General features: G+C 59.4%; 35 protein-coding genes. 13 read left to right on the forward strand and 22 right to left on the reverse strand.

The window, feature by feature from the left end; translation table 11 throughout:
- Positions 1-86: 86 nt before the first annotated feature.
- The 12 genes from HMPREF2710_RS08555 to HMPREF2710_RS08610 form a co-directional block, all read right to left on the reverse strand.
- On the reverse strand, positions 87-584 hold the full coding sequence (locus HMPREF2710_RS08555; RefSeq protein WP_012904008.1) for a DUF2505 domain-containing protein: 498 nt from the start codon (positions 582-584) through the stop codon (positions 87-89).
- Positions 585-834: 250 nt separating this feature from the next.
- Entirely contained in the window at positions 835-1545 is a 711-nt protein-coding gene (locus HMPREF2710_RS08560) for a glycosyltransferase (protein WP_070600639.1), read from the reverse strand.
- A gap of 277 nt (positions 1546-1822) precedes the next feature.
- Positions 1823-2305 carry a PssD/Cps14F family polysaccharide biosynthesis glycosyltransferase gene (gene pssD / locus HMPREF2710_RS08565; RefSeq protein WP_012904005.1) on the reverse strand — a complete coding sequence of 161 codons (483 nt, stop codon included), beginning with the start codon at positions 2303-2305 and terminating at the stop codon, positions 1823-1825.
- 186 nt (positions 2306-2491) lie between these two features.
- Positions 2492-3724, reverse strand: coding sequence for a Wzz/FepE/Etk N-terminal domain-containing protein (locus tag HMPREF2710_RS08570; RefSeq protein WP_049341605.1), 1233 nt, complete (start codon positions 3722-3724; stop codon positions 2492-2494).
- A 67-nt stretch (positions 3725-3791) separates the two neighbouring features.
- Complete coding sequence (locus tag HMPREF2710_RS08575) at positions 3792-5798, reverse strand: lipopolysaccharide biosynthesis protein (RefSeq protein WP_070600641.1); 2007 nt, start codon at positions 5796-5798, stop codon at positions 3792-3794.
- Positions 5795-7150 (reverse strand): O-antigen ligase family protein, encoded by a 1356-nt coding sequence (locus HMPREF2710_RS08580; protein WP_070600643.1) that lies wholly within the window; start codon positions 7148-7150, stop codon positions 5795-5797. Before HMPREF2710_RS08580 ends, HMPREF2710_RS08575 begins: the two co-directional genes overlap by 4 nt.
- 17 nt (positions 7151-7167) lie before the next feature.
- Positions 7168-8118: a glycosyltransferase gene (locus HMPREF2710_RS08585; protein WP_070600644.1), complete on the reverse strand. Its 951-nt coding sequence runs from the start codon at positions 8116-8118 to the stop codon at positions 7168-7170.
- A gap of 11 nt (positions 8119-8129) precedes the next feature.
- Entirely contained in the window at positions 8130-8918 is a 789-nt protein-coding gene (locus HMPREF2710_RS08590) for a CDP-alcohol phosphatidyltransferase family protein (RefSeq protein ID WP_070600645.1), read from the reverse strand.
- 478 nt (positions 8919-9396) lie between these two features.
- Positions 9397-12921 (reverse strand): fibrinogen-like YCDxxxxGGGW domain-containing protein, encoded by a 3525-nt coding sequence (locus tag HMPREF2710_RS08595; protein WP_070600647.1) that lies wholly within the window; start codon positions 12919-12921, stop codon positions 9397-9399.
- Positions 12922-13041: 120 nt separating this feature from the next.
- Positions 13042-13914: a hypothetical protein gene (locus HMPREF2710_RS08600; protein WP_070594041.1), complete on the reverse strand. Its 873-nt coding sequence runs from the start codon at positions 13912-13914 to the stop codon at positions 13042-13044.
- A 343-nt stretch (positions 13915-14257) separates the two neighbouring features.
- Complete coding sequence (locus HMPREF2710_RS08605) at positions 14258-16726, reverse strand: fibrinogen-like YCDxxxxGGGW domain-containing protein (RefSeq protein ID WP_070600650.1); 2469 nt, start codon at positions 16724-16726, stop codon at positions 14258-14260.
- A gap of 528 nt (positions 16727-17254) precedes the next feature.
- Positions 17255-19621, reverse strand: coding sequence for a fibrinogen-like YCDxxxxGGGW domain-containing protein (locus HMPREF2710_RS08610; protein ID WP_070600652.1), 2367 nt, complete (start codon positions 19619-19621; stop codon positions 17255-17257).
- A 556-nt stretch (positions 19622-20177) separates the two neighbouring features.
- Between HMPREF2710_RS08610 and mfd the strand changes: the two genes are divergently transcribed.
- Positions 20178-23924: a transcription-repair coupling factor gene (mfd, locus tag HMPREF2710_RS08615; RefSeq protein WP_070600654.1), complete on the forward strand. Its 3747-nt coding sequence runs from the start codon at positions 20178-20180 to the stop codon at positions 23922-23924.
- Between the two features lie 154 nt (positions 23925-24078).
- The gene (locus tag HMPREF2710_RS08620; protein ID WP_012903993.1) at positions 24079-25497 is read left to right on the forward strand and encodes an NAD(P)H-quinone dehydrogenase; all 1419 of its coding nucleotides are present in this window, start codon (positions 24079-24081) and stop codon (positions 25495-25497) included.
- A gap of 155 nt (positions 25498-25652) precedes the next feature.
- Here the strand turns inward: HMPREF2710_RS08620 and HMPREF2710_RS08625 are convergent, their stop codons facing one another.
- The 4 genes from HMPREF2710_RS08625 to HMPREF2710_RS08640 all read right to left on the reverse strand — a co-directional run bounded on the left by HMPREF2710_RS08625 (position 25653) and on the right by HMPREF2710_RS08640 (position 31882).
- Positions 25653-27053, reverse strand: a complete 1401-nt coding sequence (locus tag HMPREF2710_RS08625) for an MFS transporter (protein WP_070600657.1) — start codon at positions 27051-27053, stop codon at positions 25653-25655.
- 396 nt (positions 27054-27449) lie between these two features.
- Complete coding sequence (locus HMPREF2710_RS08630) at positions 27450-29270, reverse strand: acetyl/propionyl/methylcrotonyl-CoA carboxylase subunit alpha (protein WP_070600659.1); 1821 nt, start codon at positions 29268-29270, stop codon at positions 27450-27452.
- 151 nt (positions 29271-29421) lie between these two features.
- Positions 29422-30135: a Maf family protein gene (locus HMPREF2710_RS08635; protein ID WP_070507809.1), complete on the reverse strand. Its 714-nt coding sequence runs from the start codon at positions 30133-30135 to the stop codon at positions 29422-29424.
- 328 nt (positions 30136-30463) lie between these two features.
- Positions 30464-31882 (reverse strand): dicarboxylate/amino acid:cation symporter, encoded by a 1419-nt coding sequence (locus HMPREF2710_RS08640; protein ID WP_070600663.1) that lies wholly within the window; start codon positions 31880-31882, stop codon positions 30464-30466.
- A gap of 384 nt (positions 31883-32266) precedes the next feature.
- Between HMPREF2710_RS08640 and HMPREF2710_RS08645 the strand changes: the two genes are divergently transcribed.
- Entirely contained in the window at positions 32267-33208 is a 942-nt protein-coding gene (locus HMPREF2710_RS08645) for a hypothetical protein (RefSeq protein WP_070600665.1), read from the forward strand.
- 100 nt (positions 33209-33308) lie between these two features.
- Positions 33309-34601: a glutathionylspermidine synthase family protein gene (locus HMPREF2710_RS08650; RefSeq protein ID WP_070507805.1), complete on the forward strand. Its 1293-nt coding sequence runs from the start codon at positions 33309-33311 to the stop codon at positions 34599-34601.
- Positions 34602-34791: 190 nt separating this feature from the next.
- Here the strand turns inward: HMPREF2710_RS08650 and HMPREF2710_RS08655 are convergent, their stop codons facing one another.
- From HMPREF2710_RS08655 to HMPREF2710_RS08680, 6 genes are all read right to left on the reverse strand, one after another.
- Positions 34792-36552 carry a DUF885 domain-containing protein gene (locus tag HMPREF2710_RS08655; protein WP_070507803.1) on the reverse strand — a complete coding sequence of 587 codons (1761 nt, stop codon included), beginning with the start codon at positions 36550-36552 and terminating at the stop codon, positions 34792-34794.
- A 232-nt stretch (positions 36553-36784) separates the two neighbouring features.
- Positions 36785-39232 carry a restriction endonuclease gene (locus tag HMPREF2710_RS08660; RefSeq protein WP_070600667.1) on the reverse strand — a complete coding sequence of 816 codons (2448 nt, stop codon included), beginning with the start codon at positions 39230-39232 and terminating at the stop codon, positions 36785-36787.
- Between the two features lie 477 nt (positions 39233-39709).
- Entirely contained in the window at positions 39710-40798 is a 1089-nt protein-coding gene (locus tag HMPREF2710_RS08665) for a restriction endonuclease (protein ID WP_246824559.1), read from the reverse strand.
- Positions 40799-41097: 299 nt separating this feature from the next.
- Positions 41098-41493, reverse strand: a complete 396-nt coding sequence (locus tag HMPREF2710_RS08670; protein WP_371326374.1) for an acyl-CoA carboxylase subunit epsilon — start codon at positions 41491-41493, stop codon at positions 41098-41100.
- A gap of 66 nt (positions 41494-41559) precedes the next feature.
- Positions 41560-43161: an acyl-CoA carboxylase subunit beta gene (locus tag HMPREF2710_RS08675; protein ID WP_070600673.1), complete on the reverse strand. Its 1602-nt coding sequence runs from the start codon at positions 43159-43161 to the stop codon at positions 41560-41562.
- 330 nt (positions 43162-43491) lie between these two features.
- Entirely contained in the window at positions 43492-43773 is a 282-nt protein-coding gene (locus HMPREF2710_RS08680) for a YciI family protein (RefSeq protein WP_005507003.1), read from the reverse strand.
- Between the two features lie 230 nt (positions 43774-44003).
- On the opposite strand from HMPREF2710_RS08680, the gene HMPREF2710_RS08685 reads away from it, so the two are divergent.
- From HMPREF2710_RS08685 to gatB, 9 genes are all read left to right on the forward strand, one after another.
- Positions 44004-44945, forward strand: a complete 942-nt coding sequence (locus HMPREF2710_RS08685) for a biotin--[acetyl-CoA-carboxylase] ligase (protein WP_049351997.1) — start codon at positions 44004-44006, stop codon at positions 44943-44945.
- 124 nt (positions 44946-45069) lie between these two features.
- Positions 45070-45558 carry a glucose ABC transporter permease gene (locus HMPREF2710_RS08690; RefSeq protein WP_070507790.1) on the forward strand — a complete coding sequence of 163 codons (489 nt, stop codon included), beginning with the start codon at positions 45070-45072 and terminating at the stop codon, positions 45556-45558.
- A 291-nt stretch (positions 45559-45849) separates the two neighbouring features.
- Positions 45850-47001: an adenylate/guanylate cyclase domain-containing protein gene (locus tag HMPREF2710_RS08695; protein ID WP_049345199.1), complete on the forward strand. Its 1152-nt coding sequence runs from the start codon at positions 45850-45852 to the stop codon at positions 46999-47001.
- On the forward strand, positions 46998-47891 hold the full coding sequence (locus HMPREF2710_RS08700) for a PP2C family protein-serine/threonine phosphatase (protein ID WP_070600675.1): 894 nt from the start codon (positions 46998-47000) through the stop codon (positions 47889-47891). Before HMPREF2710_RS08695 ends, HMPREF2710_RS08700 begins: the two co-directional genes overlap by 4 nt.
- A 223-nt stretch (positions 47892-48114) precedes the next feature.
- Positions 48115-50346, forward strand: coding sequence for an NAD-dependent DNA ligase LigA (ligA, locus tag HMPREF2710_RS08705; protein WP_070600676.1), 2232 nt, complete (start codon positions 48115-48117; stop codon positions 50344-50346).
- A gap of 697 nt (positions 50347-51043) precedes the next feature.
- On the forward strand, positions 51044-51781 hold the full coding sequence (locus HMPREF2710_RS08710) for a transglycosylase family protein (RefSeq protein WP_049358758.1): 738 nt from the start codon (positions 51044-51046) through the stop codon (positions 51779-51781).
- A gap of 215 nt (positions 51782-51996) precedes the next feature.
- The gene (gene gatC / locus HMPREF2710_RS08715; protein ID WP_005507016.1) at positions 51997-52293 is read left to right on the forward strand and encodes an Asp-tRNA(Asn)/Glu-tRNA(Gln) amidotransferase subunit GatC; all 297 of its coding nucleotides are present in this window, start codon (positions 51997-51999) and stop codon (positions 52291-52293) included.
- Positions 52294-52308: 15 nt separating this feature from the next.
- Positions 52309-53913, forward strand: coding sequence for an Asp-tRNA(Asn)/Glu-tRNA(Gln) amidotransferase subunit GatA (gene gatA / locus HMPREF2710_RS08720; protein WP_049338850.1), 1605 nt, complete (start codon positions 52309-52311; stop codon positions 53911-53913).
- Entirely contained in the window at positions 53913-55418 is a 1506-nt protein-coding gene (gene gatB / locus HMPREF2710_RS08725; protein ID WP_005507019.1) for an Asp-tRNA(Asn)/Glu-tRNA(Gln) amidotransferase subunit GatB, read from the forward strand. The genes gatA and gatB overlap by 1 nt, the downstream gene beginning before the upstream one ends.
- Positions 55419-55559: the final 141 nt, after the last annotated feature.

Genomic DNA, 55559 nt, shown 5'->3' on the forward strand with positions numbered 1-55559 from the left:
CCCCCCGCCGTAAGTACTTACGGCGGGGATTCTCTGCATATTGGCGGTATATCAGCTACACCTCAAAGGTGAGCGTCTCATACGCTTTAGCGCTGTGCCAGCCACTTCTCAGCGGAGGAGCCCAGAACCTTCAGCACGCGGCCAACCTGCGGCTCAGCAGCGGCTGCAATCTTCTTGCCCACCAGCGGGATGGAGCAGGAGACTTCACCGTTGACGTCCAGGCGGGTCTGCTCGCCCTCGGGGGTCAGCTTCTGAGTAGCCTGAGCGGACACGGGCACGCCGTTGACCTTGACCTCGGTAGAAACGGTGCGGGATCCGTCAGCAGCCGGTGCGCTTACGGTGTCCATCTGGGTCATAGCAACGCCGTTGCCGACGAACTTACGAGCGATGTCCGGCACGCGCTCAGCGGGTACGGTACGCTCGGTGGTTGCGGTGAACTCGGCGGAGGTGTCACCGGAAACGGAGAAGCTACCGAACTCCACGCCAACCTCGGAGCATACGAAGCGTGCGAAATCCTCGCTAGAGAACGCCTCGATAACCTGCTCAACGCTTGCGTTGATAACGGTCGATTCCTGAACTGCCATAATTGTTCCTTTCGTAGTGCGCGAAAACCCCGCGCATTATCCCTTACTTAGGATACGGTGCGCGGGGTTTCGCAACCAATGTAAAGACGCGAATCCACCTGAGAATATGCCGTGAACAAGGGAAAACATCCACAGCCTCTCACAGGGTGGTTGGAGGATTCGCATGCCGGTCTAAAAATGTGGGAAGCGCCCGGCCGGGCACCTCCCACACCGCATCACGAGGATGCTGAGCTTAGAAAGCAAGAAAACCTTAGGCGCTGGGAGCCATCGCGTCGATGCGAGCCATCTCAGCCTTACCCGCACGGTGTGCGCGAGCAGCCTGCTTCAGGCGACCCCAGAAGGAATCCTTGCGGTGGGTTTTGCCAGCGAGCAGATCCTGCAGTTCCTCGCCCAGCTGCGCTGCAGAAATCTCCGGGGTGGAGATGTAGGGCTCAGCGGTGCGGAACAGGGAGGGGTTCGCCAGGGCAAGATCGAGCTTAGCGAAGAGATCTTCGCGGCTCTCAACGACAACAGCGTGGCCGCGCTTCTCCATCAGAGCGGTGAAGGGGACCTGGTGGTTGTCAACGACCTCGTCGAACTCTGCGCGGCGCGGAACAGCCAGGGGCAGAGCGCCGGTACGGCGTGCATCCTGGATGGAACCGGGGCCGCCCTGAACCAGTACTACGCGTGCGGTTGCGTAGTAGTCCAGCAGCTCGGAGGCGGGAAGAAGCTTAAGGTTGTCTGCGTGCTTAATGGGCGCAGTGTGGCCATGCTGCACGAGGCAGGTGACCTCGGGGTGAGCCTCAAGATAAGCCTCAACCCAACGCAGGAGACGATCAAAAGTGTGAACGTCGGTGCCGAGGGACACCACCAAATCGTACGTCTTAGTAGGAATACGAACGGGCGCGACGGCAGGGGTAAATACGGGCAGGTCGAACTTGGAAGTATCAACGCTGACGTGGGGGAAGTCCTGAATAGACATAGCCTATTCCTCTCTATGTATTTATCGGTAGTAACCCCGTATACCTGACGCAAAAATCCGGAGGGCATCATTGGTATACGCGGCGGCGTCGTGCCGGAGAAAATGGTGAGTAATCTCCGCATACGCTTCTCTGGCGAGTGGTTAGTTCGCTTGGATGGTGAGTCCACAGTGGAGCGCACGACTTATGCGTATCTGTATGTATTAATAAATACTATACCCTGAAAATAACGCCCTCAGCACACGCGAGGACGCTATTTTCAGGATAAATTCATCACTCTTAGAAAATGGGATGAATCACACGAGAATCAGGGAAATTCTCCTGCTGTTCCTCGCTCTGAACAATAATTCGATCAGCAAAGGTGTACAGCATCTTACCGGTCATCGTCGGCAGAGTCGGGCGGTCAAAACACTCAATATAAAGAGTCTTTACGCCAAAAAGTTTAGCCGCAACAAAGAAAGGAACAGCAACACCCGCACCCGCAGAAACAACCGCATCCGGACGTTCCTTCGGAAAAATACGAAATGCCAAGAACAGATTACGAATAGCGTTCTTAATATTTCGAGTGGTCGGGTAATAAGCCCAATAGGTCTTCTCATCAGCCAGAGAAGATTCCACATCGGGCTGTTTAAAGCTAACCCACACGCGGTCATAATTCTGCCACGCAGCAGAAGTAGCCGTCAGATGCTTCAAGTGCCCGCCACTGCTAGAAACCAGCAGAAGCTTCTTCTTCGGTGCCTGAGAGGAAATTGCCTCAGTCATAGTGTTCTCCTAAAGCCCCAATACAAGAGAAAAGTAAGAAGAGAAGATAAGGGTGAGCTGACGGGTTCGGCAACGCCTGCATCAACAGATTCGCCTCAGCAGGTGTCACCGCACCCTACGCTCAAGGACGAAGGACGAACCCGCACAGAAGCGAGGCATCCATCAACAGAACCCGATTACTCGCAATTACTCGCGGTCCAGGAACACAGCCAAAGCGTTCACGCCCTCAAGCTGATCCAGCTGAGCGAAGAGCTCACGAACCTGCTGCAGAGAAGTAGCCGCAGTCACCGGAACCAGAGCAACGCCGCCAGCCTGAACGAAACGCAGCTGAGTCGACAGGGGAGTAGCGGTGCTCAGGCTAATCACCAGAGGAGTCTCGCTCTTCTCAACCAGCGACTCGGGAGTGTGGCGGGTCAGCGCGTCACGGACCGAAGCGTAATCGGTGAAACGTGCGTACTCGGTGGGCAGAACACGCTGCAGCATCTGGTATAGGTGCTCAACACCGCGGTCAGTACCGGGCAGAATCACAATGCCGGAAGCGCCAGCGCTCTTCACGTCGCCGTCGGGAGCACCAATGGTGCGCAGCAGCATGAACGCGTCATTCGCCTCAGAAGTGGAACCCAGCTCGTGAACCGGGATACCAGCATCTTCCAGACGATCAGCGTAACCAACGTGACGCATAGTGCGGTCACGACCGTACGCCAGCACAGCACCAATCAGCAGACCGGCAACAGCACCAACAATACCCATCTTCACCGGGCCAAGAGCCGAGGAAGAAGAAGGAACCTGAGCCTCGCTCATCACGCGACCACCGGTGGTGGAAGTCAGCTGAATCTGAGCGCGACGGTCCTGCAACTGAGAGAGCAGACCCGCACGGTTGTTATCACCCTCGAGGGCCGAAATCTGCTCATCAATCTGGTGCAGAGCAGAATCAACGCTGCTCTTCAGCGACTCGGAACGAACCTGCAGGTATGCGTTCGCCATAGCGTTAGCGTAACGTGCAGCCTCCGTACCGTTGGGGCGGGTCACCTCAATATCCAGAACAGCAGTCTGGGAGGTGCCGGTCACCTTGACGGAGTTCATGAGGCGGCTGGTCAGCTGAGCCTCAGAGAGGGTATCGCCATTAGCAATCAGAGACTTTGCCGCGTTCTGTGCAACCTCGCGAGAGGATGCAACGCGAGACTCGGTCGCAATATCCACCTTCGCGGAGTTAGCGCTACCGGTACCGGCGGGATCAACCACCAGCGGGTAAACAACCAGCGAAGCCTTAGAAGTGTACTTGCTATTGGTCATGTAGCCGTAGACGGCACCCGCCACAGCGAAAACCACAACCGACAGCAGAATCAGCAGACGGTGTCGGAAAATGCGACGTACCTGGTTGCCAAGGGTAACCGAGGAGGTATGAGAGGTGTTATCCATGAGGACATCCTAGAGGAAGAGAAACGGACACTAAATATCGGAGAAAAACGTAGAGGAAGCTGAAGGCTTAAGACTTCGCGCGGCGGGCGGAAAGGAAACGCTCAATACCGAGAGCCTTACGGAAGCGGTACAGCACCGCGCCGTACACCGGCACCAGTAGCACCACGTACACGATGACGCCCAGCACGCTCTGACCCAAGAAAGCCAAAGACGCCAGAGCGCACACCGTCGGAACAGCCGCACCCAAGAAGAGTGAAGGAGCCATCTCACGGGCCGAAGCACGAATACCGACGAGGCGGAACACCTGGTAGCTCGCAAGGAAGGTATCAATCAGCAGAGCAGAAGCCCAAGCCGTCACCGCACCGTACAGGCCCCAGACCGGAACCAAAGTGAAGTTCAAAGTCACAGCCACCACCAGGGAGGAGAGCTTGTTCAACAGCTGCCAGCGACTCTTACCGCTCATCAGCAGAACAGACTGCACGCCACCGGCACTCATTGACAGCATCGCCGCCGGGCAGATCACCCAGAGAATACCGGCGCCAGCCTCAAAGCCCTTACCGAAGAAGCCCAAAAGAGTCGGACCAAAGAACGCCAGGGAGAGGTAGAACGGCCAAGACAACGCAGTCAGCACGCGAGTGGTCGAAAGGAAAATATCTCGAGCACGATCGAGCTGACGAGTAGCCAACGCTGCGCTGATCGACGGGCCGGTCACCACGCGGCCGGTGTGTTCAATCATGGTGCCCACACGAACACAACGGTTCACAGCACCATAGATACCACCGGCAGCGGCACCCAAGAACGCCGTCACCACCAGCACGTCAATCCACTCCAGGATGGTTTCCACAATGGTAGCGACACCGCGTGCAGAGCTGAAACCCCAGAACGAACGGAACGTCTCAGGCGGAGAATCCTCAGAAGAAAGAACCTCCACATGCTCCTCGGAAGGGAACGCCCGCTCCAAAAGCCACAGGGCAACCACCGCAGTAATCGCCACCGGGATGGTCCAGGCGTACACCAAATCCATGAGCTGACCCGAGAACAGAACAACCAAACCCACCGCCGCAAAACGCAGAGTGGGAAGCAGAACATTCTGCAGGAGCGTAAAGGTCACCACACGATGCAGGCCACGCAGAGCGCCGAAGAACACCGTCATCAGCGCCGCTATCAGCACGAAAGCCGAACTGACACGCATCGCCGCCTGATACTGGGGAGCCATCGGCACAATCTCGGTGTAGATGTACACACCCGCCACCAGAAGCACCGAAGTCACCAGCGAAGGAATCAGACCGTAACGGATCAGCTGCGGAAGCACACCGTAACGACCCAGCGCACGCTGAGCACTCATCGTACGAACCAAGCCCGTATCCGCGCCGAAAGTCACCAGCGAAATCGCAATCGCGAACAACGCCATCAGACGGAAAAACTCGCCCGAACCCTCAGCACCAATACCGTTCGACACCACCATCGTGGTCACGAACGCGATACCCGCGCCGTACATCACGCACAGAGAAGCAAGAGAGCCGCTCTTTGCCAGGCTGGGCTGCTTAGCCTTTCCGGGAGCTTTCTTAACCGGCACGCTCTTCGCGGATGCGCTATCTGCCTGAGCACCTGACGCGGAAGGCTTAGCCTTCTCATTCGGAGTCTTTTCTTCCTGCGCCTTTTCTGCAGACTCAGCAGTAGCCGAGGCAACCCGCCGGGAACCGGACAGATGAGCACCCACTACAGCGGTAGCGTTTGCCGCTGAGGAACCAGCAGTCGAAGTACCTGACTCCGAAGAACCCGCCTCCAAAGAATCGGGCAGTAACTCTTCGGAAGCAAAGCCTCGAGCCGGAGGCACAATCGACAGCGCCGTGGTTGCAGGAAAACGACCGGAACGGATATCGTCCACCGTCGGAGCAAACTCATCGGCAGAAGACTCTGCTTGCCAGCTAGCTTGCTCCACTACCGGCTCCACGTACTCGCCACTCTCACGCAGACGCGCACGGCGGCTAGGGTGACCACCCGTCGAGTAGGCATCATCGAAAGCTGAAACCGCAGTGGTCTCTAAACCACGAGGGGACTGATTCTTCGTCATAGCCCCTCACCATCCCGAATGGAACGAATACACGCCATCGACGCGAGCATCAGAATGGTCATCTGAGCAATATCGAAGCTGTAGAAAATAAAGACGACGCAGCACGCGACCGGCACGCTATGCAGCCAGTACCCGGAGGTGGTCTTCACTCGTGCGCCGCCTGCTACAGTGCACACCATGAAGAGCGCGAACAGCGCCAGACCCACGAAGCCGAAGCAGAACATCAGAGTCCACAGGTACCCCTGGGTACCCATTGACACGCCAATGCTCGGTTCCATACGCGGAGTGCCGTAACCAATAATCGGGGACTCCAAGGTCGCCTTCCAGGTGGCGCGGTAGAGCGCCGCACGGCCACCGGTGGAGTCAGAGTAGTCCTGACGACCCAGAATGTTATCCACGGTGCCCGACGCAAAGAGCGCCACAACCACAGCCGTAATCGCCGCAACACCCGTACCCACAGCACGCCAATTAGCCGCAAGGAACTGACGCAACAGTACGTAGGCTGCGCTGATACCTAGACCAATGAACATGCCGCGGTTACTGGTCGCAATCGCAGGCACAGTAGAAAGCGCCATACCAATCAGCAACGCAATACGCAGCCAGATGGAATGCAGGCGAAGCAAGCACGCCAGCATCACCGGGGTGAGCAGAGTGTACGCCAGACCCCAACTATTCGCGTAGGGGAACGGCGCGGAGGGGCGAATATACGCCTCGGGAGCGCCCCACGGGCGCTGAACCTCAGCCAGGGGAGGAAGCATGTAGTCACGCACCAGCGGATTCTGCATAAAACCAGAAGGCATGATGAAGCTCATCGGAGTACGCAGGCGGAACTCGGGGAAGAGAACACCACCGTACCCCAGAACAATCAGGGTCACCCACAGAGTCGCCAGACCGCCCAGCAGCCTATTGAGGCTAATAGAAGAACGCGCGTTGTAGTAGTACAGGGCGTAAATGCCGGCGCTGAGAATATTTACAAAGCGCAGACCCCAACCAATAATGTCGGTGGAACGGGTCAGGGCAAGCGCCGCAACAACAACCCACACGCAGAATGCGCCCCACACCCACAGGGAACCGGGCACACGCACATTACCTCGAATAATGAGGTAAAAAAGCATGATCGCTGCCAGTACCAGCGGTGCAATCTGAAGCACACCCAAAGCCCACAGTGCCGGGAAGCCGTACAGCAACGCCAGCAGAGGCCAGGCGGGGAGCTTCTTCTGCGCCGTAGACAACGGGCGGATGCGCGCGCGGGCACGCAGAATACCGCTAGGCGGCGTGGCCACCGACCCGGCGGAATCCTTCAGCGCCACAGGCGAAGTACCCGGAGGGGAAAGAACGGAAGAGGAAACCATGTCTGTGCGATACCTGGTTAGAGACCTCGACCGGTCTTCTGGACGAGATCAAGAAGAGTAGCGGGCTTAATAACGCCGGTGGACACAACATACGCTGCCCAAGCACGAAGCTGCTTAGGGTCGCGGCGCAGAGCGGAGCGAGCGTAGGCACGCGCCTCCTTGTTGTTACCCAGAGACGCCTGAGCGTACGCAATCTGACCGGCAATACGTGCCAGGCCCTTGGGGTCCTGCTCAAATTCAGGGAACTTACGCAGAATGTAGCTGAGGCCGTCAACCATGGACTGCCACTTGCCGGAGAAGAAGGAGGGACGGTCCCAGAGCACCAGAATCAGCGGCTCGGGCACGCTCAGTACATCGCCGTGACGGGTTGCGCGCAGCAACAGGTCGTAGTCTTCACCGTAGGCGGCGGGCAGCTCCTCATCGACCAGGCCGATGCGGGCGGGCTTACCATCAACGCCGAGCAGATCCTCGCGGGAGTACAGCATGGCGGAGGGGTGAATTTCGGTAATGCGCGAACGCAGGAAGTCAGCGAAGGTTGCGCGCTCGGGCGCCAGGCGCACGATATCCTGACCACCGGAGCGGACGGTAATACCCGAAGAGATAGCGGTTGCTTCGGGGTTTTCGCGCCAGAGAGCGACCTGCTGGGTGAGCTTGGAAGGCATCCAGTAGTCGTCGTCATCGCAGAAGCCAATCATCTCACCGCTGGAGGCGATGATGCCGCTGTTGCGGCCGCCCGCCAGACCGCCGGAACGGGTGTTGGAGACAATCTTCAGGGCACGGTTTTCGCCGACCTCAATATCCTCGAGGCGGTCGGGCTCAACACGGTCAAAGACGACAACAACTTCAACGAAACCGCGGTAGCTCTGCTCAAGGATCGAGCGGACAGCCACGCGCAGCAGTTCGGGGCGCTTGCCGTTGGTCGCGATAACGGCGGAAACAGCAGGGTTGCGAGAGGTGAAGTGCATCATTGGGATTCTCCTTACTCAGCGGGGGTCGCGAGGCTAACGTACTTGCGACGCATGGACAGCAGAACGGTTGCGGCATTAGCCAGCAGAAGCAGCGCGTAGACGATGACGAATACGGGGCCGAAGCCAACGAAAATGTAGATCCAGCAGAGGGTGCCAGCGTCCATGTGCAGGTTGATGAAGGAGCGCAGGGGGCCACCGGTCGGGGGAGCAGCGGTCTTGCGGTTGTTGCGCAGCTGCTCAGCAAGAATCTGGCTCATGAAGTGACCGGCGGTCAGCGCGGTGAAAATCATGGGCATCGCAATGATCCAGCCGTTGAATGCGTTGGAACCGGTAAAGGAGTAGTGCGCAGGGTACAGCAGGAAGGAGAGCAGAGTTGCCATGTGCACGGAGGGCACACGGATGGAGTCGACCACATGGTCGAGCCACTCACCGGCGGGGGAGGATGCGCCGGTCACTCGAGCAACCTGGCCGTCAGCGGAGTCCAGGCCGTAACCGAGAGCGAAAAGCAGTGCAACGCAGATGCCCACACCAATGCTGGAAGGGCAGGTAATCAGAACGATGAGGCCTGCAGCGGAACATGCAGCGGAAATCGCGGTGACGCCGTTGGGGGTGATGCCCAGAGCGACAGCTGCCGCGGCGAAGTAGCGTGCTACTCGGCGGTTGACCCAGCGGGTGTAGGCGGGAACGCCAATGCCGGGCTTCTGCGCTGCTTCAAGAGAGCGCAGGGTGTGAGAAAACTTCGCAGAAAATCCCGATGCGGGCGCGGAGTTCGGGGCGTGAGGTGCCTCAGAGGTGGACATGCACATTCCTTTTTAATCGGTGAGAGGAGTGAAGGAGAGTGAATTACTCCCTTTCGGGGTGGTTGCGAGAAAGTCCGGAAGTCTCGCACGCGAAAAAAGAGGTGGTTGGTCCCTTTTTTCACGTACACCACTATATAGATATTTTACAACGAGATGAAGTGCAACAGGGGGCGTGTGGTCAGGGTCAACAATTGTGTCGTAAAAACCCTCTGACAATGCGCTTTGGTGCAGATTTGCGGGATCCTTCGGGTAGGCTTGGTGTGCTGTTAGAGGGGGTTATCGGCGCTTTGTTCTCGTGAATTGTGGATTTAGAAAACATTTCTGAACATTGTGCAGAGAGGCACATGACAGAAGCACAAATAATGGGAATAAATGATGCAAAAAACACGGAAAAGTGGGGAATATACGCAAATGGGGTTTGATTTCCTGAATCATTCAGAAAATCAAACCCCATTTAGCTGAGATTATCTAGAAGGTATTAGTTCCTTCGAGACTGCATCGGAACGCGGGTTCCGACTCCGTTATTGACGATGCGTCGCTCGCCCTGGCCGGCTGCCGCGTTGTTCGCGTTGTCGACCACGGGCTGCTCAGCCTCGTGTGCGGCGGGAGCATCCGCCTCCTTGTCGCCTTCCTTCTCGGCGGGCTGCTCAGCAACCGGTGCCTTGGAGGTAGCCTGCAAATCGAAGCTCACATTCGGGCGAACGTTACGTCGGCTAATGCCCGGGTGAACCTCAACAGCGATGAGGTTCTCACCAGCCTTCAGCTGAGAAGCCGGAACGGTGAAGGTCACCGGAGTCTTCTGAGCCGTAGCGGTATCAATCGAGCTCGATGCAATCGCGCTATTCCACAGCTTTCCACGAGTGTCAAAGTTGGAACGACCAACCTCTTCACCGTTGACACCCACCGCAATAGCGTCATCCGCGTAAGTGGTCAGCACGAGATCACGGCTGGCCTGCTCACGAGTGAGCTGGATGGTGGTGTAGGCGTAGATATTGTGGCGGGAACGCACGAGCGGAACCTTAACGGAGGTGTTGAGGTTACCAGTACCGACCCCAATCGGGGTCTTGCCGGTCTGCCATGCTTCCTGCGCAATATCTTCCAGGCTGAAGTGGAAGTTGTACTTCCAACCGTACTTACGGTTGGGAGCCTGGGTAGAGACCATGTACTTCCAATCCGAGGCGTAGGGCAGAACAATCTGGTCCTTAGCGGCTTCTTCCTTCGGATTCTCAGGCTTGGGATCGGCGGGCTTAGGCTCCTCAACCTTCGGGTCCGGATCCTGGACCTTCGGTGCCTCAGTAGTCGCTTCTGCACTCGGGGTAGCGCTTGCCGAAGCACTGGGGTCAGCGCTCGCGGTCGGGTCAGCAGCTGCAGTCGGATCCACACTTGCCGTCGGGTCAGCGGTAGGAGTCTCGGTTGCGGTCTCCGTGGGGGTAGGAGTCGGGCGAACCGGAGCTACCTGAACCGGAGTGGATGCAGAGTAGTTATCCGAGCTGTCCACTGCACGCACAAAGTAACGTGCGTTATCGGTGTGGTCAATCTCGAACTTCGTACCCGAAGTGCTAGCGATAACTCGGTCGTCACGCAGAATCTGGTAGCGGACACTACCGGTATCCTGCACGGCATCCCAGGTCAGAACGTCCTTATCGTCCTTCAGCTCAACCTTCAGGTTCTGCGGGGTAGGCGGAGGAGCCACATCGCGAGCCTCAAAGCGCGCAAAACCGACGGTATCCTGAGTACCGTGAACACCCAGCGAACGGTGAATATCGCCGCCAACCCACAGGGTGCCCTTCGAATCCACGAAAGACTCCCAGATACCGAATCCGTGGTCACCCTTAATAGCAGGGGAGAACTCCGGCAGCATCTTACCGCTGTCCTTATCGAAAGCAGCAACCAGCTTGACCGAGTGAATCACGCTCGAACCGCCCACGGGGGTCCGCTTGTTACGCGAATCCTGGTAGAGGAAGTCGCCGCAGTGGCAGGCGCCGTAGATGGTGTTACCGTGCAGGTGCAGATCCTGGAAGTCTCCACCATCGCGGGTAATCGCGGTGTAGGTGGGGGTCAAGGACGCCTTATCGTAACGAGAGATGAGGTGCTCGGTACCGCCCACCCAGACGCCGGTACCGGCATCCTGGACGTCGAACTGGAAACCCCAAATTTTGGTTTCATTACGCAGGTCAGAGACATTAGCGCCAGCAGGAATCTCAGACTGCTGGTACGCCCACGGGCTGCCCTTCTGCATATGCTGAGTAATATCAGCCACGCGGTAGGCAAGGCCACCGTTGAGCCAGGTGAAGTAACCGGCTACGTAAACATGAGAGTTATCAGCGGAGGCGCTAATACCGTTGACAGTACCGTTGAACACCTGGCGCCAGTTACGGTCTATACTCACAATACCGGGCACACCGTTAGAAGGCTCGCCCAACTTAAAACGGGCAATATTGCGCGAATACGCCTCACCCGCCTTTTCACTTTCATAAATGTGGGTAAAGGTGCCGCCAATATACACGTAGTCACCCTGACGGTGAATGGTCTTCACTGTCATGACCTCGGTACGAATGCGATCTTCGACTTTAACCTGGGCCCATTCAGGGGCAACTTCACCGGTTGTGGCGTCAACAACGACGAAGCTCTCATGCTTCTCACCGTTAACAAGCTTGAAGTTACCGCCAACAGCCAAACGGTTATTCGGCAGAGCCTCAACAGCCTTCACCTGACCGTCAACAGTCAGCTTAAAATTGCGGCGCAACTCGCCGGTCACCGGGTCAAAAGCAGCAATATTAGATTGCGCAACACGCTCACCGGTAGAGGACTCAAGGTACTCGAAGTCGCCACCAATAAACACGCTGGAGGTGCCGTTACCGTGATCGACCTCGGTAATGGCCTCAACGTAGGTGTTCATTTCGCCGGTTTTACCGGAGGCGGTCCTGGCGCTGGTTCGCCAGCGCCAATCCGCCGAACGGCTATTGGGCAGGGCACGACGAGCGCTCGCCGGGGTACCGGAATCCGGGATAGCGCCCAGGTTCAAATCATTCTGGGTCAGCTTCGGGCGCAGGAACATCTGGGTGTAACCGAAAGAGGCCTCACCGTTGCTTTCCTTACCGTAGATGTAGGAGTTCCGCGCATCGGTGATTGCCGGCTCAGAGCCATCCTGCGAAATGGGAGAGTTTGCACCGTAACGGAAACCCATACGGTAATCCTGGGACGCCAACTCATCAAACATCAAAGTCTTGAAGCCGTTGTTCTGTCCACGCAGAATGTGGTCTTCCCACGTGCCATCAGGCCAGTCCCTGCGGCCATTTTCATTGTAGGAAGAGAACTCGTCAGGGTTGGTGATGGTCGTATTCGACCAGACAGCGCTCGAGCGCAGAGCCCAGGTCCACTCGGAAGTCTGACGGCGGTCAACCGTCGCCTCCTGCCACTTGGTGCCCGAGGTGTTCAGCGCGCGACGGAAACGGTAACCATCGGGCAACTGATCGGGGCGGGTGCCGTTGAGCAACTGCGAAATGGTGGTACCCGAAAGCTGAATCGGGGTCTTCGCGGCGGGCAGGGAGCTCAGAGCTTTGCCCTGTTCAAGAGTCATACCGGAAGATGCGGGTGCGGCATCGCTGTAGAGCTGCGAAGTGTCACCCTGACCTTCATAGTTTTCAGTCCAGCCGTCGCGGCCCTCACCAATCTTGACCCAGCCGCCACCATCAGTTTCCTGATCGCAGTAGAACTGAGTCGGCTGACTCATCGAAGGAGTGTACAGCCAATAGGCGCCGCTCTTTGCCTCGGGGTTAGCCTGCTTGGCTTCCCAACAGCTAGCGGCAGCACGCTCGGAGGTCGTGCCATTGTAGAAAGCAGAGTCCCTTTTTTCCGCAGTCTGTTCGACAGCGGTACTCGGCGTAATAGCGGGGATAGCTACGGGCAAAGCCAACGCCGTAGCAATGCTCAAGCAAAGAGTTGAGCGAGTTATAGCAGAACGTGAAAAGCCAGAGCCCGTCATGCCAAGGTGGGCTTTCATAATATCTCCAAATGAATGCCAAGAAATGTTATCGAGTGCGCATCAACATTAATGCGCTATGGATGATAATGCGCGGGTTCCAGCGAATCATAGCTGGAAACCGGCATCTTTAATTAGACCCTAACAATCAGGATTGTTCGGGAAATCATGGGTCGCAATCTTCCACTGACCATCGACCTGAACGAGGGTGTAAATATTGAGTGAACGCTTCGGAGAATTGTCATCCTTAACGGGCTGATTATTCTCGTCATAGATCTTCACAGAGGAAGAATCCATGCATACTTCCAGCATGCGCGCGGGCTGACCCTTGTACTGGGTTTCAGTCATACGGGGAGTGCCCACGACAGTGGAAGAACCTTCATAGTGCCAGCCAGCCAGTGCGTACTCGGAAGCCTGCACGGCAAACTCAGCGGCAGCGGAATCAACAGCCACGGCCTCGATGGAGCGAATCGTCTCATCATCGAGAACAGCGCGGGCCCGCTCAACGTTCTGTTGCTCAGCCTCTTCGTCGCTGGTCGGATCAGCGGCACGCTCAGGCGAAGCCTCAGCAGAGGGGGCTGCCTTCACCTTGGTCAGAATGGTCTCAAAAGAGTTAACCAGTTCGGTAGTCTTCTTAACTTCTTCAGCGTCAACAGGTACGGAAGAAGCGTTCCTCATCTCTTCAGCGCCAGTGTAAATCTCTTCAAGCTTCTGGCCGTCAGAAGAGGTCGCCTCACTCTTTGCCCCATCCTTTGCCTCAGCCGAAGCCCCAGAGGAAGCATTGGCGGATGCTTCTGCGGTGCCCTGCTCAGAAACCTGGGGGGAAGCGCTCGAAGACTTGTTTGAGGAAGCATGCGCCGACGCGGAAACGCTCGCGGACGCAGAAGCAGGCGAAGAGCTATCGGAGCTCGGGTTTTCAGTAGCGCAAGCGCTCAGGACCAGGGTGGATACCGCAACGGTACCCAAGGTGCCCAGAAGGCGGGACCGGGAGGGGTACTTGAAGAACACTGACATGGAAGCCTCTTTAGTGGTTGGAGTGAGAATGACTATATTCCGGAAGATAATACCTCGCACGAAGGTAAGGCACCTAAAGGCTAACACGCAAAGCTGGGAAAATACTTAGACCCGCAAAAATAACGTTTTTATAAATGATGAGAATAAGCCCTAACTAATGCTCTATTTTGACTCGATTAGAAGGTAAGTATATATCTCTGCATGAAAAAACCTTCATGTAAATGAATGAAATAGATTCACTATGTGCAAAAAAACCCGGGCTGGTTTAAAACCAGCCCGGGAGAATAGGGCGAACATCACTAAAATTATTTGTCATAAAAGTGAATATCGCCCTGATGAGGGGTTATGCCGCCTGAGCAGCCTCGGTACTTGCCGAATAGTTATCCGCAGTATCTACCGCACGCACATAGTAGCGGGCGCCGTCGCGGTGATCCACCGAATAGCTCGTGCCCGTAACCGTCGCAATAGGACGATCATCGCGCAGAACCTGATACTTCACCCTATGCTCGGAAATACCCGACCAGGTCAGCTGATCCTTGGAGCCGTTCGTCGTAACCTTCAGGTTGCTCGGGGGAGCCGGAGGCGTTACATCGCGAGGTGCATAACGTGCGAAACCAACGGTCTGCTGCACGCCGTTAGCACCCAGCGACTTACGGATATCGCCACCAACCCACAGAGTGCCGGTGGAATCCACGAAGGACTCCCACACACCGTAGCCATACGCGCCGTTCATAATCGGGGCGAACTCCGGCAGCATCTTGCCGCTGTCCTTATCGAACGCAGCTACCAGGCGAATGGTCTGAGCATTAGTCGCGTTCTCCCACTCCGAATAGACAGTGTCTGCGCCCTGGAAGAGGAAATCGCCGCAGTGGCACGCACCGTAAATGGTGTTACCGCTCAGATGCAGATCCTGGAAGTCGCCACCCTCACGAGTAATCGCACTGTCTGTGCGACGCATGCTCGACTTCTCGTAACGGGTAATCATATGCTCGGTGCCACCCACCCAGACGGAGGAACCAGCATCCTGAACATCGAACTGGAAGCCCCACATCCTGCGCTCGTTTTTCAAATCCCAGGTTTGGGCATTCTTGGGGGTGTACGAAGGACGGTGGTGCCAAGCCACCGGGTTCGTGCTACTGCCTTGCATATGAGCGAGACGGAACGCCTCCTGGTTATTCAGCTGGGTGAAGTAACCAGCGACGTACACATCGGCATTGCCCTCAGAAGCGCTCACGCCGTTAACTGTGCCATTAAAGACCGGACGCCAGTTCCAGTCCACCTCACCGTTGCTCAACTTAATGCGAGCCAGGTTCCTCGCATACGCGTAGGTGGGGGAGGTCTGGCCCTTCAAGTGAGTGAAGGAACCACCAATGTACAAGTAGCCATCACGCACGTGCAGGGTCTTAATCTGTACCGGTACGGAAGCAATGCGGCTAACCACGCGGATATCCCAGTCCTTAGCAACCTGACCGGTCTGCGGATCCAGAATTACAAAACCGTTGTAGTACTCGCCGTTCACCTGGTCGAAAGAACCACCCACAGCAAGCAGGCCGTTCGGCAGAGCCTCAACCGACTTCACCTGACCGTTAATCTTCGGGCGGAAGGAACGGCGCAGCTCGCCGGTACCCACCTCGTAACCAGCCAAGAAAGCCTGCTCAACCTTCTCACCGCTTGCCGACTCAACGTACGCGAAATCGCCACCGGTAAAGACAGCGCCACCGACCTCGGTGATAGCCTCAACCTGGGTGTTCATCTCACCCTTCTTGCCGGTACCGGTCTCAGTGCTGGTACGCCACTTCCACTTCTCGGAGTAGCTATTGGGTAGCGCGCGGCGGTTACTTGCCGCAGCGCCCTGCTGGCCATAATCATGCAGACCCTTAGCCACCAAATCGTTCTGAGTCACCTTCGGGCGCAAGAACATCTGAGTAAATACCAGGGGAGTGGTCGAATCATCCGCCGGGCGGTAAATATACGCCGAAGGACGGTTCATCAGGTAGGTCTCGGTCCACCATGTAATCTTGGCGTTGCGACCGTAGGTGAAGCCCAGCTTGTAGCCCTGCGATGCCTTCTCTTCGAAGTTCAGGGAACGGAAATCATCAGAATCATGGGTGAAGATGTTACCAGCCACCTGACCACGGTTGGCGTAGTCATAACGGTTACTGTACTGCCAGGTGTTTTTGACCGAAATATTTGACCAGAACATCTTTGAACGCAAAGTCCAAGTCCATTCGGTACTGGAATCACGGTGAGCCTTAAAATCCTGCCAGGTAGTGCCCTCAACGTTCATCGCGCGATGGAAACGCACGCCATCGGGCAAATCCTGCGGACGGGTACCGTTCAGTAGCGCGTTCACGGTCACGCCGGAGAGCTGCACCGCATCAAAGCCGGTCGGGTTCTTATACAGCTGATCGGCATTACCGCGACCGTAGTAGTTCTCAGTCCAGCTCTCACGACCGCGGCCAATCATAACCCAGCCGCCGCCATCAGTTTCCTGATCGCAATAGAACTGCTCAGGAGCACTCATCGCAGGGGTGTACAGCCAGTACGCGCCGCTCTTGCCACGCGGATTATTCTGCTTAACCTCCCAGCAGCTCGCAGCCGCGCGCTCACTCGACGAACCGTCATAGTAGCGTGCATCAGCAGCCTGCGCGCCCGAAGCAATCGGACCCAAAGAAGCCGCAACCATCGCAAAAGAAGCAGCCGCCGCACCCAAAGCACGGGACCCGGAGCGAGAAGCTACGCGAGAGCCCTCAGAAGCGGAGGAAGCAGCACCCTGCGCGCGCCCTCCACGCGTGAACGGAAGAAAATTCATTTGTCTCTCCTAGAGACCTCAACCGGCACACAGCAGAAAACTGCAATTCACACAGCAACACCCACCCCACACAAGGCACAGCATAGTGACCAGGCATCGGGGTAAGGGGGAAGCGTTATGAACTGCGCTAACAGCGAGTCTGTAGCCGGAATCAGTGAGTGTAGTTATCGGAAATTGAATGAATACGCCCCACCCCTCACGCACGAAGCCAACAGTGGCAACGCACCCGTACGAAGCGGAACGCTAAAAATCTGTGAAGTTTCCTCTGTCGTACCAACAGCGAAGAAACACCACAGATCAAGATTCAGCCCATCATCGGAAAGGACGGAAGCAACCCATCCGACGCAATGAATCCCAACCCATCATAGCCGCCGCAGAGGCGAAGAGATAGCAAACTGGGAAAACCGGACCGAACCAAAACTATAGAGGGCATACACCCCGGGTGCACCGCCGCCTGACCCGGACCCCGCAAACCCTGCAGAGCCCGAACCAGGCGGCGGCTCAAAGAAACTAGATCAACAATCTGACCTAAGCCTGAGCAGCTCCCGTGGAAGCCGAGAAGTTCTCAGACGCATCGATGGAACGCACATAGTAGCGAGCGCCATCAGTATGCTCAACCTCGTAGCTGGTGCCCGAGACCGTAGCAATCACACGGTCATCACGCAGCACCTGGTAGCGAGCACCGCTCTCACGAACACCAGACCAAGACAGCTTATCGGTCGAGCCATCACGCTGAACCGACAGATTCGACGGAGTCGACGGGGCGGTCACATCGCGAGGAGCAAAACGAGCAAAACCGACAGTGCGCTGCTCACCATTAGCACCCAGCGAACGGTTAATGTCGCCACCAACCCACAGGTTGCCGCGAGAATCCACGAAGGACTCCCAAACACCGTAGCCGCTAGCGCCCTTCAGAACCGGGCTGAACTCGCCGATGACTTCGCCGCTATCCTTATCGAACGCTGCGACCAGGCGCATACGGTGAACCGCCTTCGATTCCTTCCAATACGTGTGGTAGCCGGTCGAACCCTCGAAGAGGACATCACCGCAGTGGCACGCACCGTAAATGGTGTTACCGCTCAGATGCAGATCCTGCCAGTCGCCACCGTACTTAGAGATAGACGAAGAAATACGGCCGTAACCGTTCTTCGAGTAGTTCGCAATCAGGTGGTCAGCGCCGCCAGTCCACACGGTCGAACCAGCATCCTGAACATCGAACTGGAACGCGTACACAATGCGGTCAGTAATGTTCAGCTTCAGCGACGGCTCCCACTCCCACTTAATATTCGAAGCGTTAGAACCATTCAGCGCCGCCAGGCGGAACGCGCGCTGGTTATTCAGCTCAGTGAAGTAACCCGCAGCGTGAACAGTCGAGTTGTCGGATGCAGCGGTAATACCGTTGACCGTACCGTTAAAGTTCGGGCGCCAGTTCCAATCCACCGCACCGTTCGAGAGCTTAATACGAGCGGCACCACGCGAGTAAGCGTACGCCTTAGACGTATTGCCCTTTACATGGGTGAAGTTACCGCCAATGTAGAGGTAACCATCCTGAACCAGCAGGGTCTTCACCTGCGCGGCAGCACCATTACGGCGCTGAACCTGAACATCCCACGTACGGTCAATCTGACCGGTGGTCGCATCCAGAATGACGAAGTGATCAACCTTCTCGCCATTAACCTCGGTGAACTCGCCACCAACCGCCAGGCGGTTATTCGGCAGAGCCTCCAGAGCCTTAATCTGACCGTTGAAAGTCGGGCGGAAGGAACGAACCAGCTCACCCGAATCCACGTTGTAGCCAGCCAGGTACGACTGGTTCACGCGCTCGCCGCCAGCCGACTCCACATACTTGAAGTCGCCACCGGTGAAGACGGTGTCGCCCACCTGAGTAATAGCCTGAACGTAGGTGTTCATCTCGTTCTTCTTGCCGGTGCCAGTCTGCTCACTGGTGCGCCAACGAACGGGCATCGTGTAGCTATTCGGCAGAGCACGACGGTTGCTAGCGGCAGAGCCAGAACCAATCTGCGAGAAGTTCAAGTCACGCTGAGTCAGCTTCGGGCGCAGGAACACCTGGGTGAAGGGGATGGAGTAACCAGCGGAACCGCGCTTCTTATAAATATAAGAATCGGCACGATCATTGCCGAAGTTCACCAGCGAACCGTACGCAAAACCAATCTGGTAGCCCTGGTTCGGGTTCGCGAAGAAACGAACCGAGCTGGTGGTAATACCCGGAGCCATTTCCGAGGGGGAACCGCCCATATGAGCGGTGCGGTTAATGCCGGCACCGGTGAACTTCACGGTGCCCCAACGCTGACCGTAGCTCATCGCCCAGGTCCACTGCTCAGTCTGAGGACGCTGAACATAAACGTTCTGCCACTGGGTGCCCCTTGCGTTGTGGGCACGGTGCAGGCGCATGCCATCGGGAAGGTCCTGAGGCTTAATGCCGTTCAGCAGCGCATCGACAGTGTTTGCGGGAAGCTGGACCGGAGTAAAAGCGGAAGGGCCGGTGGGGTTCTGGTGCAGCTGATTCGGGTCGCCGGTGCCGTTGTAAGACTCGGTCCAACCCTCACGACCGCGACCAATCATGACCCAGCCGCCGCCATCAGTTTCCTGATCGCAGTAGAACTGCGCCGGGCCGCTCATCTGCGGGGTGTACAGCCAGTAAGTGCCAGAGGAGGCAGAAGGATTAACCTGCTTGACCTCGTAGCAAGAGGCAGCCGCCTTATCGCTACTGGAACCATCATGGGTTCCGGTCGCAGCCGAGGCGGGAGTAGTAGGAGTAAGAGGTGCCGCAGTGAAAGCGGTACCAAAAGCGAGTGCGAAAGCGGCCCACTTTTTAGCAGACCATGAACGGACATGGGGCTTTTCAGTGGGTTTGTTCGTGTATGTGGTTGTCATATGCGTCTTTCTGATGCGACGTTCCGGAAGAAACATCGAAAGATACGGTGAATTTAGCGAACTAGAAAAACCGCAGTAAATACTGAAAACCTGAGGTTGGTTGGAAGAGGTAAACAGAATCCGGAAGGGGATATACTGTCTGGTTTTTCTGTAAGCGTTAATGATTAGGGTACAGGATTAAGCTGTGAAAATAATGGTGCACAAAGTGCAAAGATGTCTGTGGATGTGTGATTTGCGCCCCATGTGATGAACGTTGTGGCACAGGAACAGACACGGAAGAAAACCATACTCAAATATCACCCACGAAAGCGACAACCGAGTGCAAAAAGGAATATATTCCATCACAGAGAATACAAGAGAAAAATGCCAGAAAAAGCGGACAAGTCCTACAATGGAAAAGCCGCAAAAAAACACCCCAAAACGCACAAAAAGCACCATGAAATAAAGGCAAATTCACTCGGACGCCCCAAACCGGTACCGCCCTATACCGACCATCCATAGCAGCCCTCCACCAGCTCAACCGCCGCAAGCGAAGACCCCAGACTCAGGAGAACCCGTGAGCACCACCCGAAAAGCTACCGCACAGCCCCTCGAAGCACCCCTGCACCCCCTCCTGAAAACCCTCAACCAACTCAGCAACTGGGCCGCAATCCGCACCGCTGCCTCCGCACAGCCCACCGAACGTAGCGCACGCACCCTCATCGGCGCCGTCGCCGGAACCCACGCCGCGCTCATTGCAGACATCTCCACCGCAGTACGCGATACCACCGCCGAAGCGCTCAGCCTCATCATCGCCCCCACCGACCGCCAAGCAGAAGACCTCGCCGCAGCCCTGCGCTCCTACCTGCCCGCCGCAGACATCGCGCTCTTCCCCGCCTGGGAAACCCTGCCCCACGAACGCCTCTCACCGCGCTCCGACACCGTAGGCCGCCGCCTGCAGGTACTGCGCGCCATGACCGGGGATGCGGCTAAACGCCCCCAGGTTGTTATCGCACCCGTACGCGCGGTCATCCAGCCCATCGTCACCGGCATCGAAAAGCTCGAACCCGTGCACCTGGTCCGCGGCGAAGAATACCCCTTCAAAGATGTGGTGCGTGGCCTCAACGACGCCGCATACTCCCGCGTAGACCTGGTCGCCAAGCGCGGCGAATACGCCGTACGAGGCGGCATTATCGACGTCTTCCCGCCCACCGCAACTACCCCCGTCCGCCTCGAATTCTTCGGCGACGAACTCGACGAAATGCGCCACTTCTCCGTCGCCGACCAGCGCACCCTCAGTGGGGGAGAAGAGCTTACCGAACTCACTCTGCTGCCCTGCCGCGAACTGCTCATCACCCCCGAGGTCATGAGCCGCGCCGCACGACTGAAAGCCGACTACCCGGCAGCCGCAGCCATGCTTGAGAAGATTGCCGGCGGAATCTACGTCGAAGGCATGGAATCGCTCACCCCGCTGCTCATCGAATCCATGAACACCCTCACCGAGCTGCTGCCGGCAGGGTCCATGATCATTAACGTCGAACCCGAGCGCGTGCGCGCCCGCGCCGAAGACCTCGTCGCCACCAACGAAGAATTCCTCGCCGCAGCATGGGACACCTCTGCAGAAGCCGACGCAGTAGCACCCATCGACCTCGGCCAGCTCCGCATGAGCGACAGTGGATTCCGCACCATCGACCAAACCACCGCACAGGCACTCGAAGCCAAGCTCAGCTGGTGGGAAATCACCGAACTCGTCACCGACGCAGACCTACTCGAAGACGCCGCCGGGGCGCTCCAGAACCAGGGCATCGCCGACGCCATCGAAGACGGATTCGACACCTACACCGTCAACGCCACCCCCGCAACCGCATTCAACGGTTCCGTCGAACGCATGCTCAGCCAGGTCGGCGACCTCATCCGTCAACAGTGGACCGTCCTCGCCCTCACCAACGGCCGCGGCTCCACTGACCGACTCATCGACCTCTTCCACTCCGGCGAAGGGGCACCCGCCGTACCCGCAGCCCGCCGAACCAGCCTCGAAGCCGACCCCGCTGGCAAACTCGAACACGGCATCGTCGAGGTGTGCGAGGCGCCCGCTTCCGCAGGCTTCCTCATCGAGGAGGCGAAGCTCGCCGTCTTCACCGAAGCCGAACTGCTCGGCCGCCGCGGAACCTACGCACCCCGAGGCGCCGCCGGACAAAAATTCAAGACACGCCGCCGCCGCAACGCCGTCGACCCGCTCGCGCTGAACCCCGGCGACTACGTGGTGCACGAACGCCACGGCATCGGCAGGTTCGTCGAGATGACCTCCCGCCCGGTGGCTGGTGCATCCCCGGTCAACGGCGTGCAGCCCATGAAGGAATACCTGGTCATCGAGTACGCCCCCGCCAAGCGCGGCGGCGCGCCCGACCGCCTCTTCGTGCCCTCCGACCAGCTGGACCTCATCTCCAATTACGTGGGTGGCGAGAACCCGAGCCTGTCCAAGATGGGCGGTAGTGACTGGGCTAAGACCAAGTCCCGCGCTCGCAAAGCAGTCAAGGAAATCGCCGCCGACCTGGTGAAACTCTACTCGGCACGCCAGGCCTCGCGCGGTCACGCCTTCGCCGCAGACACCCCCTGGCAGCGAGAGCTGGAAGAGTCCTTCCCCTACAACGAGACTCCCGACCAGCTCACCGCCATTCACGAGGTAAAGGAGGACATGGAGAAAGAAATCCCCATGGACCGCCTCATCTCCGGCGACGTGGGCTTCGGCAAAACCGAGGTTGCCGTGCGTGCCGCATTCAAGGCGGTGCAGGACGGCAAGCAGGTCGCCGTGCTCGTGCCCACGACCCTGCTCGCCCAGCAGCACTACGAGACGTTCAGCGAGCGCTTCTCGGGCTTCCCCGTGAAGATTCGCGTGCTCTCCCGCTTCCAGAAGGCGAAGGAAACCCGCCAGATTACCGAAGAGATTGCATCCGGCGCGGTGGACGTGGTGATCGGTACCCACCGCATCCTCTCGGACAGCGTAGTGTTCAAGGACCTGGGCCTGGTCATCATTGACGAGGAACAGCGCTTTGGCGTGGAGCATAAGGAAAAGCTCAAGCAGATGCGCACCAACGTGGACGTGCTCGCCATGAGTGCTACCCCGATTCCGCGCACCCTGGAAATGTCGCTAACCGGTATTCGCGAGACCTCCACCCTTGCCACCGCGCCGGAGGAACGCCACCCAGTGCTGACCTTCGTGGGACCGCGAACCGACAGCCAGATTACCGCCGCAATCCGCCGCGAGCTCATGCGTGAAGGACAGGTGTTTTTCGTGCACAACCGCGTGGCTGACATCGACGATGTTGCCGCGGAAATCGGCAAGCTCGTGCCGGAGGCGCGCATCGCCACCGCCCACGGCCGCATGAGTGAGTCGCGCCTGGAGCAGATTATTGTGGACTTCTGGGAGCGCCGCTTTGACGTGCTGGTGTGCACCACCATCGTGGAGACGGGCCTGGATATTTCGAACGCGAACACCCTCATTGTCGACCACGCCCAGAACTACGGTCTGAGCCAGCTACACCAGCTGCGTGGCCGTGTGGGTCGTGGCCGCGAGCGCGCCTACGCCTACTTCCTGTACCCGGTAGATAAGACCCTCGGCGAGATTGCGCACGAGCGTCTGAAGGCGGTGGCGACCCACAACGAGCTGGGCGCTGGCCTGCAGCTTGCGATGAAGGACCTGGAGATTCGCGGTGCCGGCAACCTGCTCGGCGGCGAACAGTCCGGTCATATTGCCGGTGTCGGTTTTGACCTGTACCTGCGCCTGGTCGGCGAGGCGGTCGCAAACTATCGCGGCGAGAAGGAAGAGCGCGAGGTCGAGACGAAGATTGACCTGCCCGTCAACGCGCATATTCCGCACACCTATATTGATTCTGAGCGTCTGCGCTTGCAGGCGTACCGTCAGATTGCTGCAGCCGACACCGAAGAGAAGATCGCGGAGGCTCGCGAGGAGCTGGTCGACCGTTACGGCGAGCTGCCGGAGGCGGTAGAGAACCTACTTGCCGTGGCGACGGTGCGCATGCACGCCCGTGCCGCCGGTATTCACGAGATGGTGGTTCTGGGCCCGAAGGTGCGCGTGGTAACCGCTACGCCGCTGCCGGAGTCCCGCCAGATGCGTCTGAAGCGCGTGTACCCTGGCTCCACACACGCCCAGCCGAAGGGTATGGACACCTGGCTGACGCTGGTTCCGCGCCCGAAGACCATGCCGGTGGGCGGTAAGGACCTGGTGGATGGCGCGATGCTGCAGTGGGCTGAGAAGTTCATTAACTCGATTTACTCGGAGAAGCCGCAGGCTCTCGAGGAGTAGAGACATACAGGGGTAGGCGCCGCCCAGTCATATCGGGCTGCCGAACCATGATGCCGAACCATGAAGATGCTCGCCGTGCAGATTGCCACAATATGGCACATCTGCACGGCGAGTGCGTTTGCCCCGTAGGGGCGGCATAGCTCACAATTAAGGCATGACTTCAACGGTGAACTATGCATCTCAGCGAATTGTAATTATTGGTGGTGGCCCCGGCGGCTACGAGGCAGCGATGGTGGCTGCCGCATCCAACGCGGACGTGACTCTGATCGAGCGTAATGCCATTGGTGGATCCGCCGTTCTGACTGACGTTGTGCCCTCTAAGACCCTAATCGCTACGGCGGATATGATGACCCGCTTCTCTGAGGCGGGTAGCTTGGGCATTGAAAATACGAAGGGTAAGGCTCCGCAGCTTCGTGTTGATATGGACCGTGTGAACCGCCGAGTCCGCGACCTGGCTCAGCAGCAGTCTGCCGACATTAAGCGCGCCCTGGCTTCTGCAGGAGTGAAGATTATTCACGGTACCGGTAAGCTCCTGGACCGCCACACCGTTCAGGTGACCGATGAGGCGGGCCTCGTCTACCCCCTGCACGCGGACTTTGTGCTACTGTCGGTGGGTACGCATCCGCGTGAAATGGCGACCGGTATGCCCGATGGCGAGCGCATCCTGACCTGGACTCAGCTGTACAACCTCTCCGAGGTTCCCGAGGAACTGATTGTGATTGGTTCGGGTGTGACCGGTGCCGAGTTCGCTTCGGCGTATAACGGTCTGGGTTCGAAGGTGACCCTGGTGTCTTCGCGTGACCGCGTGCTTCCCGGTGAGGACGAGGACGCAGCCCGCGTGCTGGAGGACGTCTTTGAGCGTCGCGGCGTGCGAGTGATGCCGCGTTCCCGTGCGGCTGCTGTTGAGCGTACTGAGGATGGCTCCGGCGTTATCGTGACCCTGTCGGATGGTCGTAAGGTTTCTGGCACTCACTGCCTGGTAGCTATTGGTTCGATTCCGAACACTGAAGATTTGGGCCTGGAAGACATCGGTGTTGAGCAGACCCCGAGCGGCCATATTAAAGTGGACGGTGTGTCCCGCACGAGCGTGAACAGCATTTACGCCGCTGGTGACTGCACGGGCGTGTACCCGCTGGCTTCCGTGGCTGCGATGCAGGGCCGTATCGCTATGGCGCACATCCTCGGTGATGCGGTGCGCCCGCTGCGCACCGATAAGGTTGCCGCGAACATCTTCACCTCCCCGGAAATTGCGACCGTGGGTGTGAGCGAGAAGGATCTTGCTGAGGGCGCGTACCGTGGCGATGCGGTGACCCTGCAGTTGAGCACCAACCCGCGCGCGAAGATGATGGCGATGCGCGATGGCTTCGTGAAGATTTTTGCTCGCCGTCACTCCGGCACTGTCATTGGTGGCGTGGTGGTTGGTCAGCGTGCTTCCGAACTGATTTACCCCATTGCCCTGGCGGTGGAGAAGAAGCTCGCGGTGGATGACCTGGCGGATACTTTCACGGTCTACCCCTCGCTCTCTGGCTCTATTGCTGAGGCGGCACGCAAGCTGCACACTCGCGGTCTGTAAGGCTCAAAACCTGTTAGGTGCTGAGCTGGGCGTTCCCCGCCTGGCGCAGCATCCCGGAACAGTATAAAAGCGGTGGGGGTCGCCTCCTGAATCTAAGAAATTCAGGAGGCGACCCCCACCGCTTTGCCGTAGAGATGCGTTAGCTACTCGAAGCTTTACTTCGTGGTGCTGACAGCGTTCATGTCCACGTCACGGGTTTCGTGAGTGAGCAGGATGAAGACGACGCTCAGAATCGAGGCGAAGGCCAGGTAGCCACCCACGGCGGCCACACCGAAGGAGGAGTTCAGCCAAACCGCCACGAACGGGGTCAGAGCCGCACCGAGGATGGAAGCCACGTTGTAGGCGATACCGCTGGCGGTGTAGCGCACGTTGGTGGGGTACAGCTCCGGCAGGTAGGCCGACATAGAGCCGAAGGACAGACCCATCAGGCACATGCCGATGAAGATGAAGACGGTCACGGCGACGGTGTCCACGTTCGCACCGGTGCCGACGACGGCGGGGGAGATGAGCGGGCCGAAGCACAGGCCGAAGACTGCCATGGCGATGGTGGTCCACAGCTGCTGGGTGCGGCGGCCGTACTTATCAGCCAGCCAACCCGAGATCGGGATGAAGATGGCGAAGCCGATAATCGAGACCAGCTGAATGATGAGGAACTCGTGGTAGGGGATGGCCAGGCCACCCTTCTCTGCCTTGGCGATACCGTAGGAGAGAACCCAGGCGGTCATCAGGTAGAACAGCACGTAGCAGGCAACCATGATGAAGGTACCCTGAATCATGGGCCACCAGGCAACCTTGAACGCCTCGACGAGCGGGGTCTTAACCTTCTCGTTGTTGGCGGCAGCCTTGGCGAAGACGGGGGTCTCCTCCAGGCGGAAACGCACGTAGAGGCCGACGGCGACCATCACGATGGAGAGCAGGAACGGGATACGCCAACCCCAGACGAGGAAGGGGTGCTCGAGGTTCTTCGCGTCGGTGGTGGAGTTGAAGGCGATGAAGCTGGTCAGAATCAGCATGAAGCCGTTGGCGAGAACGAAGCCGATGGGTGCACCCAGCTGGGGCCACATGGCGGCGCGGGCGCGCTTGCCGTCCTTCGCGTACTCGCTGGCGAGCAGAGCCGCGCCGGACCATTCGCCGCCCAGGCCCAGGCCCTGGCAGAAGCGCATGATGGTCAGCATGGTCGGTGCCCACAGACCAATCTGGTGATAGGTGGGCAGCAGGCCGATGATGAAGGTCGCTATACCCATGGTGAGCAGTGCACCGACGAGGGTTGCCTTACGGCCAATCTTGTCGCCGAAGTGACCGAAGATCACGGAACCGAGGGGGCGCGCGATGAATGCGACGCCGAAGGTAGCGAAGGAAGCCAGAAGCTCGGTGGTTGCGTCCTTCGAGGGGAAGAACAGCACGGGGAACACAGCCACTGCTGCAGTGGCGTAAATGTAGAAATCGTAGAACTCGATGGTGGTACCAACGAGCGAGGCGAGAATAACTCGACTGCGAGGAGTCGTATTCTTCACCGGTGCAGCAGACGCTTTCGTGTCGGATGCAGAAGCGCTCATGAGGAAAACTCCCGAGATGGTGAATTTGTGTGTACGCAAGGAGCCTGAGGTAGGTGTTCCGTTGCCGGTCAGCGCGGGAGGCGGGTATGCCGTAGGCGCGTACTGGGTGCCGTGACCGCACCGGGTGGGGTGCGGCAGGCGTCGGATTCTGAAAGGCTCCTCTAAAGTGCAACATTATAACTCTGTTCAGAAAAACCCAAACAAATACAGCCACTATCTGGACGCGAACACAGGGGTTAGCGGCGTAAATCCCACCTAAACAGGCAAGAGCGGACATAGAAAATCCCCCGGAAAGATACGAGACATGACCTCATACCCCTCCGGGGGATTCGTATAGCCTATAGCGCTCGCAGTCGCGAGACCGCGGTATCGAGACCTCAGTATCGAGGCGAAGCGTTACTTAATGGTCGCCAGCACCGCACCGGAGGTGACGGTATCGCCGGCCTTAGCTGACAGTCCCGAAACCTTACCCGCCTTGTGCGCGGTAATGGGCTGCTCCATCTTCATCGCCTCCAGCACCAGAATCAGGTCGCCCTCAGCGACGGTGTCGCCGTCAGAAGCCGCTACCTTCACGATGGTGCCCTGCATGGGGCTGGTCAGCTCGTCGCCGCCACCCTTTGCCGCGCTACGTGCCGAACGGGACTTGCGGGTCTTGGACGCGGGCTTAGCGGCAGGCTTAGCGCCACCGCCCAGCTCGGGCAGGGACACCTCCATACGCTTGCCGTTGACCTCAACGACCACGGTGGTGCGCTCGTCCTCGTCAGAGTTCACGTTACCGGGTGCACCGGAGTACATGGGGATGGTGTTGTTGAACTCGGTCTCAATCCAACGGGTGTGCACCTTGAAATCGCCGCCCTCAGCCGGTGCGAATGCGGGGTCGTCCAGCACGACGCGGTGGAACGGGACGACGGTGGGCATGCCCTCAATGGTCAGCTCAGCCAGGGCACGGCGGGCACGCTGCAGAGCCTGCTCACGATCTGCGCCGGTAACAATGAGCTTAGCCAGCATGGAGTCGAAGTTGCCGCCGATAACGTTGCCAGCCACGAAGCCAGAATCCCAGCGAACACCGGGGCCGGTGGGCACGGTCAGCTTCTCGATGGTGCCGGGGGCGGGCATGAAGGAACGGCCCGCATCTTCACCGTTAATACGGAACTCGAAGGAGTGACCACGCAGAACCGGGTCCTTCTCCTCAATCTTCTCGCCGCGGGCAATACGGAACTGCTCACGAACCAGGTCCAGACCGGAAATCTCCTCGGAGACGGGGTGCTCCACCTGCAGACGAGTGTTCACCTCAAGGAAGGAGATGGTGCCGTCGGTGCCGACCAGGAACTCACAGGTGCCGGCACCCTGGTAGCCAGCCTCACGCAGAATCGCGCGGGACGCCTCGTACAGACGCTCGTTCTGCTCATCACTCAGGTAGGGGGCGGGCGCCTCCTCAACGAGCTTCTGGTTACGGCGCTGCAGGGAGCAGTCACGGGTGGAAACCACCACGACGTTGCCGTGCGCATCCGCCAGGCACTGGGTCTCAACGTGGCGGGGCGAATCCAAGAAACGCTCGATGAAGCACTCGCCGCGACCGAACGCCGCGGTAGCCTCGCGAACAGCGGACTCGTACATCTCGACGATGCTCTCGCGGTCACGGGCAACCTTAATGCCGCGGCCACCACCACCGAATGCGGCCTTCACCGCAATGGGCAGACCGTGCTCATCCGCGAAGGCAACAACCTCATCGGCGGACTTGACCGGATCCTTGGTGCCGGGCACCAGGGGAGCGCCCACCTTCTGCGCGATGTGGCGTGCCGCCACCTTATCGCCCAGCTGGGTAATGGACTCGGGGGAGGGGCCAATCCAGGTCAGACCCGCGTCGATGCACTTCTGAGCGAACTGCGCGTTCTCAGACAGGAAACCGTAACCGGGGTGCACGGCGTCAGCGCCGGAGCGGATAGCAATCTCAATGAGCTTATCCATCACCAGGTAGGACTGCGCCGCAGTGGCACCGCCGAGAGCGTAGGCTTCATCGGCAAGCTTCACGTGCTGGGCGTCGCGGTCCGGGTCAGCGTAGACGGCGACGGTCTGCAGACCCTCATCGCGGGCTGCGCGAATCACGCGGACAGCAATTTCACCGCGGTTAGCGATCAGAATCTTGCTGACCGGGCCGGTGTGACGGCCGGGGACTGCAGTAAATTTCTTGGCGGCTTCTGCCTGGTGCTGAGTCACTTAAAGCTCTCCTTTAATCTCCTGCTCCAAGGATACATCGGCAGGATTGGCGAATATAACGCGCATCATACTGTTCTATCTTATCGATTGGTGTTCAATAATGTGTATTTCAGGGCACGCTTTGAGACAGATTTATACGATTGCGCTGAATCTAATCTTCATTTTGGGGCGCCAGCCACAGCTCGGTCACCGCAACCTCGCGGCGGCGCAACATATCGCGTAGCGCGTGGGTGGACAGGCCCACCACCGTGTGGAACTCACCCTCAATACCGCGAATAAACGCCGAACCGTAACCGTCCAGGGTGAAGGATCCCGCCACCCAGAGCGGCTCACCGGTAGCAATGTACGCCTCGATTTCTTCGGGGCTGAGCGTATCAAAGTGGACGGTGGCGCTGCGCAGTTCGGAAACGGTAGGCAGGTCGGAAGCAACAGGCAGTGCGGCGCCCGGCTCAATACCGCGTAAATCCACGAGCGCGTGACCGGTATGCAGTACGCCGTAGTTGCCGCTCATCGCACTGATGCGCTCGCGTGCCGCCTCCGCCGTGTGGGGCTTGCCGTAGGCGACTCCCTCAAACTCGAAGACCGAATCGCATCCCAGAACCAGCGCATCGCGCACACCCTCGGCGGCAAGTTCAGCGGCAACTGCCTGCGCCTTCAACTGCGCCAGCAGGGAGGCGGTTTCAGCCGGGGTGAGTCCCGCACGTCCCTGCGCTCGCGCCTGTTCGTTGGCGGTAGCGAGCGCGGCGTCCTCATCTACGGAGGAGACGCGCACCGTGAATGCGATGCGGGAGTCTTCCAGGAGCTTGCGGCGCGCCGGGGAGGCGGAGGCAAGAATTAGTCGGGTCGGTGAAGCGCTGGTAGTCATGGGTTCTATTTTAAGCGTTGCCGGAGAGTTTTACTTTCGGGTTTTACTCTGGGGTGCAGATTGAGGGTGCTGAGAAGCCGGTGGGAGGGAGCGGAAAAGCAGGGGATATAGAGAAAGAGCGTGTCCCATCCCCCTCAACCACGTAGGAGATGGAACACGCCGTTCAAAATCATAACTCTTCTCAAGAATTAAAGAAAAGAAGAATCAATCGTGACGTTTTTATGACGTTTGGCAAAAGTATGTCATCCATGTTGGGGCACGAGAGCGAGAAAGCTACACGGCGCTAGGCAGTACAGCCTAGCGCCGTGTAGCTTCAAGAGTCGCCAGGTTAGCGGCGTGCCGCGACGGTGTTGTCCTCCACCTCGTGAAGTCGCTGCGCCTCACCGGCGGTGCGCTCATCGTAGAATTCCTGAGCCACGAAGCCGCCCTCCGAGCGGGGAGCGTTGTAGAGCTCCTCATCCAGGATGCCCTCGCGGCGAGCCACAATCGCGGGAACCAGAGCTTGACCGGCAACGTTCAGGGCGGTACGACCCATGTCAACGATCGGGTCAATCGCCAGGAGCAGACCCACACCGTCCAGCGGCAGACCCAGAGTGGAAAGGGTCAGGGTCAGCATCACGATAGCGCCGGTCGTACCGGCGGTCGCTGCCGAACCGAGCACGGACACCATCACAATCAGCAGGTACTGGGTGAAGTCCAGCTGAATACCGTAGAACTGAGCCACGAAGATCGCGGCAAGAGCCGGGTAAACCGAGGCGCAACCGTCCATCTTGGTGGTCGCACCCAGCGGAACGGCGAAGGATGCGTAGGCGCGGGGAACGCCCAGGTTACGTTCGGCAACGGTCTGGGTCATCGGCATCGAACCCATTGAGGAGCGGGACACGAAGCCCAGCTGGAGCGCCGGCCACACACCCGAGAAGTACTGGCGGACCGACAGACCGTTCGCGCGAACAATAATCGGGTAGACCACGAGGAAGACCAGCAGCAGGCCAATGTAGAGGGCGATGACGAACGCGACCAGCGAACCCATCGACGCCCAACCGTACGCGAACACTGCCTTAGCAATCAGACCCACGGTACCCAGCGGTGCCAGGCGAATAATCCACCACAGAATCTTCTGAATAATCGCCAGAGCGCTCTTGACCACGTCAATGAACGGCTTGGCTGCCTCACCGACCTTCAGCGCGGCAATGCCGACTGCGCCGGAAATGACCAGGATCTGCAGCACGTTGAAGGATGCCGAGGCGGTAATGCCGGAATCGCCGGACTTAGCGCTGACACCCAGACCCAAGAAGTTCACCGGAATCAGACCGGTCAGGAACGCGGTCCACGAACCGGTCGAGCCGGTGTACGCCTTGCCCTGCACCTGCGCGCCCACGCCCGGCTGAACAATGAGGCCCATCGCAATACCAATAAGCACCGCGAAGAACGCGGTAATCGCAAACCAGATGAGCGTGTTAACCGCCAGACGCGCCGCATTAGTCACCTGCGACAGGTTCGAGATGGAAGCGACCACGGCGGTGAAAATCAGCGGAACAACGGCCGCCTTCAGCAGGGTAACGTACGAGGAGCCGATGGTATCTAAGGTCACCATGAGCCAGTTGGGGTTGCTCTTCGCGTCCCCACCCAATGCGAGGGCGAGCGCGCCGAGAACAATACCCAGAATGAGGGAGGCAATGATTTGGTTGCCGAAAGAAGTAGCCCACTTGGGCAGACGTGAACGAGATGATGCATGCGGTGTAGACATGTGGCATACTCTAAAACTTTTGTGCACTCGCGCGCGAGTTTGTGTGAAGAAGTGTTTCAACCAGGCGCAGGGCGGGGCAGATGTGACGAATCGTGACCATCCGGTAGGCCCGCCTGCAAGCGAGCGTAACGGCAGTTTGTTGAGGTAGGTAGAGGCAGATATTTAAGGGGGAATCATCGCAAAAGCAAACAGAAAGGAAACAACTGCGCAACATGCGGGGAAGCTTGCTGAGATTTTGCCGTCAGCTAATAAGCCGAAAGCTAGAGCTTGATATGCTGGAATCACACCGATAGTCCGGCGAAAGTCGCCGGATGATGCTGTACCCACTCAGCTTCATATACGCGTTGAGCAATACGCCACGCACCACCTTTCAAGGAGAGATGCATGAGTTCTGCTCCCCAATACCCCGGCGGAACCACCACCCCCAACGGCCCGAAGAAGCCCGGCAACCGCATGGAAGCAGTCGCCAACTTTGCTACCCGCGCCGCACAGACCTCTGCCCAGCAGACCCTGAACCTGGGCGCGACCCGCCCCGGCATCGCCAAGATGATTGCCGTAGCGGGCGCTGGCGTGCTGCTGGTTGGCGGTGGCATCTTCGCCTACAACTCCATGCACCAGGAAGAGAACGCGTTCCTGTCGCAGGGCGAAGAGTACGCCCGCGTCTGCCAGGATGCGAAGACCGGCCTGCGCGTGGAAGATAGCGAATGTGAGAAGGCAGGCGTTCAGGAGCCGACCGACTCATCCAGCAGCGATTCCTCGGGCTCCTCGAACTCGTCGGGTTCCTCTAGTTCCTCCGGATCTTCTGGGTCTTCGGGCACTTCTGGTTCGACCACCACTCACAATAATTCGAATGCGTTCCTCTGGTACTACCTAGGTCGCCAGAGTGCCGCTAATTCTTCCGGCACCCCCACGGTTCCCGGTGTGGGCACCAAGCTCTCCGGAGGCAGCACCACCCGCCCCAGCAACGGCACCGTCTACAGCGGCGTGTCCTCCAAGGGCGGCGGCTTCGAGGACTCCTACCGCACCGCGAAGAAGTCCTCCACCGTCTCCTCCGGCAAGGTAACCAGCACCAACAACTCCGGTAAGACCTCCACGGTGCGTAATAAGACCACCGGCTCGGTCTCCAGCGGTAAGCAGGGCACCAGCAATAGCGGCAGCACCGGCTCCTACAGCAAGTCGAACACCTCCAAGTCGGGTTCGTCCTCGAAGTCCGGTTCCTCGTCTAAGTCGGGTTCTTCGTCCAAGTCTGGTTCTTCCTCGAAGTCCGGTAGCAAGGGCGGTTTCGGTGGCGGCTCCAAGTCCGGTGGCGGCCGCTCCGGCGGCTAAGCCATAAGCCATCACACTAAATGCGGGCAGGGACTGAACGGTCCCGCCCGCATTTTCCTCACTATTTTCCAATCACTACTTCGAAGGAGCCTAGCCCCTCATGCGCCGTGAAGAATTTCCCGTCGGCCGACCCGACTGGGAGAACGTCATCATTGAGGAAGGCCTCACCTACAGCGTGGACGGCCCCCACGACACCGACCACTATTGGAACGAATACGCCGCCTACATTTTCAGCCCGCAAGAAATGGACTCTGTGCGCGCCCAGGCGGAAGAAATGCACCGCATGTGCCTGGAAACCGTCGAGTACATTGCCTCCGGCGCGTTCGGCACCCTCGGTCTGCCCCAGGCGGCGTTCAACCTCGCCGTAGAATCCTGGAACCGCCGCGACGCCGACTTCTACGGACGCTTCGACTTCACCTACTCGGGCGTGCCTGGCGACCCCATGAAGCTGCTCGAATACAACGCAGACACCCCCACTGGCATCGTGGAGGCGGCAGTCAGCCAGAAAACCTGGGCGAAAGACCAGCGCCTCGATACCCGCGGCTACGCCCACTGGGGTGAAATCGGCGAAGCCTTCACCAACCGTTGGCGCCACATCTTCGCAGCCGAAATTGCCGCTGGCGTGCAGCCCGTACTGCACCTGGCGCACGTGAGCCCCGAGATTGACGAGAACAACGAGGACTACAACAACCTCTGGCTCATCGCCTACTCGGCGCAGCAGGCGGGCATCAAAACCCACATGATTCCCATCGACGAAGTCATCTTCAACGAGGACACCAAGAGCTGGGAAGACGCCTACGGACGCGCCATCACCAACCTCTTCAAGCTCTACCCCTGGGAAGACCTGGTCACCGACAGCGAAGCAGGCTACGACAAGCTCCTCTTCGCCTACCATGACTCCATGCAGCGCTGGATTGAGCCGGCGTGGAAGATGTTCCTCTCCAATAAGCTGCTGCTTGCCGCGCTCTGGGATAAGTACCCCGGCCACCCGAACCTCGTACCCACCTACGCGGGCCACCGCGGCGGCATGCGCAACTGGGTTCGCAAACCCATCTTCGGACGCGAAGGCGACGGCGTAGAAATCTACGCCCCCGACTACGACGTCTTCATCAAGCCCGAAGACGACGACTTCTTCGCCAACGCCCCCGAAAGCGAATTCATCTACCAGGAGTACATTCCGGCACCGCGCTACGAAGGCATTATCAACCCGGTCAGCCACCCCATCCTCGGCGTGTGGGTGGTCGACGGACGCACCGTAGGCGTGGGCATCCGCGAATCGAATGGCGCGCTCACCGACTACTGGTGCCGCTTTGCCCCGCACCTGGTGGATCTGAACGACTCCACCGGCATGGGATTCGGCACCACCGACCCCGGCACCGCAAACTTCGGATAGCCTTCAGAAGACATAGCCCCCAGAAGACATATCCTGCAGAAGACACGAAAATACAGCGAAGCCCCCGCATCAGCCGCAAAGCTGAAGCGGGGGCTTCGTCTATAGAGCTCCTAATCTCAAGACTCTAGTTCAGGGGATCCAGTTCAGAGACTCCAGAGATTCACTCAACGAGGAGCGAGCAGACTAGAGGCTACTCGTCATCGTCCTCATCGTCGTCATCCTCAGTGTCCAGAGGGAGCATCATCTCATCGGTCAGAGCGCGGCGCAGAGTGTCCAGACCCACCGAACCGAGCAGAAGCGCACGCGTGTGGAATGCACGCATGTCATCGCCGCGGCGCACAGCCTGATCGCGCAGCTCCAGCCAGAGGCGCTCGCCAATCTTGTAGCTCGGCGCCTGACCCGGCCAACCCAGGTAACGCAGGAACTCGAAACGCAGGTGGCCCTCGGACTCGTCCAGGTTCAGCTTCAAGAACTCGTAACCCAGCTCAGAAGTCCAGATGGTGCCCGGCTCAACGCCCAGCCGCTCAGCCCACTCGTCCGGAATCGGCATCTCGCAGTGAACACCAATATCGAAGACCACGCGGGCGGCGCGCATACGCTGAGCATTCAGCATGCCCATGCGGTCACCCGGATCCTTCAGGTAGCCCAGCTCCTCCATGAGGCGCTCGGCGTACAGCGCCCAGCCCTCACCGTGACCGGACACCCACAGCATGTTCGTGCGCCAAGAGTTCATGGTGCCCTGCAGAGCCGTAGCAATCGCAATCTGCAGGTGGTGACCCGGAACGCCCTCGTGGTACACGGTGGAGGTTTCACGCCAGGTAGTGAACGTGTCCTCACCCTCGGGAACCGACCACCACATGCGGCCCGGACGCGAGAAATCGGGGGAGGGGCCGGTGTAGTAAATACCACCCTCGTTCGTGGGCGCAATGCAACACTCAATGCGGCGCATGGGGCCGCCAATTTCAAAGTGGCTACCCGCCAGGTTCTCCACCGCGGCGTCGGCGAGCTTCTGCATCCACGCCTTCAGCTCATCGGTGCCGTGCAGCTGACGTGCCGGATCTTCATCGAGCAGCTGCTTCGCACGCTCAATGCTTGCGCCCGGCTCAATCTCCTCGGCAACCTCACGCTGACGAGCGATAATGCTCTCCAGTTCCTTCACGCCCCAGGCGTAGGTTTCGTCCAGGTCAATGGTGGTACCCAGGAACGAACGGGAGTGCAGGCTGTACGCCTTACGGCCCACAGCGTCGCGGGAGGGAGCGACCGGCTGCAGCTTCTCCACCAGGTAGCTGTTGAGGCGGCGGTAGCCTTCCTTCGCAGCCTCGGCACCGGCGGCAGCCTCATCCTTCAGGGCGGGGACAGCCTCGGCGACCTCAGCCGCCAAATCATCAAAGAAACCACCGGGAGCGTAGTACGCGGCGGTCTGCTCAATGACAATATCCACCTGGCGGCGCGGGGCAACCTTACCCTCTTCACGAGCCGCCTCAAGAGTCTGGATGTATCCCTCCAGTGCCTCGGTGACGCGGTGCATACGCCCAATAATGTGCTCCCAGTCCTGCTGGGTGTTGCGCTTCATCAGGTCGAAGACCGAGCGCACTTCCTGCGGGACGGACGCAATATTGTTCAGCTGCCAGCCGCCAAAACCAGCCTTGTACTGCTTGCGGTACAGGCTCAGACGCTCCTGCAGAGCATCCAGGGTGACCAGGTCAACGTCATCAATAGGCAGGACGTTATCGACCTTCTTCAAAGTCTTCTTCGCAAGGCGCGCAAAAGCCTTCTCGCCGGCGGGCGAGTAATCGGGGTACAGGGTCTCTACGCCCTTACGACCAAGCTCGGTTGCATGGACGGGGTTCAGGTCGAGGACCTTTTCAAAGTATTCGTTAGCAATCTGATCGACGTCGGTCAGCGAGCGCTTCAATCGGTAGATGCTGGGAAGTTCCTGGTAAGTGCTCATGTTCATATCCTAACGCAGGGGTGTGCCTCCAACCACGATTTTCGGTGATTTAGCTCGCTTAAACCGGCAATATTACGGGCTGAGCGGCACCGAACACGACGAAAAGGGCTCACCTGTGGACAACTCACCGGGGCGCAGGCGCGAAAATGCCCCGGCTTTCTCCCACCTGAACGTGCAGGAGAGAGAAAACCGGGGCATACCCAAGATGGGCTAAAAGCTGCTAGCTGGTGACTTAGCCGGCGAAGTATTCACCGTTCAGCTCCAGCAGACCGTTTGCGCTCTCGACCACGCCGAGGCGGTGCGCAATGAGGCGGTCCTGCAGCTCATCGCCGGACACCAAATCCACCAGAATGTTCGGGTACTTGGTCGAGCAGCGGATGAACTCGTCGTACGCCTCATCGCTGAACGCCGCGTTCGTGATGAAGGTGCCGAGCTGACCGCCGCGGGCGTGAATCGCCAGGAAGAACGCGGTAATATCCTGCGGCTGAACGCTCGCGGACAGCACACCGTTCGCTACCGGGCGCAGAGTACGCACGTAGAATGCGCGTTCTTTTTCACCGGTGGCGGGAGTTGCCACACCATCTACGCCCTGAGCCTCCAGAGCCTCCACCGTGTAGCCGCGCATCAGGAACAGATCGAAACCAATGCTGCGGAAACGCTCCTCAGACACCTGAGCCAGCGCCGGAGCCAGCGCCTCGCGGCGGAAGACCTGACGGTAACGCTTCAGAGCCTCACGCACCTGCGCGGCAGCCACCTGCAGCGCGGTCGAGGACTCAGCAGCCGAAACAGCCGGAGCGGAAACAACCGGCTGGGCAGGAGCCGCGGCGGGCGCAGAAACAGCAGGAGCGGGCACGGCAGGCTGGGCGGTAGCCGCAGCGACCGGCGCCGGAACCTCAGCGGGAGCCTGGGTAGTAGCCGCCACCGGCGAACCGGCAGGACGCGCCAACAGCGCCGGAGAAGCACCCGGCACCGGAGCCAACGGCTCACGACCCTCACGACCCTCACGGGCCGCCAGACGAGCCTGACGCTCCGTCGCGCGCGCCTCCTTAGCAGCCTGAAGAGCCTCCTCACGAGCCTGCAGTTCAGCGGCAATATCCTGAGGCAGCTTGTGCTTGAGCGACTGCGGCGGTAGCGGCGCCATGCGGGCGGTCACCGCCTCCGGAGCACCCTCCGGGAATCGCTTGAGCAGCTCCTTACCCGCCTCGCTCAGCTCGTAACGCTCCGGGTTCTTGCGGGAAGTACGACCGGTACCCTCACGCAGAGCATTCAGGTAGCGCTCGCCCTTCAGCACGTGCATCGCCACCGAATAGCGGTTACGCAGACGCGGGGTCAGCTTATAACGGTGCGGAGCAATCTCACCCTGCAGGTACGGGATATCCAGGGCGAGCTTCAACTCATCGTAGATGTCGTAGTAGGAGATACGCGGGTTCTCCTCCACGAGCTTCAGAATCGGGTACAGCAACTGATGCGGGTACGGCAGAGCATCCACCGCTGCAGGATCCAGTAGAGCCGAAGCCACCAGCTTCTGAACGCTCGGCTCAATCATCTGCGCCAAAGCCGGTGCAAACGCAGGACCCAGCGAGTAGACGGTCTCACGCTCGGACAGGTAGTGGTGGGCGATCAGCACATCGTAGAGGTAATCCTGCGCGTCAATCTGCACAAAATAGGGGTTCGAGGTCGCCTGCTGGATGCGCTCGTCGCGGTCAAAGACCTGCTCCAGGCTCGGAAGGCTCAGCTCCACATCGGCGCCGTGGTTGTTGAGAGTATCGAGCAGAAGAACGCCCATATGGGTCAGCAGAGCATCGGTTGCGGCAATATCCTCAGCGGTAATCGAGGTGCCCTCATCCTTAACCAGCGCCAGCACGGAGCTCAGCTCGCTTGCGGGCACGCCAGTCTCCTCGTGGCGTGCCACCAGCTCCTTCGCAGACGGGGACAGCGAGTACAGCGTCAGCGGCGAATCCGTGTGCTCGTGAATGGTCTTGGTGCGCAGGTAGCCCTCACGGGTCAGCAGGCTCAACGCCTGAGCAATCACCGGCTCCACGATGCGCTGCTCCAGATACGACAGACCGTACCAACCCTGCACGAAACCGCACTCACGCAGCACCAGCTCGCGAATCTTCACGGGCGCCGCCGCAGGGTAGGACGGGGTAACGCTCAGGACAATGGGCAGAAGCTCACGCACCGTAATGTGCGAGAGCAGAACCGGGTAGAACTGCTTCAGATAGTGCAGGTACACGCCGCTCTGCAGAGGCAGAACCGGCAGAAGAGCCTGCGCCTGCTGTTCCTTCGGGGTACCCAAAAGCTCACGGCCAGCCTCGCTGAGGGTGTAGTGCAGGTTGCCCGGATGCAACTGGCTGAGGGACACCTCAAGATAATCAGCATTGACCAGCGCCGCAATCAGCTTATTGAGTGCCTCACGGAAGAGGACATTGTCACCGACCGCAATGAAACGCTGAGTCATGTTGAAACCCAGGTCCACGCCAACCGGGGTGTACATATCGGGGAAGAAAACCTTCTCGCCACGATCCTGCGCGCGCTCAAAATGGCGGAGCAGAGAGAAAGCCGCCGCAATGCTGAGAGTGCGTGCTTCCTCGGGTAGAGCCTCCCACGAGGTTTCCTGCTGCAAAGAGTGCAATTCGGAATGATCGATATGGAGCATTGTTTTATTCACAAAAGCCACGCCGGGCTCCTTATCTAGTGTTATTTATCGTGCAGGCGTTCTTCATAAAGTGCAGTCATGCGAACGGGAAAATAATCACGAAAGTGAGCGGCACCATCTTTATTTTTGGGCCGGCACTTTGAAATCCCGCAGTGAAGAGAAGCGAAGAGAAGCAGGGTAGGTAGTTTTTTCTCAACCCGTCCCGCTTACGCACCGTCTTCAACGACGAACACTTCAGAAAAGAACGCTATAAATTGGGGTGAAGTGTCTAGACCGTCACGGGTATATTCACTTCGTGAAATAATGCGAAGAATATATAACGCATTACCTTCATTATTGTATCGGCTGGTTCGAGAAATAACCTAGATTTCTAAAACCAGCCGATATGTGAAAAATATCCTCAAGGAAAAGTGAAAATACATTAAGTGAAATGACGTGGGAAATGCATGAAGGCCAGAGATATTCGGAGAGAAATAACTCGCCCCAGAAACACCCCGGCTACTCCAAGCCGCGGGCAAAATACTCCTCGTCAATGCGGTAACCGCACTCGCCCTCACCATCAAGAACACCCACACGGTGACGAATCATCAGCTCCACCAACTGGTGTCGATCAACCAGCGCAATATTGCGAGCGCCGGGCAAACCCTGCAAATACTCGGGAACCGGATGCGCAAAAGCACCGCAGGTCACCAAAACACCCTGCAGGCCGCCGTGCAGAAGCACTGCACCGGCAAGCTTCTGAATCTCGTTGGGGGTGACCTTCATAGTTCCGCAATAATGCTTCACCTGAATATAAATCGGCGCGAAATCCAGGCCATCAGAATAGCGGGCAATAACGTCAACACCCTTATCATCAGCACCGCCGGTTACCTCGGTGTTAAAACCAAGAGCCGTAAAAATATCGGCAACAATCTGCTCAAAATATTCTGGCGTCACCGCGTGAATATGCTGAATCAAATCCTGCGTAAAATGCTCCGCGAACTCAGCCTGAGCGTGAATCACCGGCGAATCGCTGGCACGCAAAATAATATCCAGAGGTGACTGACCGGCGGGCCAGGACCCCGCAGCCTCCGCAGAATTCAAAGCATGCGCAAGATGCGCCGCGCCGGTTGCCTCATAAGCAGCGGTGGCGGCATCAGCATGATCAGCGCCTGAGAAATGCGGCAGAGCATGAAGGACGCCGGTATCAGGAGTGCCAAAAATGAGGCGATGCTCCTCCTGCGCATTCTCCAGTAGCGCGTTCGCCTGCTTCTTCAGCTTCTTCACGCTTTTTGCCGTCAAACTCTGAGAGCACAACGCCTGCACCTGCTTCACCACACGCGGCGGCACCGAACCGTGCAGATGCGGGGTGCAGGTCAGCTCGGCACCCAGAGGAGTGAGCAGGTACTTCCTCTTCTCCCACGGGGTTATACGAGGCATCAGCTGGGCATAACGAAGTGCCACCAAGATTTTCAAGGTGGTGCGCACAGCCACCGCAAAATCGGTGGATTCAAGAGCCGGTAGGTTCTTCTTCGACCCCAGCGCCTTAGTCTGCTGCCGCAACTGCTCGCTAACATAGGCGGCGGTGCGGGGCACAGTCTTCGACAAGCGCCGTAGCGTCGGCAACAGAAGCGCGATATAGACATCCGGTGGGGGCCTATGGTTTTTATTCAGCATCTTTGCCATGGTCCCTGCCAATTTACTAACACTATTGTGATGGTATATACATCCTAGCATCAGCACATATCATCATGACTTTATTGGCTCTAATGTGACGAAATCATAAGAATCAGTGTATTAGATATTGAATAACGCAATATAAATCTTGAATTTGGGGCAAAACAATAAATTCCCGTCACACCAGCCGGTGTAACGGGAATCTATCCGTCAGATGAGAGCCACCCGCATTACATGGGGCGAGCGCGCCTCCACGAACCGGGACCGGGACGCAACGAAACACCCAGGCGCTGACCGCGGTTCAGGATACGTGAAGCGGCACCCACCAGCGAGTTCTGCTCCTGCTTCGCGGCGCTCGCCTGCATCATCGCCACCACGGCGGTCAGCGCGGCAATCTCCTCCGGGGTGGGGGAGCCCTTGACCACCTTCAGCAGCGGCTCCTGTTCAGCGTCAGTATCTACCGAAGACTGAGCAGAATCCTTCGCGGCGCTGGATGCGGTATCCGCGTGCGCAGAAGAACGTGCGGAGCTACGCTCAAGCTGCTCGGGGCTCTCAGCAACCTCCGAACTATCCTTCTTTTTACCGAATGAGAAATAACTCAGCGGGTTGTAGCCTGCCAAAGGCACGCCTCCTTAGAAAACCTAAAATCCTGGGGATGCCTGCGCCACAAGCGGCGTGGGCACAGCGGAAGCCTACAGTGGGATGTTGCCGTGCTTCTTCGCCGGGGTAGCCGCACGCTTATCGTGCAGGGCACGCAGCGAAGAAATAATGCGCACGCGAGTCTCACTCGGGGCAATAACCTCGTCAATGTAACCCAGCTCAGCAGCCTGGTACGGGTTCAACAGCTCTTCCTCATACTTGGTGATCAGCTCAGCGCGGCGAGCCTCAACATCGCCACCTTCAGCCGCCAGAGCAGCCAGCTCACGACGGTACAGAATATTCACCGCACCCTGAGCGCCCATCACGCCAATCTGAGCGGTGGGCCACGCCAGGTTAATATCGGCACCCAGCTTCTTCGAGCCCATCACAATGTACGCGCCGCCGTACGCCTTACGGGTAATGACGGTAACCAGCGGAACGGTCGCCTCCGCGTAAGCGTAGAGCAGCTTAGCGCCGCGGCGAATAATGCCGTTGAACTCCTGATCGGTGCCGGGTAGGAAGCCGGGAACATCCACAAAAGTCAGAATCGGAATGTTGAACGCATCGCAATGGCGCACGAAGCGGGCAGCCTTCTCGGATGCAGAAATGTCCAGGCAGCCGGCGAACTGCATCGGCTGGTTCGCCACAATGCCGACCGTGCGGCCCTCAACGCGGGCGTAACCAATCATCACGTTCGGAGCGTACAGCGCCTGCATCTCCAGGAAATGGCCGTCATCGACCACGGACTCAATGACCGCGCGCATATCGTAAGGCTGGTTCGCAGAATCCGGGATGAGAGTATCCAAATCCAAATCGTCCACGCACACCTGCGCCTCCTGGTCATGCTCCAGGGGCAGGGACTCTGCAAGGTTATTCGAGGGCAGGAACTCGAGGAGCTCACGCACAAAGTCGAAAGCGTCTTCCTCGTCCTCAGCCAGGTAGGTGCTGGTACCGGTCACCGAGTTGTGCTGACGCGCACCACCGAGGGTCTCCATGTCCACATCCTCACCGGTCACGGTCTTAATGACGTCCGGGCCGGTAATGAACATGTGCGAGGTCTTATCCACCATGATGATGTAGTCAGTCAGAGCGGGGGAGTAAGCGGCACCGCCAGCGCAGGGGCCCATAATGACAGAAATCTGCGGAACCACACCGGAGGCGCGCACGTTCATGCGGAAAATATCGGCAAACATCGCCAGGGAAGCCACGCCCTCCTGAATACGGGCGCCACCACCATCGTTAATGCCGATAACCGGGCAGCCGTTCTTCAGAGCGAACTTCTGCACCTTCACAATCTTCTCGCCGTTCACCTGCGAGAGAGAACCACCGTAAACGGTGAAGTCCTGCGAATACACGGCAACCAGGCGACCGTCCACGGTGCCGTAACCGGAGACCAAACCGTCACCCAGGGGCTTCTTCGCCTCCATACCGAACGCGGTGGTGCGGTGGCGGGCGAGGGCATCAAACTCTACGAAAGAACCCTCGTCCAGAAGCATGTCGATGCGCTCGCGGGCGGTGTTCTTACCGCGTGCGTGCTGCTTCTCAATAGCTGCCTCACCGCTGGGCGCGAAGCTGCGCTCTCGACGTGCATAAAAATCAGCGAGCTTACCGGCGGTGGTGCTCAAATCAAATTCCTGCTGGAGGTTCTCGGACATTATTCCTCGTTCCTGCTCCACCCGATTGTCGGGAGCCAGTGGTTGCGGTGATAGGGTGCTCAGGTGCCCCGAAGAGCACTCTTGAACAATGTGCATATCTTTCAACTATAGTGCGAACTAGGGCACATGTGCCAGGTGAGAAGCCAGAATATCAACACTAGATACACTTTTATGCACGCACCGCCCGTAATGATGCGCGAAGAGCGCTGAAGAGGCATCTAGAGCGCAGAGACACGATGCAGAAAACCCCCTCTCGCGCCGGCAATCCATACCAGCGAAAAGGGGGTTCAAGCTACTTGAGCTTTACGAAATTTAGATGGTGCCCAGAATTTAGATGGTGCCCAGAACCGGGTTCCACTCGGTCACGGTGTGAGACAGAACCGCGCCACCAACGTTCATCGGGTCGTTAGCCACAATCTTTTCGGCTGCCTCAGCGGAATCAACCTTTGCAATCAGCAGAGCGCCAGCGGGGGTCTCGCCGTCCAGCAGAGGACCCGAAACGATTAGGTTGCCCGCCTCAATCTGCGAACCAAGGTATTCGCGGTGAGCCGGACGGTACTTCGCCTGCTCCTCGGGAGCTGCGTAAACGTAAGTAATTGCGTAATAAGCCATAGCGGTCTTCTTTCGAGCAGAGCGGAGGAACCTCCGCAGCCGGTCGGTGCTTGATGCACCCTCACTGTCTAATGTACCGTCTCGGGTGCCGGTGGGCATCACCGGCGGCAAGAAATTGGTATGGTGAGAAATCAGTGCGACTCGGTAGAAACCGGCAGATTACGGCGGCAGGTTGATAGCGGGTCTGCGAATTGCAGGACTGATTGAGGTAGGACAGAAAGGTGCAGGCTATGGCTGAAAACATGCATAACGAGAGTGATCATTCGGTTTTGGATGCGCCGCGCATCCGCACCGTGGCGCTGGACGCGGGCTACTCCAGCGTAAACCTCTACGATGAAGTCGACTCCACCACCACCCGCGCCCGCGAGCTACTTATGGACGGCACGGACCCCGAACGCGAACAGCTCGGTGAGCTCTCCGTCTACGCCAGCCTCTACCAAAGCGCCGGACGCGGCCGCCTCGCCCGAGCCTGGACTGCCCCTCCCGGAGCCTGCCTCGCCGCGAGTATCGTGGTGCGCCCGCACGCCTCCGCAGACCCGCTCGCCCGAGAACTCCCCGAAGGCAGCTACCACTGGATGACCCTCATCGCCGGGCTCAGCGTGGTCGATATTTGGCGCAGCTACGGCGTGGATGCCGCCCTCAAATGGCCCAACGACGTCATCGCGCAGGGCGCTAAGGGGTGCGGAATTCTCGCCCAGCTCGTTCCCGAAAGCGGCTCCACCGAGGGGCAGCGCAGCATCATTGTGGGCATCGGCCAGAACACGAACATGTCCGCCGAACAGCTGCCCGTACCCACTGCCACCAGCCTGAGCCTGTGCACCGGGCAGGTCATCGACTCCTCCGAGGTGCTCGCCCGACTGCTCGGCATCTTCGCCCGCCGCTACCGCGCCTTCGTGCGCGCCGGTGGTGACCCCGAACGCCCCGACCCCCTCAACCCACAGAGCATCAGCCTGCTCGACCAGGCACGCGCCTCCACCGCAACCCTCGGAGCCAGCGTGCGCATGAGCCTGCCCGACGGAAGCACCGTAGATGGCATTGCCGAAGACCTCGATGCGCAGGGGCGCATCCTCATTCGCCGCGAGGACGGAACCATAGAGCCCTACGCGGTGGGCGATATTGAGCATCTTCGCCCCGCCAACGGTAGCTACGGAGATTTTCAGCAGGCACACTAGAACCAACCTATAAAGTTTCTGCCCATAAAATTTTGCCCGGCACAGCAACACTGAATACGCCCGCACCACCTCAAACCGGCGCCTCTAATCCGGTACACACCCACCAGCACAGCTAAGGAACACCATGCGCCTGCGCGGAAAACTCAACCCCGGTGAGCATGTCATCATCGCCACCCGACAGCACTACGGTGCTCTGCTGCCCGCGCTCGCCTACCTGCTGGTTGCTATCGCCGCCTCAACCTTTGCCTCCACGGCACGGTCCTCACCGATTCTGTGGACTCTCGGCACGATGTGTGCGGTGGGTGCCCTGCTTGGTGCTGTGCGTACTGCCTGGCGGTGGGTTACCACCTACTACCTGCTGACCACCCATCGGCTCGTAGTGCGCCGCGGTGTGATGACCCGTAGCGGAGACGAATCCCTCTACCTGGATTCCATGGGCGAGCGCTGGGCAAAACAGCGTGGCCCGGGTGCCTGGTTGGGCTATGGGTCCGTGTATGTGGTCTGCCGCGGAGCGCATCACCGTCTGACCTATGTGCCTGAACCCAAGCGTTTTGAAAAAGAAATTAAATCCGCTCGACGCGACTACTACGCCCTGCGTTCCCGCTATATCTAGCCCTCTCTGGGGTGCGTCCGCCCACTATAAGGAGGGTGGACCGGTTGGCTCGGAGCCTAACCCGGCGCCTAAATCTGCCGAAAAAATGCGGATTAGAGTATTCTTAAATGTGAATTACTCCACTAAAATATCTTTGGGTGCGGGCGCTTTGACGCCCAAAACACCGCAGTGGGGGGTATATTAACAAGGCGCTATACAGTGAAGCAGTGCACAATCGACGCACGGCACACGCCAGCGCATCCGCACGACAGAACAGATGATCCGGCAGATATGAAAGGAGCGGCAGCGGCAATGAGCACGGCAGACCACCATGAACCTGCGCACTCTCCGCAGGGTACCGGCGCCACCATGGGCCCCGAAACCCAAATGCTGAACCTCAAAATTCTGCAGAACCTCGCCCAGAACAATATCTACCGCGACGAGGAATCCAAGGCGGGAATCCGAGCCCTCGAAAAGTCGCTCCTGGGACAGGGGCGCCGCTACACCCCCGTAGAAGCCGCAGAATGCGCCGGACTTCCCCTCGAAACCGCCCAGCGTATCTGGCACAATATAGGCTTCCCGACAATTGCCAACCACTCGCCCTACTTCACTGAAACAGACGTGCAGATGCTCGCCGACCTGCAGAAGTTGGACGCAGACGGCGACATTCGCATGGAATATGTGGCATCCCTCGTGCGCGCTGAAGGTCAACTGACCGACCGTACCGTCGCCTGGCAGATTGAGGCGCTCGTGCACAACATTATGGTCACCGAAAACCTCAGCGATAATGATGCCCGCCGCAAGCTCCTCAAAGACTTCCCGCGTTACCTCGAGGTTCTCGAGCGTCTGGCGCTCTACGCATACCGTCGCCAGATGTACGCCGGAATCCTGCGCCTGGGATTGCGCGAAAACAACGTGACCACCTCCGGACTTTCCCGCCTGCCCCTGGTGCGAGGCGTAGGGTTCGTTGACCTGGTTTCCTATACCTCCCTGGTGCGTAACCTGGACGCCGCGGCTCTTTCTCAGCTCATCAACCACTTTGAGCAGAGCTGCCTGGACGTCATCGCACCCCTGGGCGGTCGCATTATCAAGACCCTCGGTGACGAAGTCTTCTTCCTCACCGAAACCCCGGACACTATCGCAGAAATTAGCCTGCAGCTCTCCGAAAAGATCGGCGCCGACCCGCAGCTACCGGAAGCCCGCGTCGCCTTCATTTGGGGCGAGGTTCTGGCTAACCGCGGCGACGTGTACGGCTCCAGCGTGAACCTGGCTGCGCGCCTGGTCTCCCTCGCTGAACCGGGTACCGTGCTGACCGATAATGAGACAGCAAACACGCTCCGACAGGTGGGAAATCGCTATACTCTCACCTCTCAAGGGACGCGAAACGTTAGAAGCTTTGGTAACGTAGACCCCGTGGCGGTGACTCGTCGCGCGAACTACACAATGGAGATAGACCTCTCATGACTGAACTGAAACTACGTACCGGTGGTGCAACGCACCGCGGCGCACATCGAGAAAATAACGAAGATTCGATGGTCGTTGCCGGTTCCCTTTGCGTGGTCGCGGACGGCATGGGAGGCCACGAAGCCGGCGAAGTAGCATCGCGCCTGTGCGTGCGTCAGCTTGCCTACTCGCCCTTCTTCACCATGCCCGGTGGCCGTAGCGAAGAGGAGCAGCAGGCCTACGCTGAACGCCTCGCCGCCATTGACGACTCCGACCCCGCCAAGCGCCGTCGCCGCGCCAACACCGTCCTCAACAACGAAATCGTGGGCACCCTGAACCGCCTGCACGATATCCTTGGCGAAACCAACGAAGAAATTAAGCAGGCGCTCTCCCGCGCCGGCGGCACGACCGTCACCGGCGCCTGGCTGACCAGCATCGGTGACCGTAACCTGTGGGTTATTTTCAACGTGGGTGACTCCCGAACCTACCGTCTGCTGCGTGAAGACGACGGTATTCACCACTCCGCCATGGAGAAGCTGCCCGGCTCTGAGGGTTCCGCCTCGCTGGAGCAGGTCACCACTGACCACTCCGAGGTGCAGTACCTGGTTGACGAGGGTCAGATTACCGCCCTGGAGGCGCTGACCCACCCGCGCCGCAACGTGATTACCCGTGCGCTGGGTACCGGCAACTACTGGGAACCGGACTTCTGGGTTCTGCCCGCCCGCGCCGGTGACCGCCTGATGCTCTGCTCCGATGGCCTTTCCGGTGAGCTTTCGCACGAATACATGGCGCGCGTACTCACCTCGATCCGCCACCCGCAGGACGCCGCTGACGTGCTCCAGCACGAGGCGCTGCGCTCCGGCGGCCGCGACAACATTACCGTGATTGTTGCCGACGCTGTCGAAGCCTAAACTTCATACCTTATGATTCACCCCCGCCCTCTACAGGTACTCGCGCGAGTGCCTGCAGGAGGCGGGGGTGAACTGTATCCGCGCACAGAAACTAAGGAAGCGCAATCCGGTAAGTGGCTACGGCACTCTTGCCTCATCGTTTGCCTCATCGTTCGCGCTCGCGGAACCTGCCAATATGACGAGCGATAGGGGAGAGGCGGATCAAAAACGCTAGACTGGACGGGTGACTGAGAACAACACCACCCAGCAGACTGCCCCCGCCGAGACTCGAGCAGAGAGCCCCGCAGAAAACTCCGTGGAGATTACCGAGGCCCTGCGCGCCGAGTACGCGGAACTGACCGATAAGATTCGTGCCGCCCGCCGCGCCTACTACAACGAGGACGCGCCCTTCCTCTCTGACGCCGAGTACGATGCGCTCTACCGCCGCCTCGAAATCATTGAGGCGGAGCACCCGCACCTGATCGCCAACGACTCGCCCACCCAGGAAGTCGGCGGTGAAGCCATCGAAGCTTTCGCACCCGTCACCCACCTGCAGCGCATGTACTCCCTCGAGGACGTCTTCTCCTTCGAAGAGCTGCGCGCCTGGCTGACCAAGACCGAGGAGAGCGCCCGGAACCTCACCGGTAGCGCACCGCAGTGGCTGACCGAGCTGAAGATCGACGGCCTGGCGGTGAACCTGCTCTACCGCAACGGCACCCTCGTGCGTGCGGCAACCCGCGGCGACGGCACCACCGGCGAAGACGTCACCCACAACGTGCGCACCATCGCGAGCATCCCGCAGCAGTTGAGCGGCAAGAACCACCCCGAAGAGATTGAAATCCGCGGCGAAGTGTTCATCTCCTCCGCCGATTTTGAGAAGCTCAACGAGTCCATGATTGCCGCCGGCAAGAACCCCTTCGCTAACCCGCGTAACGCCGCGGCAGGCTCGCTACGCCAGAAGGATGCGGCGATTACCGCTTCGCGCCCGCTGAGCATGTACGTGCACGGCATCGGTTCGCGCACCGGCCTGGATATTGCCACCCAGTACGAGACCTACGATCTGCTCGCCTCCTGGGGCCTGCCCGTGAGCCCCTACAGTGAAATCGCCGCTAACACCGAGGCGGTGTTCGACTTCATTAATAAGTACGGCGAGCAGCGCCACTCCCTGGTGCACGAAATCGACGGCATCGTCATTAAGGTCAACGACTTCGCGACCCAGGCTCAGCTGGGCTACACCTCCCGTGTGCCGCGCTGGGCGGTGGCGTACAAGTACCCGCCCGAAGAGGTGCACACCAAGCTGCTGGACATCCGCGTGGACGTGGGACGCACCGGCCGCGTGACCCCCTACGGCGTCATGGAGCCCGTGTTCGTCTCCGGCTCGACCGTCGAACGCGCCACCCTGCACAACCAGGACGTGGTCAAAGCTAAGGGCGTGCTCATCGGTGACACCGTGGTGCTGCGCAAGGCAGGCGACGTGATCCCCGAGATTGTTGCCCCCGTGGTTGCCCTCCGTGACGGCACCGAACGAGAGTTCGTCATGCCTAGCGAATGCCCCTCCTGCGGCTCGCCCCTTGCCCCCGGCAAGGAAGGTGACGTGGACCTGCGCTGCACGAACCCGCGCTCCTGCCCGGCACAGCTGACCGAGCGCGTGTACTATGCGGCAAGCCGCGGCGCCTTCGACATTGAGGCGCTCGGCTTCGAAGCAGCAAAGGCCCTCACCAGCCCTGCAACCCCGGACACCCCTCCGCTGACCACCGAGGCGCACCTGTTCAGCCTCAACATTGAGGACCTGCGCGAGGTCACCATCGAGCGTGAGAAGAAGGTCAAGGGCGTGGGCACCGGAAAGATGGAGCGCGTGCCCTACTTCTACACCAAGCCGACCAAGGCACGTCCCGAGCCGAAGCCCACGAAGAATACGCTGAACCTCTTCGCCGAGCTGGAGAAGGCAAAGCAGCAGCCGCTGTGGCGCGTGCTGGTTGCCCTCTCGATTCGCCACGTGGGCCCGACCGCTGCCCGCGCGCTCGCCGCGGAGTTCGGTTCGATGCAGGCGATCCGCGAGGCCGACCGTGAACGCCTTGCCGCTGTGGACGGTGTGGGCACCACGATTGCCGACTCGATTATTGAGTGGTTTGCTGAGGATTGGCACGCCGAGGTGGTGGACTCCTGGGCTGCCGCCGGTGTGCGCATGGAAGATACTCGTGACGAGTCCGTGGAACGCACCCTGGAGGGCTTGACTGTGGTCGTGACCGGCACGCTGAACGGTTACACCCGTGACGGTGCGAAGGAAGCCATTATTTCTCGCGGCGGTAAGGCATCCGGTTCGGTGTCTAAGAAGACCCACTTTGTGGTCGCTGGCGCGAACGCCGGCTCGAAGCTGGATAAGGCTCAGCAACTGGGTCTGAAGGTGCTGGATGAAGAGGGCTTCACCGCCCTGCTCGAGGGTGGTCCGGAGGCTGTTGAGGCTACCGCCGAGTAGACCCGGTAGCGGGGTCATCTGAATCTGACCCCTGCAATATATAGAGCATTCAGGCTCTGGAGTGCGTGCTCCAGAGCCTGAATGCCAATTTTTGGTATTTGTAATTACCACAGCTTTTAAGGTGGAAGCGCCTTAAAACACTCCCAAAGCGAAGAAATATTTAAAAAATATTTACACGCCGTTCAAAACCCTTAAAGGTGGTGCTCATTCACCCCGAATCGGAAAGCTCAGTGGGGGAGTGCACTCGGGGTTAAGTCCCTAGAAAACCCCGAAATTCCGGGGTGAAACCCTTAAGATACGCGGGGTTCTAGGTCTTGATTAATGTTTCCTGCACTTTTAACCTGAAAGAACCCTGGGAGAACCCGGGACGTTCACTGTGAACTTGAAATCAGGTTGGAATCATAAAAAACCTCGGCTATCTTTGAGACCAGACAGATTCTCGCAAGGGAATCGCCTGTGTGGTTTCAAGCTTGGAATGCTTGAAACGATGCCCGGTTCTACCGCACGTCCCCACCGAGGAAGTGCCACCCGGATTCCGCACATAAGTGCAGAATCGCTCACGGTGACATGAAATCGGTGGAGAGCCGCTCACATGGTAGAGCCAGAATATGAGTAACCTACTTCGTTATCAAAGGGTGAGCGGCGGCGCGCTAGAGTTCCGGGGACGGAACGAGCGGGGACGGCCCCAAGGAGCATTATGAAGAACACTTCCATTCGTCGTACCGCAGCAGCTCTCGCCATCGGTGGCGCTGTAGCAGCTACCATGTCGATGCCCGCTGCAAACGCAGTAGACGGTGCTACCTGGGACGCACTGGCACAGTGCGAGTCCGGTGGCAACTGGTCCATCAACACCGGTAACGGCTTCTACGGCGGTCTGCAGTTCACCCAGCAGTCCTGGAACGGCGTCGGCATGTCCGGCTCCCCCGCGACCGCTACCCGTGCACAGCAGATCGAGGCTGGCGAGCGTCTGCTCGCTATCCAGGGCTGGGGCGCATGGCCCGCATGCTCCGCTAAGCTTGGCCTCTACGGCAAGACCGGCGCAGCTCCCACCTACACTGAGCCCACCACCACCGTGGCTGCACAGTCGCAGACCCAGCAGACCTACACCGCTCCCGCGGCACAGGCTGCACCCGCAGCAGCACCGGCAGCTCCCGCAGCAGCACCCGCTGCACCGGCAGCTCAGGCTGCACCCGCAGCAGTTGAGGCTCCCGCAGCTCCCGCCGCAGCACCGGCAGTTGAGGCTCCCGCAGCTCCCGCTGCAGCTCCCAAGGCTGCAGCAGGCACCTACACCGTGGTTCCCGGTGACTCCCTCTCGCTGATCGCTGCAAAGCTCGGCGTTGCAGGCGGCTACCAGGCAATCGCAGCTGCGAACACCGACATCATCTACAACGTTGACCTGATCTTCCCCGGCCAGGTTCTGACCATCCCCGCCTAAGGATTAACCCCCAAGCGTAACGTGGACACGTTGTAGCCCAACGCCCCGCACCTCATACGAGGAGCGGGGCGTTGAGTATTTAACCCGAAAACAGGGGAGAAGAACACCGCCTGAACACACAAACCAGCAGGTAAACCCTCCAACCCCCAATGAGACGGAAAACGCAACCTCCACTACACTAGAGAAGAGACAAGAAAACAAACTACGGGAGAACCATGTCTGCCATCACCTTTGAACAGGTAAAGCACCTGGCATCGCTGGCACTCATTGAGATGACCGATGAAGAACTCACCGCGATGGCGTCTGAGCTGGACGTCATCGTCGCATCCGTTGAGACCATGTCGCAGAAAGCAACTGCCGACATCCCCGCGACCAGCCACCCCATCCCCCTCGAGAACGTCTTCCGTGAAGACGTACCCGTCACCACCCTCACCCAGGAAGAGGCGCTCTCCGGCGCCCCCGACGCACAGGACGGCAAGTTCCGCGTGCCGGCAATCCTCGACGAAGACTAAGAGGAGAACAACCAAGTGAACGAACTGATCCAGCTCACCGCTGCAGAAGCAGCAGAAAAGCTCGCATCCGGCGAAATCACCTCCGTCGAGCTCACCCAGGCACACCTGGACCGCATCGCAGCCACCGACGGCGCACCCCTGAGCGACAACCGAGCAGACGGCAAGAATGGCCTCAACGCCTTCCTGCACATCAACGCCGAAGAAGCACTCGCCACCGCAGCAGCAGTGGATGCAGACCGCGCAGCAGGCAAGGAACTGCCCCCGCTCGCAGGCGTACCCATCGCCGTCAAGGACCTCATCGTCACCAAGGGCCAGCCCACCACCGCAGCATCGCGCATGCTCGAAGGCTGGATGAGCCCCTACGACGGCACCGTCACCCGCAAGGTCCGCGAAGCACGCATGCCCATCCTCGGCAAGACCAACCTCGACGAATTCGCAATGGGCTCCTCCAATGAGCACTCCGCATTCGGCGTAGTCCGCAACCCCTGGGCACTCGACCGCGCACCCGGCGGCTCCGGCGGCGGCTCCGCAGCAGCCGTCACCGCCTTCCAGGCACCCCTGGCGCTCGGCACCGACACCGGCGGCTCCATCCGCCAGCCCGCAGCGCTGACCGGTAGCGTCGGCGTCAAGCCCACCTACGGCTCCGTCTCCCGTTACGGCGTCATCGCCATGGCATCCTCCCTCGACCAGGTAGGCCCCGTCGCACGCACCGTCCTGGACACCGCACTGCTCCACGAAGCAATCGCAGGCCACGACCCGCTCGACGCAACCTCCCTGCCCGATGAGCCCGGCAACTTCGTTGAAGAAGCCAAAGCAGGCGCAGAAGCCGCACGCAAGGGTGACCTCTCCGGCCTGCGCATCGGCGTCATCAAGGAACTCGGCGGCGGCGACGGCGAAGGCTTCGAAGCAGGCGTCCTCGCACGCTTCCGCGAATCCGTCGAAGAGCTGCGTGCCGCAGGCGCAGAGATCATCGAGGTCTCCCTGCCCTCCGTCACCGAAGCCATCAGCGCCTACTACATGATCATGTCCTCCGAGGTGTCCTCCAACCTGGCACGCTACGACGGCGTCCGCTACGGCCTGCGCGTCGTACCCGAAGACGGCCCCGTCACCATCGAACGCGTCATGTCCGCAACCCGCTCCGCAGGTTTCGGCCACGAGGTCAAGCGCCGCATCATCCTCGGCACCTACGCACTGTCCGCAGGTAACTTCGACGCCTACTACGGCGCCGCACTGCGCGTACGCACCCTCATCCAGCGCGACTACGCGGCAGCATTCGAAAAGTGCGACGTGCTCATCTCCCCGACCGCGCCCTCCACCGCGTTCAAGCTCGGCGAGAAAACCGAAGGCGACCCCATGGCAATGTACCTGGGCGACGTCGCAACCGTGCCCGTCAACCTGGCAGGCGTCCCGGCGCTCTCCCTGCCCGGCGGCCTCTCCGAAGAGAACAACCTGCCCGTCGGCATCCAGTTCACCGCACCCGCACGCGAAGACGCACGCCTCTACCGCGTCGGCGCAGCGCTGGAAGAACTGCTCACCGCAAAATGGGGCGCACCGCTCTACAAGAGCCTGCCCGACACCGAAACTCTGATCCGCGACTTTGACTTTGGGGGAACCAAGTAATGAGTGAAGAAGTCCTCAGCTTCGAAGAAGCCATCGAAAAGTACGACCCGGTCCTCGGCTTCGAGGTGCACGTCGAACTCAACACCAAGACCAAGATGTTCGACTCCGCACCCAACGAGTTCGGCGACGAACCCAACACCAACGTCACCCCCGTATCGCTCGGCCTGCCCGGCGCGCTGCCCATGGTGAACAAGACTGCTGTTGAGTCCGCCATCAAGCTCGGCCTGGCACTGGGCTGCGACATTGCAGACAAGTCCTACTTCGCCCGCAAGAACTACTTCTACCCGGACTCCCCGAAGAACTTCCAGACCTCCCAGGCTGGCGGCCCCATCGCGGAAAACGGCTCCCTGGACGTTGAGCTCGAAGACGGCACCATCTTTACCGTCGAAATTGAGCGCGCCCACATGGAAGAAGACGCAGGCAAGCTCACCCACGTCGGCGGCGCAGACGGCCGAATCCAGGGTGCAACCTCCTCCCTGGTCGACTACAACCGCGCAGGCGTGCCCCTGATCGAGATCGTCACCCGACCCATCGTCGGTGCCGGCGAGCGCGCACCCGAACTGGCACGCGCCTACGTTGCCGCAATCCGCGACATCGTACGCTCCCTCGGCATCTCCGACGCCCGCATGGAACGCGGTAACGTCCGATGCGACGCCAACGTCTCCCTCATGCCCAAGGGCGCAGAGAAGTTCGGCACCCGCTCCGAAACCAAGAACGTGAACTCCCTCCGTTCCGTCGAGCGCGCCGTCCGCTACGAGATTCGCCGCCACGCAGCGATCCTCGAACGCGGCGAAAAGGTCACCCAGGAGACCCGCCACTGGCACGAAGACACCCGCGAAACCTCCTCGGGTCGCCCCAAGTCCGACGCTGACGACTACCGTTACTTCCCCGAACCGGACCTCGTACCGGTCGTCACCAACAGCGAATGGATTGAGCGTCTGCGCGCCGAACTGCCCGAACCCCCGGCAGAACGCCGCCGCCGCCTCAAGGGTGAGTGGGGCTACTCTGACGAAGAGTTCCGCGACGTCGTCAACGCCGGCGCACTCGACGTCATCGAAGAGACCGTCGCCGCAGGCGCAACCGCAGCAGCAGCCCGCAAGTGGTGGATGGGCGAGATTGCCCGCCGCGCAAAGCAGGCTGAAGTTGAGCTCACCGCCCTCGGCGTGGAGCCCGCAACCGTGGTCGCCCTCGAAGCGCTCATCTCCGAAGGCAAGATCAACGACAAGATCGCCCGCCAGGTGCTCGAGTTCGTCCTCGCCGGTGAAGGCACCCCCGCCGAAATCGTTGAGGCACGCGGCCTCGCCGTGGTCTCTGACGACGGCGCGCTCACCGCAGCCGTTCAGGAAGCCCTGGCAGCAATGCCCGATGTTGCCGACAAGATCCGTGCCGGTAAGGTTCAGGCTGCTGGCGCTATCGTCGGTCAGGTCATGAAGGCTACCCGCGGTCAGGCTGACGCCGCCCGCGTGCGTGAGCTGATCCTGGCTGAGTGCGGCGTGGAAGGCTAAGCTTTTCTGCTGACCCGGCTCTAACGAAAGAGGCGCTGTCTCCCGAGGTGGGAGGCGGCGCCTCTTTCGTTTTCCCTAATTTCGCTTGGGATACGGCGTTCCGTCTGGCTCCGCTTGGAAAGGCGGTTATCGTCCTCGTTC

This window comes from Rothia sp. HMSC069D01 (assembly GCF_001810135.1).
In the GTDB taxonomy this organism is placed as follows: Bacteria; Actinomycetota; Actinomycetes; order Actinomycetales; family Micrococcaceae; genus Rothia.

Excerpts from the sequence above, each read along its gene's own strand:
- HMPREF2710_RS08655 (WP_070507803.1), bottom strand. The coding sequence starts at position 36,552 with ATGAGCACTTACCAGGAACTTCCCAGCATCTACCGATTGAAGCGCTCG.
- HMPREF2710_RS08575 (WP_070600641.1), bottom strand. The coding sequence starts at position 5,798 with ATGACGAAGAATCAGTCCCCTCGTGGTTTAGAGACCACTGCGGTTTCA.
- gatB (WP_005507019.1), top strand. The coding sequence starts at position 53,913 with ATGAGTGAAGAAGTCCTCAGCTTCGAAGAAGCCATCGAAAAGTACGAC.
- HMPREF2710_RS08610 (WP_070600652.1), bottom strand. The coding sequence starts at position 19,621 with ATGACAACCACATACACGAACAAACCCACTGAAAAGCCCCATGTCCGT.
- HMPREF2710_RS08560 (WP_070600639.1), bottom strand. The coding sequence starts at position 1,545 with ATGTCTATTCAGGACTTCCCCCACGTCAGCGTTGATACTTCCAAGTTC.
- HMPREF2710_RS08625 (WP_070600657.1), bottom strand. The coding sequence starts at position 27,053 with ATGAGCGCTTCTGCATCCGACACGAAAGCGTCTGCTGCACCGGTGAAG.
- HMPREF2710_RS08585 (WP_070600644.1), bottom strand. The coding sequence starts at position 8,118 with ATGATGCACTTCACCTCTCGCAACCCTGCTGTTTCCGCCGTTATCGCG.
- HMPREF2710_RS08700 (WP_070600675.1), top strand. The coding sequence starts at position 46,998 with ATGACTGAACTGAAACTACGTACCGGTGGTGCAACGCACCGCGGCGCA.
- HMPREF2710_RS08680 (WP_005507003.1), bottom strand. The coding sequence starts at position 43,773 with ATGGCTTATTACGCAATTACTTACGTTTACGCAGCTCCCGAGGAGCAG.
- HMPREF2710_RS08640 (WP_070600663.1), bottom strand. The coding sequence starts at position 31,882 with ATGTCTACACCGCATGCATCATCTCGTTCACGTCTGCCCAAGTGGGCT.
- HMPREF2710_RS08710 (WP_049358758.1), top strand. The coding sequence starts at position 51,044 with ATGAAGAACACTTCCATTCGTCGTACCGCAGCAGCTCTCGCCATCGGT.
- HMPREF2710_RS08690 (WP_070507790.1), top strand. The coding sequence starts at position 45,070 with ATGCGCCTGCGCGGAAAACTCAACCCCGGTGAGCATGTCATCATCGCC.
- HMPREF2710_RS08595 (WP_070600647.1), bottom strand. The coding sequence starts at position 12,921 with ATGAAAGCCCACCTTGGCATGACGGGCTCTGGCTTTTCACGTTCTGCT.
- pssD (WP_012904005.1), bottom strand. The coding sequence starts at position 2,305 with ATGACTGAGGCAATTTCCTCTCAGGCACCGAAGAAGAAGCTTCTGCTG.
- HMPREF2710_RS08580 (WP_070600643.1), bottom strand. The coding sequence starts at position 7,150 with ATGGTTTCCTCTTCCGTTCTTTCCCCTCCGGGTACTTCGCCTGTGGCG.
- HMPREF2710_RS08605 (WP_070600650.1), bottom strand. The coding sequence starts at position 16,726 with ATGAATTTTCTTCCGTTCACGCGTGGAGGGCGCGCGCAGGGTGCTGCT.
- HMPREF2710_RS08635 (WP_070507809.1), bottom strand. The coding sequence starts at position 30,135 with ATGACTACCAGCGCTTCACCGACCCGACTAATTCTTGCCTCCGCCTCC.
- HMPREF2710_RS08650 (WP_070507805.1), top strand. The coding sequence starts at position 33,309 with ATGCGCCGTGAAGAATTTCCCGTCGGCCGACCCGACTGGGAGAACGTC.
- HMPREF2710_RS08620 (WP_012903993.1), top strand. The coding sequence starts at position 24,079 with ATGACTTCAACGGTGAACTATGCATCTCAGCGAATTGTAATTATTGGT.
- HMPREF2710_RS08600 (WP_070594041.1), bottom strand. The coding sequence starts at position 13,914 with ATGTCAGTGTTCTTCAAGTACCCCTCCCGGTCCCGCCTTCTGGGCACC.
- HMPREF2710_RS08570 (WP_049341605.1), bottom strand. The coding sequence starts at position 3,724 with ATGGATAACACCTCTCATACCTCCTCGGTTACCCTTGGCAACCAGGTA.
- HMPREF2710_RS08590 (WP_070600645.1), bottom strand. The coding sequence starts at position 8,918 with ATGTCCACCTCTGAGGCACCTCACGCCCCGAACTCCGCGCCCGCATCG.
- gatC (WP_005507016.1), top strand. The coding sequence starts at position 51,997 with ATGTCTGCCATCACCTTTGAACAGGTAAAGCACCTGGCATCGCTGGCA.
- HMPREF2710_RS08645 (WP_070600665.1), top strand. The coding sequence starts at position 32,267 with ATGAGTTCTGCTCCCCAATACCCCGGCGGAACCACCACCCCCAACGGC.
- HMPREF2710_RS08675 (WP_070600673.1), bottom strand. The coding sequence starts at position 43,161 with ATGTCCGAGAACCTCCAGCAGGAATTTGATTTGAGCACCACCGCCGGT.
- HMPREF2710_RS08685 (WP_049351997.1), top strand. The coding sequence starts at position 44,004 with ATGGCTGAAAACATGCATAACGAGAGTGATCATTCGGTTTTGGATGCG.
- HMPREF2710_RS08555 (WP_012904008.1), bottom strand. The coding sequence starts at position 584 with ATGGCAGTTCAGGAATCGACCGTTATCAACGCAAGCGTTGAGCAGGTT.
- HMPREF2710_RS08695 (WP_049345199.1), top strand. The coding sequence starts at position 45,850 with ATGAGCACGGCAGACCACCATGAACCTGCGCACTCTCCGCAGGGTACC.